The 57,671-nt window shown below is 68.5% G+C and carries 37 protein-coding genes and 3 pseudogenes (1 of these 40 running past the window's edge); 19 read left to right on the top strand and 21 right to left on the bottom strand.

The annotated features are described in order from the left end of the window. On the bottom strand, window positions 1-140 hold the beginning of the coding sequence (locus tag AC0HI0_RS03260) for a response regulator (protein WP_480930734.1). Its footprint begins 511 nt before the window's first position; the window shows 140 of its 651 coding nt (coding positions 1-140); its start codon is at window positions 138-140; the stop codon falls past the left edge of the window. Next, window positions 137-1,318, bottom strand: a complete 1,182-nt coding sequence (locus AC0HI0_RS03255) for a sensor histidine kinase (protein ID WP_480930733.1) — start codon at window positions 1,316-1,318, stop codon at window positions 137-139. Before AC0HI0_RS03255 ends, AC0HI0_RS03260 begins: the two co-directional genes overlap by 4 nt. A gap of 427 nt (window positions 1,319-1,745) precedes the next feature. On the opposite strand from AC0HI0_RS03255, the gene AC0HI0_RS03250 reads away from it, so the two are divergent. Further along, window positions 1,746-2,924 (top strand): alpha/beta hydrolase family protein, encoded by a 1,179-nt coding sequence (locus AC0HI0_RS03250; protein WP_480930732.1) that lies wholly within the window; start codon window positions 1,746-1,748, stop codon window positions 2,922-2,924. 141 nt (window positions 2,925-3,065) lie between these two features. On the opposite strand, the gene AC0HI0_RS03245 is transcribed toward AC0HI0_RS03250, so the two are convergent. The 3 genes and pseudogenes from AC0HI0_RS03245 to AC0HI0_RS03235 form a co-directional block, all read right to left on the bottom strand. Further along, complete coding sequence (locus tag AC0HI0_RS03245) at window positions 3,066-3,203, bottom strand: hypothetical protein (protein ID WP_480930731.1); 138 nt, start codon at window positions 3,201-3,203, stop codon at window positions 3,066-3,068. Between the two features lie 163 nt (window positions 3,204-3,366). Continuing rightward, a complete protein-coding gene (locus AC0HI0_RS03240; RefSeq protein ID WP_480930730.1) occupies window positions 3,367-3,651 on the bottom strand; it encodes a hypothetical protein in 285 nt (94 codons plus the stop codon). A 985-nt stretch (window positions 3,652-4,636) separates the two neighbouring features. Then, window positions 4,637-4,997 (bottom strand): annotated as a pseudogene (locus AC0HI0_RS03235) (transposase); the annotation flags it as partial. 434 nt (window positions 4,998-5,431) lie between these two features. Here AC0HI0_RS03235 and AC0HI0_RS03230 point away from each other — a divergent pair. The 3 genes from AC0HI0_RS03230 to AC0HI0_RS03220 are packed head-to-tail and all read left to right on the top strand — an operon-like array spanning window position 5,432 to window position 8,243. Further along, the gene (locus AC0HI0_RS03230) at window positions 5,432-6,499 is read left to right on the top strand and encodes a sensor histidine kinase (protein ID WP_480930729.1); all 1,068 of its coding nucleotides are present in this window, start codon (window positions 5,432-5,434) and stop codon (window positions 6,497-6,499) included. Continuing rightward, on the top strand, window positions 6,496-7,611 hold the full coding sequence (locus tag AC0HI0_RS03225) for a hypothetical protein (protein WP_480930728.1): 1,116 nt from the start codon (window positions 6,496-6,498) through the stop codon (window positions 7,609-7,611). The genes AC0HI0_RS03230 and AC0HI0_RS03225 overlap by 4 nt, the downstream gene beginning before the upstream one ends. Further along, window positions 7,587-8,243: a DNA-binding response regulator gene (locus AC0HI0_RS03220; RefSeq protein WP_480930727.1), complete on the top strand. Its 657-nt coding sequence runs from the start codon at window positions 7,587-7,589 to the stop codon at window positions 8,241-8,243. Before AC0HI0_RS03225 ends, AC0HI0_RS03220 begins: the two co-directional genes overlap by 25 nt. Window positions 8,244-8,593: 350 nt before the next feature. On the opposite strand, the gene AC0HI0_RS03215 is transcribed toward AC0HI0_RS03220, so the two are convergent. Continuing rightward, window positions 8,594-10,498 carry a TOMM precursor leader peptide-binding protein gene (locus tag AC0HI0_RS03215; protein ID WP_480930726.1) on the bottom strand — a complete coding sequence of 635 codons (1,905 nt, stop codon included), beginning with the start codon at window positions 10,496-10,498 and terminating at the stop codon, window positions 8,594-8,596. 83 nt (window positions 10,499-10,581) lie between these two features. After that, window positions 10,582-10,746, bottom strand: a complete 165-nt coding sequence (locus AC0HI0_RS03210; RefSeq protein ID WP_480930725.1) for a thiazolylpeptide-type bacteriocin — start codon at window positions 10,744-10,746, stop codon at window positions 10,582-10,584. A 193-nt stretch (window positions 10,747-10,939) separates the two neighbouring features. On the opposite strand from AC0HI0_RS03210, the gene AC0HI0_RS03205 reads away from it, so the two are divergent. From AC0HI0_RS03205 to AC0HI0_RS03175, 7 genes are read left to right on the top strand one after another with little or no spacing between them, the layout of a single operon-like run. Further along, complete coding sequence (locus AC0HI0_RS03205) at window positions 10,940-11,743, top strand: AfsR/SARP family transcriptional regulator (protein WP_480930724.1); 804 nt, start codon at window positions 10,940-10,942, stop codon at window positions 11,741-11,743. A gap of 52 nt (window positions 11,744-11,795) precedes the next feature. Beyond that, window positions 11,796-13,910, top strand: a complete 2,115-nt coding sequence (locus tag AC0HI0_RS03200; protein WP_480930723.1) for a TOMM precursor leader peptide-binding protein — start codon at window positions 11,796-11,798, stop codon at window positions 13,908-13,910. After that, window positions 13,907-15,784: a TOMM precursor leader peptide-binding protein gene (locus AC0HI0_RS03195; RefSeq protein ID WP_480930722.1), complete on the top strand. Its 1,878-nt coding sequence runs from the start codon at window positions 13,907-13,909 to the stop codon at window positions 15,782-15,784. The genes AC0HI0_RS03200 and AC0HI0_RS03195 overlap by 4 nt, the downstream gene beginning before the upstream one ends. 28 nt (window positions 15,785-15,812) lie before the next feature. Beyond that, entirely contained in the window at window positions 15,813-17,408 is a 1,596-nt protein-coding gene (locus AC0HI0_RS03190) for a SagB family peptide dehydrogenase (RefSeq protein WP_480930721.1), read from the top strand. A gap of 26 nt (window positions 17,409-17,434) precedes the next feature. After that, window positions 17,435-20,167 carry a lantibiotic dehydratase gene (locus tag AC0HI0_RS03185; RefSeq protein ID WP_480930720.1) on the top strand — a complete coding sequence of 911 codons (2,733 nt, stop codon included), beginning with the start codon at window positions 17,435-17,437 and terminating at the stop codon, window positions 20,165-20,167. 19 nt (window positions 20,168-20,186) lie between these two features. Then, window positions 20,187-21,275: a lantibiotic dehydratase C-terminal domain-containing protein gene (locus AC0HI0_RS03180; RefSeq protein WP_480930719.1), complete on the top strand. Its 1,089-nt coding sequence runs from the start codon at window positions 20,187-20,189 to the stop codon at window positions 21,273-21,275. Then, on the top strand, window positions 21,272-22,495 hold the full coding sequence (locus tag AC0HI0_RS03175) for a zinc metalloprotease (RefSeq protein WP_480930718.1): 1,224 nt from the start codon (window positions 21,272-21,274) through the stop codon (window positions 22,493-22,495). The genes AC0HI0_RS03180 and AC0HI0_RS03175 overlap by 4 nt, the downstream gene beginning before the upstream one ends. A 7-nt stretch (window positions 22,496-22,502) precedes the next feature. On the opposite strand, the gene AC0HI0_RS03170 is transcribed toward AC0HI0_RS03175, so the two are convergent. Further along, the gene (locus AC0HI0_RS03170; protein WP_480930717.1) at window positions 22,503-24,335 is read right to left on the bottom strand and encodes an AfsR/SARP family transcriptional regulator; all 1,833 of its coding nucleotides are present in this window, start codon (window positions 24,333-24,335) and stop codon (window positions 22,503-22,505) included. A gap of 502 nt (window positions 24,336-24,837) precedes the next feature. Here AC0HI0_RS03170 and AC0HI0_RS03165 point away from each other — a divergent pair. After that, window positions 24,838-25,021: pseudogene (locus tag AC0HI0_RS03165) on the top strand (IS5/IS1182 family transposase); the annotation flags it as partial. A gap of 65 nt (window positions 25,022-25,086) precedes the next feature. On the opposite strand, the gene AC0HI0_RS03160 reads toward AC0HI0_RS03165, so the two are convergent. After that, window positions 25,087-25,980 (bottom strand): IS982 family transposase, encoded by an 894-nt coding sequence (locus AC0HI0_RS03160; RefSeq protein ID WP_480930716.1) that lies wholly within the window; start codon window positions 25,978-25,980, stop codon window positions 25,087-25,089. A 109-nt stretch (window positions 25,981-26,089) separates the two neighbouring features. Between AC0HI0_RS03160 and AC0HI0_RS03155 the strand changes: the two genes are divergently transcribed. Beyond that, window positions 26,090-27,181: an IS630 family transposase gene (locus AC0HI0_RS03155; protein ID WP_480930715.1), complete on the top strand. Its 1,092-nt coding sequence runs from the start codon at window positions 26,090-26,092 to the stop codon at window positions 27,179-27,181. On the opposite strand, the gene AC0HI0_RS03150 is transcribed toward AC0HI0_RS03155, so the two are convergent. Further along, window positions 27,178-27,810 (bottom strand): hypothetical protein, encoded by a 633-nt coding sequence (locus tag AC0HI0_RS03150; protein WP_480930714.1) that lies wholly within the window; start codon window positions 27,808-27,810, stop codon window positions 27,178-27,180. The genes AC0HI0_RS03155 and AC0HI0_RS03150 overlap by 4 nt on opposite strands. A gap of 151 nt (window positions 27,811-27,961) precedes the next feature. Between AC0HI0_RS03150 and AC0HI0_RS03145 the strand changes: the two genes are divergently transcribed. Beyond that, the gene (locus AC0HI0_RS03145) at window positions 27,962-29,011 is read left to right on the top strand and encodes an integrase core domain-containing protein (RefSeq protein ID WP_480930713.1); all 1,050 of its coding nucleotides are present in this window, start codon (window positions 27,962-27,964) and stop codon (window positions 29,009-29,011) included. Between the two features lie 41 nt (window positions 29,012-29,052). Here AC0HI0_RS03145 and AC0HI0_RS03140 read toward each other — a convergent pair. The 9 genes and pseudogenes from AC0HI0_RS03140 to AC0HI0_RS03100 all read right to left on the bottom strand — a co-directional run. Next, window positions 29,053-29,157 (bottom strand): annotated as a pseudogene (locus AC0HI0_RS03140) (IS5/IS1182 family transposase); the annotation flags it as partial. Between the two features lie 3,256 nt (window positions 29,158-32,413). Then, window positions 32,414-32,845 (bottom strand): hypothetical protein, encoded by a 432-nt coding sequence (locus AC0HI0_RS03135; RefSeq protein WP_480930712.1) that lies wholly within the window; start codon window positions 32,843-32,845, stop codon window positions 32,414-32,416. Window positions 32,846-32,856: 11 nt separating this feature from the next. Then, window positions 32,857-42,906: a polymorphic toxin-type HINT domain-containing protein gene (locus AC0HI0_RS03130; RefSeq protein WP_480930711.1), complete on the bottom strand. Its 10,050-nt coding sequence runs from the start codon at window positions 42,904-42,906 to the stop codon at window positions 32,857-32,859. A gap of 1,558 nt (window positions 42,907-44,464) precedes the next feature. Continuing rightward, entirely contained in the window at window positions 44,465-45,604 is a 1,140-nt protein-coding gene (locus AC0HI0_RS03125; protein ID WP_480934243.1) for a PrsW family intramembrane metalloprotease, read from the bottom strand. A gap of 385 nt (window positions 45,605-45,989) precedes the next feature. After that, the gene (locus AC0HI0_RS03120) at window positions 45,990-46,385 is read right to left on the bottom strand and encodes a hypothetical protein (RefSeq protein WP_480930710.1); all 396 of its coding nucleotides are present in this window, start codon (window positions 46,383-46,385) and stop codon (window positions 45,990-45,992) included. Window positions 46,386-47,072: 687 nt separating this feature from the next. Continuing rightward, window positions 47,073-47,330 (bottom strand): transposase, encoded by a 258-nt coding sequence (locus tag AC0HI0_RS03115; RefSeq protein WP_480930709.1) that lies wholly within the window; start codon window positions 47,328-47,330, stop codon window positions 47,073-47,075. Between the two features lie 741 nt (window positions 47,331-48,071). Then, window positions 48,072-48,839: a tetratricopeptide repeat protein gene (locus AC0HI0_RS03110; protein ID WP_480934242.1), complete on the bottom strand. Its 768-nt coding sequence runs from the start codon at window positions 48,837-48,839 to the stop codon at window positions 48,072-48,074. Next, the gene (locus AC0HI0_RS03105; RefSeq protein ID WP_480930708.1) at window positions 48,830-49,477 is read right to left on the bottom strand and encodes an ApeA N-terminal domain 1-containing protein; all 648 of its coding nucleotides are present in this window, start codon (window positions 49,475-49,477) and stop codon (window positions 48,830-48,832) included. The genes AC0HI0_RS03110 and AC0HI0_RS03105 overlap by 10 nt, the downstream gene beginning before the upstream one ends. A gap of 214 nt (window positions 49,478-49,691) precedes the next feature. Next, window positions 49,692-52,907 carry a hypothetical protein gene (locus tag AC0HI0_RS03100; protein ID WP_480930707.1) on the bottom strand — a complete coding sequence of 1,072 codons (3,216 nt, stop codon included), beginning with the start codon at window positions 52,905-52,907 and terminating at the stop codon, window positions 49,692-49,694. A gap of 103 nt (window positions 52,908-53,010) precedes the next feature. On the opposite strand from AC0HI0_RS03100, the gene AC0HI0_RS03095 reads away from it, so the two are divergent. From AC0HI0_RS03095 to AC0HI0_RS03075, 5 genes are all read left to right on the top strand, one after another. Then, window positions 53,011-53,313, top strand: a complete 303-nt coding sequence (locus tag AC0HI0_RS03095; protein ID WP_480930706.1) for a hypothetical protein — start codon at window positions 53,011-53,013, stop codon at window positions 53,311-53,313. 55 nt (window positions 53,314-53,368) lie between these two features. After that, window positions 53,369-53,698, top strand: coding sequence for an integrase (locus AC0HI0_RS03090; RefSeq protein WP_480930705.1), 330 nt, complete (start codon window positions 53,369-53,371; stop codon window positions 53,696-53,698). 192 nt (window positions 53,699-53,890) lie between these two features. Continuing rightward, window positions 53,891-54,439 (top strand): integrase core domain-containing protein, encoded by a 549-nt coding sequence (locus AC0HI0_RS03085; protein WP_480930704.1) that lies wholly within the window; start codon window positions 53,891-53,893, stop codon window positions 54,437-54,439. Between the two features lie 27 nt (window positions 54,440-54,466). Then, entirely contained in the window at window positions 54,467-54,757 is a 291-nt protein-coding gene (locus AC0HI0_RS03080) for a helix-turn-helix domain-containing protein (RefSeq protein ID WP_480930703.1), read from the top strand. A 41-nt stretch (window positions 54,758-54,798) separates the two neighbouring features. Then, window positions 54,799-55,869, top strand: a complete 1,071-nt coding sequence (locus AC0HI0_RS03075; RefSeq protein WP_480930702.1) for a tyrosine-type recombinase/integrase — start codon at window positions 54,799-54,801, stop codon at window positions 55,867-55,869. A 510-nt stretch (window positions 55,870-56,379) separates the two neighbouring features. On the opposite strand, the gene AC0HI0_RS03070 is transcribed toward AC0HI0_RS03075, so the two are convergent. Next, window positions 56,380-57,288, bottom strand: a complete 909-nt coding sequence (locus AC0HI0_RS03070) for a DUF4231 domain-containing protein (protein WP_480930701.1) — start codon at window positions 57,286-57,288, stop codon at window positions 56,380-56,382. 6 nt (window positions 57,289-57,294) lie between these two features. After that, a complete protein-coding gene (locus AC0HI0_RS03065) occupies window positions 57,295-57,588 on the bottom strand; it encodes a cell division protein SepF (protein WP_480930700.1) in 294 nt (97 codons plus the stop codon). Window positions 57,589-57,671 lie beyond the last annotated feature (83 nt).

The raw sequence follows: 57,671 nt of genomic DNA, 5'->3' as shown, positions 1-57,671 counted from the left end.
TCCCGCGCGATCACGGCCACCGCCTCGTCCCCGGTGCCCGCCTCCCCCACCACGCACAGGTCGGGTGCCGAGTCGACGAGCACCCGGAACCCGGCGCGGACCAGCGCCTGGTCGTCGGCGACCACCACGGTGAGCCTCACGCGGGCAGTCTCGCCGTCACCCGGAACCCGCCGTCGGGCCCCGGCCCTGCGGTGAACTCGCCGCCGTAGAGAGCGGTCCGCTCCCGCATGCCGACCAGGCCGTGCCCGGTCTCACCCGGCGCGTCCGGCGGCCCGGCACCGTCGTCGGTCACCCGCACCTCGACCTCCCCCGGTGCGTACCGCACCAGGACCTCGCCGTGCCGGGCACGGGCGTGCTTCACCACGTTGGTCAGCGCCTCCTGCACGATCCGGTACGCGGCCAGGTCCACGCCCTGCGGCACCTCCCGCCGAGTCCCGCACACCACCAGCTCGACGCGCACCCCGGTGCGGCCGGTCCGCGTGACCAGGTCGGCGAGGTCCACCAAGCCGGGCGTGGGCAGCAGCCCGCCATCATCGGGAGGTTCCTCGCGCAGCACGCCGAGCAGCGCACGCATCTCCCGCAGCGCGGCCCGGGTCGTCGTCTCGATCGCGGCCAGCGACCTGGCGGCTTCCTCGGGCTGGGTCGCGATCACGTGGCTACCGACGCCCGCCTGCACAGCGACCACGCTCATGCTGTGCGCCACGACGTCGTGCAACTCGCGGGCGATGCGCAGCCGTTCCTCCACCACCATCCGCCGCGAGTGGTCGATGCGCGCCTCGGCCCGCTGCTCGGCCTGCTCGCGCAACCCGTCCTGGTAGGCGCGGTGCCGCCGCACGGCCAGTCCGACCGTCCAGAACGCGACCATCGGCCCGATCCGCCCGGCGACCGCCAACACCGGGTCCTCCTCGGCAGGCCACCCACCGGTGGCGACGACGTCACCCAGCACCATCCCGCCCACCACCGCGACGACCGACGCGATCAGCCCCACCACGGCGGCCCTGGGCCGCGCGGACAGCCCCACCACGTAAAGCACCAGGACGATGCCGAGCACGGCGGACTTGGTGAACCCCGACGTGGCCAGTCCCAGGTAGCCGCCAACGGACAAGGCCAGCGCCGACACCGGCCAAAGCCGACGAACCGCCACCGCGACCACCACGGCCGACGTCATCACGGTGAACAACCAGACCGGCAACGCATGCCGACCCAACTGCTCAGGGTTCGCCCAGCCGTTCACACCCACCAGTGCCGCGAGGACGACATCGACCACGACGAGATGTCCAAGGCGCAAGACGAACAGCGGGCGCGGGTACTCCTCCACAGGGCGAGGCTATGACACCGGAGGCCGACACCGCGTCGGTCCACAGACCGACTTCCGACCTCCGCCCACGGACCCATTCCCCGACCGGAAACGGGCCTCGGGAACAGTCCGGAGTCCGTACCCACGCCCGACGCGCCGCAGGAAGCCTGGACGGCACCGTGGCAGCCATGCGAAACGACCGCGGGGGAGCCCGCCGGGTCCGGCGAGTCGACGCTCGCGCACTGCCTCGCCAACCTCGGCACGCCCACCTCCGGCCAAGATCGGCTCCGACACCACGGACCCCACACCACCCCGTCCGGCGCCCGGCTGACCCAGCGACGGCAGGACCAAGTCGAGTTCGCTTTCCAGCCGTTCAACCTGGTTCCGACACCGACCGCGCAGAAGAACACCACACCGCCGCGAAGAAATACCTCCACAAAGGACAGACATGATCTCCCGACGCACCATGCTCACCAGCGCCATGCTCGCGGGCACCGCGCTCGCCACCGCCGGCGCAATCCGCCCCGGCACCGCTGACGCCACCCCGGTCGGCTTCACCCTCCCCCGCCCCACCGGCCCGCACGCCGTGGGCACGGCCTCCCTCCACCTCGTAGACCCGGCGCGAACCTCGCCCTGGGTCACGCCGACCCGCCCGCGCGAGCTGATGGTCAGCCTCTGGTACCCGACGCACCGCCGCCCCACCCGCCCGCAGCCGTGGCTGCCACCGGCCGTCGGTGACGTGTTCCTCGCGTCCGTCGGCCTGGACCGCACCGCGATCACCCTGCCGAACTCCCATGCAGGACAGGGACTTCCGGTGTGCCGGCAGGGGCGGCTGCCGGTCGTGCTGTACTCGCCCGGCTGGGTCGCGTCCCGGTTCTTCAACACCGTCGTGGTCGAACAACTGGCCAGCCACGGCTACCTGGTGGCGACCGTCGACCACACCCACGAGTCACCGGCCGTCGAGTTCCCCGGCGGACGCGTCGAACTCGGCCAGGCACCCCCGGGCACCGAACCGGTGTTCACCACGTCGCTCGACACCCGCGTCCCAGACCTGCGATTCGTCCTGGACAGGCTGGCGGACCTCGACCGGGGTGCCAACCCCGACGCCGAGGGCCGCCCCCTGCCCACCGGGCTGCGCGGCGGGCTCGACCTAGGCCGGATCGGCATGATCGGCCACTCCCTCGGCGGCGCGACCACCGCGTCCACCATGTACGCGGACCGGCGCGTGAAAGCAGGAGTAAGCCTGGACGGCTCCGCCCTGGGCCCAGTCGTAGACGCCGGCCTCGACCGCCCGTACCTGGTGATGGACACCCCGGGCAAGGGCGGCATGGCCGGCGACGCCCGACTGCGGACGTTCTTCTCCCACCTCACCGGTTGGCGGCTCGCACTGACCCTGCGGAACTCGGCCCACCAAACCTACGGCGACCTCGAACTGCTCTACCCCGTACTCGGCCCGCTAGTCGGAGTCGACCCCACCGAGGAGATCGGCACGATCCCGACCGCCCGCGCAATCGCCGTCCAACAGACGTACCCGTTGGCGTTCTTCGACCGACACCTGCGCGGCCGGGGACACCTGCTGGACGGCCCGTCACCCAACTTCCCCGAGGTCATGTTCCAGCGCACCTAACCAGCCAACCCACACCTGTGCCGCTCGAAGAGCCTTCTTTTGCCGGTAAAGCCAAGGCAACACCGTGTTGAGGACGTGACCCGTGCCCCTGTTGTACGAGGCGACCCGAAGGTCGCTGTCCGTGCCGTCGTCGGCAGACCGTCAGCGGAAGGAGATCTTCCCGGCCACGCCGGACACCTTGCGCACCTTGCACCGCGACCCCATGGCCGCCCACAAACCGGCCCACCGGCGCCGCGCCCTCGGGACGGTGGCGATGGGCACGCTCACCAACGCGGCCATCGAAAACCACGTGTCCCCAGGGAACCTCGGCGCGACGGTCCAGGGCCGGGCGCTCTACGACGCGCTCGACCGGAAGGTCCTCGCGCCGCTGAGCGGTGTCGTCGCCCGGCCGGTGAGCCCGGAAGCCCGCCGAACCCGGTCACCCGGTGCGGTCGTCCGGGTGTCAGCTCACGCAGATCGCGCTCGCCTCCACGACGGCCGAGTACAGGGCAACGCTCGGCAACTCCTCAAGCCTGAGGATCTTGTAGCTCCAGCCCACGCAGTCGACGCCGACCGCCAGCACGGCGTCGTGCGCCCTGGTGCCGGCGGATTCGATGGCCGAGTTGACGCTCCGCGACGTCGCGGAGCCCGACGCGGAACGGGGCACCGTGTAGTCGGCGGCGGAAGCGGCGGAAACAGGCAGCAGCAAGGCCGCGAAGACCGCGGCCGACAGGATGAGTGGTCTCATGACGGCGATCCTGGCAGTCCGACAACCCGCCCGAAACAGCCGTTTCGCGCAAGGGCGGACCGCGTTCCCTGACCTCTTCGACGGCGGGGCGATCCGCCGTCCGCCGTGGACCGAACGCCCGCCGATGGCGAGAATTCCCTACGCACAAGGAATTGGCGACCACCTGCCGGATAGCCGACCGTAAGTGCAGCCGGTCAGGCCGCCAATAGAGCCGAGCTGCACGTCGATACGTCGCCGACCAGTCCTCGGCAGTCTGATCAACGAACACGGACCCACGGCCACCCAACCGCAGGTCAGACCATGCGACCGACTACTGGCACCCCGCGGGGCTCCTGGACGAAGCTGAGACCCAGTACGCCCGTGCGTGCGTCTGCCCCACGGTTCGTCGGAACGCAGCAACGCAGGGCCCGCGCATTCCGCGTCGCATAGCCTGTCGCAGCCGATGCGCAAGTTGCCGACCGTGCGACAGCAGGAGCAGACCGCAGACCCCGACCGGACTCGCCGATTCCGCACGGTGGGTGACGACCGCTTTGGGTAAGCCGTTCGGACGGCCGCCCGGGGACCAACGGATGCGGCGGATTCGCCGACGAATCCGCCCCTCAAACCAATGCTCACCGGCCAGCGACAACTCCGCGACCGACCGCACCGGCCCGTCCGCGCACAACACCGCGTCGGCCAGCTCGAACAACGCGTCCGCCCGCCTGGGCAGACAGCGGTAGAACTCCTGCCGCAACGCCGACAACTCACCGGACGCATCGGCGTCACCGGCATGGCGCACACTCATCAACTGAAGCCCTTGGCTCGATCTTCCATCTGTCGCAAGAGGAATGATCAACCAAGGGCTTCCCTCATGATCAACCAGGGTCCCGCCCTGGCTGCCCCAGAGGCTAAAACTCAAGCTAGTGCGTACCCGCCTGGTCGTGTGTGCACGTGGTAGTAGGCCCTGCTGGTCGGGTCGAACGGGCTGCGGGTGACGGAAGGTGTTGGCGTAGGCGGCCAAGTGGCCGAAGGTCTTGAACCCGGTGGCGGCGTCGATCACCGGCAGGATGCGGGCTGCGGTCCTGAGCCCGATGCCGGGCATCGAGGTCAGGACCCCGGCGAGAGGGCGCACATCACGTATCCCCTCGACCTCGGCGGCAACCCGTTTGCGTTGCAGCAGAACGGTTCTCAGGTTGTCGGCCGGGCGGGTGGCCTCGTCAGGCAGGTCGTCGTCGAACCCGACCAGCAACGTTCGGCGCGGTCAGGGCGTCGTCGCCGACGTCGACCCTGCGAGCCCCCTCGGCGAGGACGAACGCGTCCCAGGCATCGGTCTTTGCCGGTCCTTGGCTGCGGTCGGCGATGCCGCGCGACGTTGCTTCCCCGGCGTGGACCCCGAATCCCGGCACTGCGACCCGGCAGGGACGGCGACCTGTTCGGTGACCCTGTCCGGACGAGCAGCCCCGTTCAGGTCGAATTGACAGAATGAGCCTTTTCCGCCGCATCTGCTCGTCGGTCATCGCGCCGGTCCGCTCGGCGGGGTCCGCAGGAAATCCGAACCCGGAGAGCAGCACGTCGGCATGACGCCGCCAGTTGCCGGGCACGAACTACTCCGTGCGGTCGGCGACGTCCCGAGCATGAAGAGCAGGTTGCACACGGCTTGGAAGTCGGGGAAGCGGCGGTAGACGGTCACTCGGACGGATGGTGTCGCGCCGGGCACCTCACGCTACGTTAGATGTCATCGGCGGCTGGGCGGGGGCTCGGGGTGATGACAACGCAGGGCCGAGGCCCCGGCGAGCGCGAGGTGAACAGCACGCTCACGCGATTCGCCGTGCGGACGCGCGCGATTCTTGTCGTTCCGTGCGCGCTGCTCGGTGTCGCGACCGCATCCGCTGCCGCCCGCCCGGTCACGATCGCGGTGGTCGTGCTGGTGATCTCATGGTGCCTGCTACGGCTCCGATGGCCGTATGCGGCCTGGGTGGCCGGGGTGCACGCGGTGGTGGTGGTCGTGACCGGGATGAGCCAGCTCTGGATCGGTTCGCAGCCGGTGGACAGCTGGGTGTTCGTGCTCGCCTCGGTGACGTCGTGCACGACCCAGTTCGAGTGGAGTTCAAAGCCGGTGGTCGCGGTCGGGCTGTCCGCGCTGGCGATCGTCGCGTACTGGGTCGGCAACCGGGGCGCCGGCGGCCCGCTGTCGATCGCGCCGATGGTCAGGCTGTTCGTCGAGGCCGCACTGGCCCGAGGCTGCTACCTGCTGCTCCGCTCGTGGGCCCGCAACTCCGACCGTGGCGAGGTGCGAGCCGCCGCGCTGCGCCGCCGCGCTTCGGTCGAGGACGCCAGGCGCGGGGGTGAGCGCGAGTACCTGGCCATGCTGCACGACACGGCCAGCGCCACGCTGCTCATGGTCGCCACCGGCACCGGCCGGTTCGACTGGCTGCCCGAGCGGGCGAAGCGGGACCTGCGGGCACTGGCCGAGGCGCCGGGACTCGGTGCCGACCAGGTAGACCTCGCGACCATGCTCCCGGCGTTGGCCGACGCCTCGGTCACCCGACTCGACCAGCGGATCGAAGGACCGCTGCTGATGCCGTCCGGGTCCGCGTACGGGATTCTGCACGGTGTCCGCGAAGCAATCGTCAACGTCGAGCGGCACGCGGGCGTGTCCGAAGCGACCTTGACCGCGTGGCGCGACGAGTCCGGCATCGTCGTCGAACTGACCGACGCCGGCCGGGGTTTCGAGCCGGACGCGGTGCCGCCGCACCGGCGAGGCATTTCCGGGTCGATCGTCGGCCGGATGTCGGCGTTCGGCGGGCGGGCGAGCGTCGAGTCGCGGCCGGGTGACGGCACGGTGGTCCGCTGGCGCTGGCCGCGATGACCGCCATCGCCAACCGGATCAGGGAACGGCTCCGCCGTGGAGCTTGGATCGCCGCGCTGGTCGTGACCGTCACGGTGCAGTTCGCGCTGTGCCTGCCCCAGCTTGTCGTCGCCGCAGACGGGTACCGCGCGTTGTGGCCGGAAATCGTGGCGTTCGGCCTGCTGGCAGCGGTCGCGGTCGAAACCGCCTGGTTCTCCTTGCGGCGCAGAGCAATCTCGGTGGCGGCGCGCTGGACGGCCGCTGTTGTGGCGCTCGGCGCGTCGGTGCTGGCGACCTCGGCGATCGATCCGCAGAACTACTTGCGGCCGGAGCACTGGTCGTTCGGCCTGATCGCCTGGTACGGGGTCGTGATCTTCCTGTACACCAGCTTGCGCGCGATGACCGCGTTCATCGGCGCGCATCTCCTGCTCACCGCCGTGCAACTGGTCGTCGCCGGTCCGCCGAGCCTGCCTGTGCTGGCGAACATGAGCACCACCGCCATCTCGGTCTGCGGGTTCGTGCTGGCGGTGGCCATCGCGTTCGAGGTGTTCCGCCGCGTCGCCGACCGGGCAGGAGAGATGGCGGAAACCGAAGAGCGCCTGCGCACCGCGGAGGACATCAACGCACAGCGTCACCGGAACCACCGCGAACGCTATGCCGCACTGGCCCAGACAGCGGTGCCGCTGCTGTCCGGTCTCGCCGACGCCTCGCTGGATCCGTCCGATGTGGACACTCGCCGCCGCTGTGCGGTGGAGGCGACCAAGATGCGCCGTCTGTTCGCGGAAGCGGACGACGTGTCCGACCGGTTGGTGCACGAGCTCGGCGCAGGGGTGGACGTGGCCGAGCGAAAGGGCGTCTCGGTTCACTTCGCCGTCCGAGGCGAGCCACAGGAACTCCCCGCCCAGATTCGCCGGGAACTCGTCGAACCGGCGTCCGCCGCGATGGCGGCGGCGATCTCGGACGCGCGGGCCACCATCGTCCGCACACCCGGCCTGGTCAGGGTCAGCGTGGTCAGCGACGCGCCACCACACGCAATTCCCGCCTATCAAGCGCGTCACGTCGAAGTCACCACGGTCGTGACCGGGAACCGCCTTTGGATGGAGGTGACATGGCGCTCCGGCACATCACCGTGACGGTCGTCGACGACCATCCGGCCGTCCTCGCCGGTGTCGAATACTGGTACTCGACGGCCGACCCGCCGATCGAAGTCGTCGCCACCGGACCCACCGCCAAAGCGGCCTGGATACCGCCGGGCGACACCGCCGACGTGGTGGTCTTCGACCTCCAGCTGTCCGGACAGCCGACCCCGTCCTACGGCGAACTCAGGCGCCTCGTCGACGCCGACCGCCAAGTCATCGTCTACACCATGCGCGACGACGAGCAGGCCGCCCTGACCTGCCTCGACATCGGCGCGTTCACCTTCCTCACCAAGGCCGAAGGCAAGGAACACCTCGTCGCGGCAACGGTCGCGGCAGCGTCGGACCTGCCCTACACCCCACCGGCACTGGCGGGCGCTCTCGGCACGAACCGCAACTCGGACCGGCCGCACCTGTCCGAGCGTGAGGAGAACGTGCTGATCGAGTGGTTCCAGTCGGAATCAAAGGAGTTGGTCGCCGAGAAGCTCGGGATCGCCACCCGAACTGTCAGCACCTATCTCGACCGCGTCCGGGTGAAGTACGCGAACGCCGGTCGGCATGCCCGCACCAAAGCCGCGCTGGTGGCCAGGGCCATTCAAGACGGCCTGGTCGAGGTCGACGACCTCTAGCCCTGACGTCTCGCTCGACCGGCAGACCTCGGATTTCCGAGGTCGGGTCACGCCGGTGTGGGTCGCCAGCGGCGGTGCCGACTCCCGGCGGCCACCGGCCCGACCACCGGGCACGGCCGCAGCGTCCACGACCGCGAACGCCGCCAACGCGAGGCCGTGCCCGCTGGGCCCGAATCCGAGTGTCGGCTTTGCGCTATGCCCATGATCTCCTGCCGACACCTCGGGCAACCTCTCCGGCGAACCGGCCGGAAGCCCGCCGAGCACCGGGTCGGTCTGTGCCGGCGCACCCGCACACCGTCCACTTTGGAGGAAGCCGATCGGTCCGCAGGCACACCGATTCCGCGGTTCTACTAAGGAAACGGGTGCGGCACGCGGTGGATCTCGGAGTCCGTCAGGTCCGTCGTCCGCCATCCGGCACGCCGGAACGCACTGCGAACCCGTGGCATGTGCGGGGCACGCTGCAATCGCCAACCGAAGTCAATGGGCAGCAGACCAGGAACTACCACGCGCACCGTGCGAAGTCCCAGCGCCTCTTGTACCGACGACGTCTGATCGACGACGAGTACGTCGAACCCGGCATCGACGAGCAGGTCACGGCAGTGGATCAGGTCGGCCAGCAGGTCCGTGGTCTTCGGTCGGACGGCATGCCAGTCCCCGTACCGCTCGGCCATGCTCGACATGTCGGTCGTGGACAGCAGGAAGTCGGCATGACGGCTCATCTTCGGTGACGCGAACAACAGCGCGTGGTCGGCCAGTTCGCGGACATTCGTGAAGTTGTCGACCATCGCGTCGACATCGTCCTGACGCTCCGCAAGCCGGTCGGGCAGACTCGGCACGTAGGACGCGACCTCGCGCAGCGCACCGGACAGGGCGTCCTCCGGGTCGAGGGACGCACCGGCGGCGAAGCAGAGGGTTCCTGGCCCGCCGTCCCGCCGGACGGCGACCGCGAGCACCGCTGGTATGGGCAGATCGATCCGCATGTCGAAGAACCGCACGTAGTAGCCGTAGAGCCGGAGCCTGTCGACCGTCAGCCGGGTGTCCGTCCGGGCAGAGGTGGCAGGGTCGACCTCGGGCAGGGACGCCCTGCCGAACCAGGTCAGCAGGAAGGAGTCACGTTCGACCAGTTCGAGCAGGCCGTGCAGGGCCGCCTCTTCGAGACTGGCACCGCTCGCGCATCCGCTGGAGCACTCGCTCACGAAGTTGTCGTTCCCGGTCGCACCGCCGTAGTAGACGGTTGTGCGGGGAACCAGAACCGACCGTCCGTCACGCAGCGACCAACCCCGTACCCACGATATCGGCTTGGTCGGGTCGAAAGGTGCGAGCCGGTTCGACGTCTCGTAGACATCGGGCGGGTAGGTGCCGCAGTCCCGTGGGTCGAGCGCGTCGGCGGCCAACTCGTCGAAGGTTCCGACGATCGTGTCGCGCGCGTGCCGTGGTTCGGTCCCCGCGTGCCGTTCCAGACCTTCGAGCATTCCGCTCACACCGCTCGCCCCGAACGACTCGGCCTGCCCGGCCCACGTCACGTCGTACAAGCCGTTGTCGTTGCGGCCTCGGAACAAACCTGTGGCCGGGGACGCGGTCGGGGACGCGTAGTCGAACGTCATCCGATCTCCGATCGCGCCACAGACCGGGTTGACCAGAGCAAGGATCGGCAGGCGGTGCTCCCGCAGCGGACGTTCCCGGTAGCGGTCCGGCGCCGGTTTCGGTCGGGACGCCAACGCCAGGGTGACGGGTGTTCCGCCACCCGGCGAACAGCCCGGACAGTCGGAGTCCACGATCAGGCCGAATCGAAGTGTCCGAAGTGTACGCAGATCGATTTCGTACACCGAGGCCATTCCCGGCTGTCGCACGATGTGCTCACGGGTTGTCATCGTCCACAGCCGCCCGATCGCCTCCAGCGCATACGGTGTCAGATACGGCGTCGATCGGAAGGCATGTACGCCTGCGCCGCTTTCGAGTGCGTCGCGTTCAGGAACACTGCGCAGCCGCCGCCATCTGAGTGCCAGACACCGCGCACACGGTCCTGAAGCGTCGGGGTCGTGCGTGACCGGGCCCAGAATCGCCGACCAAGGGGTGAGGTGGATCGTGGTGAGCCGGTTTCCCAGGCTTGGCTCCGGAGGCGGCTGGTCGATGGCCTCGGCCATGCCCAGCACGACCACGTGCGGCAGCGCGGTGACTCCCGGCTGACGCGCCATCTGCATCAACACCGCGCGCCGTACTGCTTCGCACGGCTCGCTGTCGCTCTGTGGTGCCACGATCGTGTCCCTTCCCCGCGGACATGGCAAGGTGGCTGCCCGCACAATGGGCGGGCAGCCACCGTCCATGCCCAGCTCGGTTGTCAGTCGCTGCTGCTACAGCTGCTACAGCTGGTGCTGGTGCAGTTGCAGCAGCTCGTGTTGGCCATGTGCTCGTCGACCTCGGCGTAGTCGAGGATCTCGAAGGTCTCGGCTTCGAGGGCCTCCAGTTCACTGCCCAGGGCGGAGAGCGCCTGTTTCGACGTCATGATCATTTCCCTTCTCGGATTTCGGTCGTGCCACGAGCATCGCAGCCGCCGGTGGCGAACCAGCGGTAGGAGCAGTCGCGCATCGCTGACAGCCGACCGGCACAGGTGGATGCGCGCGGCGCGAAGGCGAGCTGAAGGCGCTCGGCCCGCATCATGGTGTCGATGGCCGCACGACGACCGGGCGTGGAGGGACATGGAGATCGGGTTCAGGCTCTTGGGGCCGGCGATGATCGTGGTGGACGACGAGGCCGTGGCGTTGCCGGCGAACAAACCGTGCACCGTGCTGGCGACACTGCTGATGTGGGCGAACGAGTTCGTTCCCATCGGCCGCCTGCACGACGCCGTATGGGGCGACCGCCCGCCGGAGACGGCCCGGAGCACGCTCCAGACGTACGTGCGGCGACTACGTCAGCTACTCGCCAAGTACGACCGCACAGTATGTCTTATCAGGACTATGCCGAACGGCTACGCCATCGAAGCCGACGAGGCGAGCCTGGACGTGCTGCGGTTCCTCCGGATCGCGAGGCAGGCCCGGCAGATCGCCGAGAGGGGTGACTTCGAGGCGGAACTGACCTGCCTGTCTGACGCGCTCGGCCTCTGGCACGGAAACGCGTTGACCAATGTGGACTCGGAACTGCTGCACCGCGAGGAGGCGCCGAAGCTGAATGAGCAGCGCCTCGAACTGATCGAACGCCGGGGTGATGTCGAACTGCTCCTCGGCCGCTGCCGGCGAATCATCCCCGAACTCAAGCTCATGACGGCCGTCCACCCGCAGCGGGAACGGTTCGCCGAACAGCTTGTCGAGGCACTGTACCGGTCTGGTCGGCAGGCCGAGGCGTTGGCGGAGTACAGCCGTGCCCGCACCACCCTGGTGGAGACGCTGGGCATCGAACCCGGTCCTGGTCTGCGCGCACTCGAGCTGACGATCTTGCGCGGCGACCCGCTGCCGGCGACACGGCAGTCGTCTCTTGTCGAACTGCACAGCGGCCGAGCTTGACCCGAGGGAGGTCTCGACGATGACCACGACCAGCCACAAGCAGGCGGATCACGTGTCCGCAGCCGATCTCGTGCTCCGCCCCAGGTTGCGCCATGACGTGCTGTTCGCGGACACCGGCGACGGCGTGATGCTGAGGGACGCCGACGGCGGGTACGTCGTCAAGGGGCGTACCGCGTACAAGTTCACAGCCGCGCTCGCGCCGTACCTGACCGGCGATCTCACCGTGAGTGAGCTGTGCGAACAGGTCCCGCAGGACCGGTGGCCGGCGATCGTCCACTTTGTCCAAACGCTCATCGCACACGGATTCGCCCGCGATGTCCGCCGATCGGCCGTCGAGGTCCCACCTCTGGTCAAGGCGCAGTTCGGTGCGCAACTGAACTACGTGGAACACTACGCCGACGACGCCGCCGAACGGTTCCTGCGGTTCCGAACAGCCAAGGTGCTGGTGTTGGGTACCGGCCGGGTCGCCACTGCCGCGGCGACGGCGTTGCTGCGCAACGGACTCGAATCCATCGGCCTGGAGACATCCGTGGCCGCCCGGCTCAGCGAGACCGTGTCGGAGCTGACGGCGGCGGAATGCCCACCGACGATACGGACCGATGTCGAGGACGCCCTGGCACCGGGCGGGTACGACTTCGTGATCGCATCAGCGGACGACATCGGCATGCCGGCCCTGCGCCGGGTGGTCGACGCCGGAGTCCGGGGTGGTCCGGTGGTCCTGCCCGCCACCGTCATCGGCTCGAACGTGGTCATGGGCCCGATCACGTCCGCGGCCTCGGCGCCGTGCTGGACCTGCGCCATGCTCCGGTACAGCACGAACACCGACCAACTCGACTCCGCCGCCATGTGGCAGGCCATCACCGACACGACCACCCGGCACGTCGAGACGGCACTCGACCCACAGCTCGCCGCCATGGTCGGCAACATGCTCGCCTTTGAACTGTTCCGGCTCACCACAGGCAGTCTGGCGCCGGAGACGGCCGGCGGTGTCGTGGTCCAGAACACCCAGACCCTGGAGGCCAGGCGAGCCCGGCTCTGGGCACATCCCCTCTGCCGTACCTGTGCCGACCACCAGGTCACCGCGACATCGGGGATCACGCCGTCCCCGATGGCCACCTACACGCCGCCCTACTCCGGATTCCGGCCAGTCGACCGGCTAGACCTCGACGAGTTGCTCGGTGACCTGGACGAACTGGTGGACGATCACGTCGGCATCCTGTCCGCCTTCGACGACGAGGGCCTGGACCAGTCCCCGCTCAAGGTCAGCCGAGTACGTCTCGGGCCGCCGACTGGTCGTCTGGTGACCGGGTTCGACCTGCACTACGTACCCGTCGCGCGACAACGTGCCCTGCGCGCGGCGATGCTCGTCTACGTCGGGCAGATCGCGGACACCCGGACCATGACGACGGATTCCGCCGACGTGCCCGTGCCGCCCGGCGAGCTGGTCACGTGGTCCGGACTGCCCATGACCGAGGAACCGGGCGCATGGACCGCCGCGACGTCCATGGTCAGCAACGAGCGGCATCACCTGCCGTCGTCGGCGGTGTACCCGTTCTCCTCGCTGAACTCCGATGCGGTGTTCGAACGGACCTCGGCCGGCGATGGCGCGGGATCGACCTTGGGCGAGGCCGTTCACTCCGGGCTGATGTCCGCCGTGGTGTTCTCGACGCTGCGGGCCGCTCTTGCCGGCAAGGCCGAGTGCCGGTCGTTCGACCCCGGTGTGCCCGCTGTCGGTTCCGAGCTGGAGTTCCTGCTCCGGACCCTGGCCAACCTCGCCGTCGAAGTGGATCTGATCAAGCTCGGCCGATACCGGAACGTCTTTGTCGTCATGGCGCGTACCACGACCACCCCGGACTCTCTACTGTGGACTGTCGAGGCCGCGTTGTCCGAAGAGGCCGCTGTGGTCGCCGCGCTACGAGATCTGGTGGGACAGGCGCTGGGGTACCTCGACCTGGGCGCGCCCCTCCTGCCGGGGTTGGCCGCCGAGACCGTCCTGGCCACCGGCGAAGCCGTCACCCCGACCGGAACCACGGGTACCGTGACCGGGCTTGTCGGCGAACTCGCCGACTCCGGTCACGACGTGCTCGTCACGGAGACCACGACTCCCGACCTCAGGGCACAGGGAAGCGTCGTGACCGTCCGGGTCCTGCTCCGGTGTCCGCGGTGAGCACGGCGATCGCCAGGTTCCTCGAGGACCGGCTGACCGGCGTCCAGGTACGGGTCATCCCCCTCGGCAACAGGGACATGCTGTGGAGCCGGCCCGACGAACCGTGGCAGGTCGATCTGGCGACGACGGACTCGGCCGGGCTGCTGCCGGTCTTCCTGCACGGCAACACCGCGCTGATCGGCCCGTTCGGCGGTGGAAGTCCCTGCCTGCTCTGCGTGGCGCGAAGGTGGCAAGTGCTGCGGACCACGGTCGAGCGGGACGTGCTGGAGAACAAGCACCAGTTCGTGGCACCGCACGGGTCACCGTTCCGCACCGCGTTCGCCCTGGAGGCGATGTGGCGGATCGCCGAGCGGACCATCACCCAGTCCGCCCCGGTCACCTACCAGCTCCAGATGGACGACCTGCGGGTACGACGGTACCCCGTCATCGCGGACGCCCACTGCCCGCGCTGTGGTGAACCGGCCACCGCCCCGGCCGCCGTCCGGCTCACGCTTTCCAGCCGGCGCAAGCAGTCGGTGGACGACTTCCGACTCCGCCCGGTCGGCGAGTACGACCTGGAGCCGAGCGCACAGGTGAACCCGGTGTGCGGCGCGGTGGGGCCGGCCGCACGGCCACGTCTGACCAGTACGACCACCGCCAATGTCCGGGGCCACATCGGCGTCCGCGGCGACGGGTACATCTACGACACGTACTGGGGCGGCCACTCCGACAGCTACGCCCGCAGCGCCCTGCTCGGCATCATGGAGGCGCACGAGCGGATCGCGGGCACCCGGCCGCTTCGCCCCGCCGACGTCGTGGTCGACACATATCGCAACCTCGCCTCGCAGGCGGTCGACCCGGCGGAATGCGGTCTCTACGCGGAAGAGTTCTACGCCCGCAACAGCGGGCACTACGTGCCCTACCACCCCGATCTGGTGCTGCCGTGGGTGTGGGGGTTCTCCTTGCGTGACAACCGTGCCGTCCTGGTGCCGGCGGCGGTCAGCCACTACCACTCCAGTGACCGGCACAACAGGTTCGTGCAGGAGTGTTCCAACGGGTGCGCGTCCGGCGGCAGCCTGGAGGAAGCCGTTCTCCACGGCATCCTCGAACTGGTCGAGCGGGACGCCTTCCTCATCGCCTGGTACGCCCGTCCTCGTCTGTCCGAAATGGATCCGAGAAGCTGCGCTCTGCTCCACTGCCGGCTGATGGTTGATCGGATTTCGATGTACGGCTACGACGTGCGGCTGTTCGATGCCCGGACGGCGTTTCCCATACCGGCGGTGATCGCCGTCGCCCAACGCCGGGACGGTGGCCTCGGCAACCTGCTCTTCGGCGCGGCGGCCGGCCTGGACCCCGATCAGGCGATCGCCGCGAGCGTCTACGAAGTGGCCGCGGAGATCCCGACGTTCGCCCAGGACACCGAGCGACGGAGGGGCGACCTCATGGCGAAGGCGGCCGACTTCGACAAGGTGGTCTCCCTCTGGGACCACGCGCGGATGTTCGGGTTGCCCGACATGGCACGGCATGCGGCCCATCTGCTCGGGGACGCCGGACCGCCCGCCGACCTCCCGTCGGTGGAGGCCACCTACCGCGGATGGCGGTCCGAACGACCGTGCTCGCTGGACCTCCTCGACGATGTCGAGTTCTGCGTGCGGACGGTGACGCGGGCCGGCTTCGACGTGATCGTCGTGGACCAGACGACGCCGGAACAGGCCGTGTTCGCGACGAAGACGGTGAGCGTGACGATTCCCGGCCTGTTGCCGATCGACTTCGGCTGGGCCGCCCAGCGCGCGTTGCACATGCCGAGAACTCGGACGGTGCTGCGTGAAGCGGGTTTGCGCGCCACCGATCTCGATCCGGCGGACCTCAACCCGGCTCCGCACCCGTTCCCGTGAACCTCGGTGCCGTCAGGCAGGAGAACCCATGCCCATCACCAACGCAGCCGAGTACCTCGAAGCTGTAGTCCGGCGCACCCTCGAACCCCTCGACCCACCGGACTTCGAGCCGGACTGGGCCGACAAGCCACGCCGCCACAACGTGTATCCCGGTGTCCGTGCGGTACCGCTCCCGTCGGCGACGGTTCCGCCGGCCACGATCGACCGGGCGCTCGCCGGGGGCACCCCGGCCGCGAACGGCACGTTCACCCTTCAGTCGCTGGCCGAGATGCTGCGTGACTCGTACGCGTACAACGGTCGCCGGCTGGCGGTCACGGCCAACGGCGACAGCGCCACCCTGTCGCAGTACGCGCACGCCACTTGGTCCCGGGGCACGGCATCGGGCGGCGGCCTCTACCCAATCGAGATCTACTGGATCTGCGGCCCCAGCGGTCCGATGCTGCCCGGGGTGTACAACTACTCGGCACCGTCGCACGGGATGCAGCGGCTGCTCGTCGGTGACGTCTGCGGGCAGGTGCGGCGCGCTGTCGCGCCCACAGGCGGTGACCAGTTCCTGCTCGTCACCGTCAGGTTCTGGAAGAACACGTTCAAATACCGGAACTTCGGCTACCACGCGGTCACCATGGACGTCGGTGCCGCACTGTCCACCTGGCAGTTTTGGGCTCGGGCCGCCGGCGTGGAACTGCGGCCGCTGCTCACGTTCGACGAGCAGGCGCTCAACAGGCTGCTGGGCGTGAAAACCCACGAGGAAAGCGTGTTCGCCGTGGTTCCGCTGCCCTGGCGCGGCTCGGGTCCGCCCGGCGAGCGCGGCCGCGAGACGCGGGTGCCGGCCAGAGCGGTCGAGCGCTCTCGGCGAGTGGTCCGGTACCCGGTTGTGGAGCGGGTGCACGCCACCACGGTGGAGAGCCCGGCGACCGGGACGTCCTTGCCCGAACGGCTCGTGGCGGCACGCCCCGCGGTGCCGGACCGCCATCGCGGTGACGCGATCAGGCTGCCACCCGCGTTCCCCATCACGGGGACGGTACGTGAGCTCCTGCGCCTGCGACGCAGCAGCTTCGGTGCATTCTCCGCCCGCAAACCGCTCGACCAGGCCAGGTTGTCGGCGGTGCTGCGCGGGGGAACACTCGGCGCCCGGCTGGTCTCGGACGTGAAGTCCGCGACCGGCCAGCCGGAGTTGACCAGGCTGGCGCTGTTCGTCAACCACGTCGACGGCGTCCCGCCGGACGTCTACGACTACGAGATCACCACGAACTCCCTGCTGCCACGCGGCATCGGGAGCAGTGGGCACTTCCTGCAACGAACCTACTCATTGGCCAACTACAACCTGGAGCAGGCCGCAGCGGTCGTCGTGGTGCTGGCCCGACCGAGGGTGGCGATGTCCGCCGTCGGCAACCGGGGGTACCGGTTCCTCAACGCCGAAGTCGGCGCCGCCGCGCAGGCGTTGTACATCACCGCCGCCGGCGTCGGAATCGGCGCTGGTGTCGCGCTCGGCTTCGACAACGTGTCGTACCTCGATCACCTCAGCGCAGGACAGGACGACTGGCCCGACGACTGGCCGCTGCTGATCATGATTCTCGGCCACGAGCGGCCGACCGCATCCGACTTCCGGTTCCGGTTGAGCTGACCCCGCCGATCGGACAGGAGGAGACCATGGTGACCAGGAACGGATCAGATCCGGTGGACCGGACGTGGGTGCTCACCGACCAGTTCGTGATCCGCGTGTCGGGCATGCCCATCGACGTGGTGGTGCCGCTGGCCAACCCGCGCACCGCACGGTGGGCCGACGACCTGCTGGCCGCCGAGCAGGCGATGGACACCGCCCGGGACGTGATCGGTGACGCCTTGGAGGCGGTCGTCGCCGGAAACGAGGACGAACGGCACCGCCGCGCCTTGCTCGACCTGCGGCGCTGTGTCTTCAACCGTCGGCTGCCGAAGGACGTGGTCGCGGCCAGAGCCCTCGCGGAGCAGTGTTCCGAGGACGGCCGCGGCGCGCTGCTCACGTGGCTGGACCACCGCTGCGCCTACGAGGACAGGCTCGAGCACGGCGCGGCCATCCTCGCGGAGGAGACCGAGTCGGCCCGCGAGCGACTGCGGGACCTCGCACGCGACCCTCGGCTACGCCACGGCCTCCTGCTGTCGTCGCCGTCGCTCGACCGATATCTGCCCGGATACCTGGACGCCTCGGGCGCGTCGCGCAAACGTGCCCGCCGGATCGAACGGTCGGTGCTGGCGTACGTGTACCGCACGGCGTGCAAGACAAGCCCGTTCAGCACGTTCACCGCAGTGGCGCTCGGCCGGTTCGCACCTGGCTCCGGAACCGTCGTGCCCACGATCGACCTGGACGTCGACTGGCGCGGTCATGCCCGGCTGAACGTCGCCGCACTCGCCCGCCTGACCGCGATCGTCGCCGACTCGCCGGCGATGCGGGCGGATTTGGACATCCGCCTGACGTCGGGCCTGCACGCCGACCAGGCGCGGGTGCGTTACGTGCGAAGGATCTGGACGGCCGGTGACGACAAGGCCGCGATGACCATCGACTCCGTCCGGGAGAACCTCTTCTACCTCACCCGAGGCACGGTGTTGCAGGAGGTCATCGACCTCCTCACCGAGCCCGACGCACCGCCGACGTTCGGCGAGCTGGCCGATCGGCTCCGCACGTCAGACCCGGCCGGCCGCCCGGTCGAGGACGTGCAGGCATACCTCGTGCGACTGCTCCGACTCGGCGTGCTCACCGTCCCCGCGCTGCACGTGGACATCCACAGCGATGACCCGGTCCGCTCGTTCGGCCGTGGGCTGGCCGCGGTGGGCACCCCCTGGGCGCTGGCCACCGCGGACCGGCTTGACGCGGTCGCCGACCTGGTGGACCAGTACCCGACGGCCGACCTCGACGGGCGGCGGAAGCTCATCACGGCTGTCCGGGAGCGGGTCGAGGACACCCAACGGGCGCTGGGCGAGTCGGTCCCGAGCACGCCGAGGACCCTGGTGTACGAGGACGTTTCCGTGGCCGGACCGGAAGCGGTCGCGGACTCCGACGCGTGGCAGCGGTCGCTGCTGCCCTCGCTGCGGCAGGTCGCGCGGTTGTTGCCGATCTTCGACGCACAGCTACCGCATCGGCTCAACCTGCGAGCGTTCTTCCTCGCGCGCTACGGCGCCGGTGGCCGCTGCGACGACGTACTCCGGTTCCTGCACGAGTTCCACCGCGACTACTACGACCAGTACCTGAAGGTCAACGGGCAGCGTTCGTCCTTCGATGAGAACGGCGCCTTCGTGCCCGACCCCAATTGGTTGCGGGTGCCGGAGGTGGCCGCGCTGGACGCCGCCCGCGTGGAACTGATCCGGCGGATGACCCCTGCGGTGGGCACGGACGCCGAGGTGGTGCTGGACGACACGTTCGTGGCGGCGGTGACCGAACTGGTGCCCGACCACCTGTCGGACTTCGACCCCAGGGCGTTCATGGTGCAGGTCGGCCTGGCCGGCAACGAGCCGTTCGCCGTGGTCAACCGGACCTACAGCGGGCTCACCCTGCTGTTCTCCCGCTTCATCCACTGCTTCGACGACGAGCGCCACCGACTCACCGCCGACCTGCGGGCCGAACTGGCCCGCCTGCGGCCGACGGGTGCGGTGTTCGCCGAGCTCACCGGTGGGTACGACACGATGAACCTGAACCTGCACTCCGCCATCACCGAATACGAGCTGGTGTGTCCGGGCGACGTCAGCTTCCGCCCGGCCGGGGAACAGATCGCCGCGGACGAGCTGAGCGTGGTGCATGACGAGCGGACTGGCCGGCTCCGCCTGCACTCGTGGCGCCTCGACCGTGAGGTCATCCCGGTGTACCTGGGTTTTCTCGTCCCGCTCGCGCTGCCCGAGGTGCAGCTCGGCATGCTCCTGTTCTCCAACACCACCCGGGCCGGGTTCGCCATGTGGGGCGGAACGTACGAACCCCTGCGGGACAGAACGACCAGGCGCTTTCCCAGAGTGCGCTACGGCAACGTGGTCCTTTCCCGACGCCGGTGGACCGTGCACCCGGACAGCCTCCCGGCGCGCCGCCCCGGGAGCACTGACGCCGAGTGGTTCGTCGCCTGGCGGCGGTGGTGGCGGGACAACCACCTGCCCCGTCGCGTCTTCGCCTCGCTGGACCCGACTCCGCTGGACCCGACCGCCAGTACGGACGCGGTGACGGTCAAGCCCCAGTTCGTGGACTTCGACAGCTCGTTGTCGTTGCAGCTACTGGACAACACGGCACGCAATGGCAACCGGCTCGTCGTGTTCGAGGAGATGCTGCCGGACACGGAACACCTGCACACCCATTCGGCGGGCGGCAGGCACGTGACCGAGCAGACCGTCGAGATGACCGGAACCACCCGGCCGCTGAGCGATCGCTGATGGACGAAGGAGAAGCGCGATGACCGCGAGGCCGGACATCGGCACCACGCACGGCGCGGAGCCCGGCGAGTGGCTGGCACTGCACATCTTCTACACCGCCGATACCCGGCCGGTGCTGACAGACTGCGTGGCGCCACTCGTCCGCGACCTGCGCAACCGGGGGCTGCTCGGCAGGTACTTCTTCATCAACTACTGGATGGAGGGCAGCCACGTACGGCTGCGGCTCAAGCCCGTCAGCGCGGCTGCCACAGCTGAGGTGTGTCGCACCGCAGAGGCGGCGATCGGCCGATTTCTCACCACGCGACCGGCGCTCTACGAGGTCGACGAGGAGAGCCTCGGTGAGTTCCAGGAGTCGCTCCTCGGCATGGAGTACTCCCCCGGCGAACGCCTCCGGATGTTCCCGGACGGCCGGATGCCCATCCAGGCCAACAACACGTTTCAACACCGGCCGTACGAGCCCGAGTACGGCCGGTACGGCGGCCCGGCCGGCGTCGAACTGGCCGAGTGGCACTTCGAGCACTCCAGCGACCTGGTGCTCAACCTGGTCGAGACCGCCAACGTGCACGTCCGGTCGGTGAACCTGGGCCTGGCCGCGCAGATCATGATGATCACCGCATCCACGTTCCTGCGCTCGCCGGACTCGATGGCCGCGTTCTTCGAGAGCTACTTCGAATACTGGAACACCGCGTTCGAGTTGGCCCCGGAGCAGAGGTCTGCGCAGTTCGAGGCCAACCACGACACCATGGCCGACCTGCTCACGCGCCGGTTCGCCGAGGTGCACTCGGCCGTCCGGCAAGGCGACGCCGAACGGCTCACCGGCTTCCGGGCGGACTGGGCGCGGCACTGCGCCAACCTGCGCGACCGGGTGGTGGAACTCGGCACCGCTCGACACCTCAGGTTCGAGCGACGGACCGGATCAGCCGACCCGGTCACCATCACGGACCCGGAAACACTGCTACCGCGTCTTCTCGCGCCATACACGCACATGACGAACAACCGGCTGAGCGCGACGCTTCGCGACGAGACGTACCTGGCCTACACGCTGGCCCGTACCCTCCGTGCGAACGCCGACACCGGCGCGTTCGACGTCACGGGCGCGGTCCGGTGACGCTCACCGAGCCGTTCCTGGACACCCGACCGCGGATCAGGCCGGACGTGGCGCTGGGCCCCGCACTGGTCCGTGGAGCGGCGCGGGTGCACAACCTCAAGGACGCCCGAACCGGACGGTTCTTCCAGATCGGGGAACGCGAGTTCTTCCTGATCTCCCGGTTGGACGGGACCAGGACCCTGGCGGAGATCGGTGCGGACTACGCCCAGCGGTTCCGCCGGCGTCTCGACGAGCGGCGGTGGCGGCAACTGCTGGGCATGTTGGCACAGCGGCGACTGCTGGCCGGGACGGACAATCCAGTGCCCGTGGCCGAACCCGTCGCAGCGGGGTTGACGCTAGCCCGAGGCCGCCGCGGTCCGGCGAAGGCACTGTTTCCGTTGGTGGACCCGAATCGGTTGCTCGGCCTGATCGAGCCCAGGATGCGGTTCGTGTTCTCCCGGTACTTCGTCATCCCGGTGCTCTGCGTGGCTGCGGTGGTCATGTCGCTCACGGCGGTCAACTTCGTCGAACTGACGCGCGAGTCCGAGCAGGTCCGCACCAGCCCGGTCGCGACCGGGCTGGTGATCGCCGTGTACTGGCTGTCGATGGCGGTCCATGAGTGTGCGCATGGCTTGGTGTGCAGGCACTACGGAGGATCGGTGCACGAGATCGGTGTTATGTGGCGGTTCCCCGTCATCGCGCCGTACTGCGACGTGGGCGATGTCGTGGTGCTGCCCAGTCGATGGCACCGTTTCCACACCGCGTTCGCGGGCGTGTTCACCACCATGGTGATACTCGTGTCGGCAGGGCTGCTGTGGCTGGTGGCGCCGGCGGGAAGCGCTCCGCGCGGGTTCGCCGCGGGGTTGTTGCTGCTCTTCCTGATCGGCGCATTGGCCAATCTGGTGCCGGTGTTCCGGTTGGACGGTTACTACATGCTCAACCACGCGTTGGGCATGCAGAACCTGGACCAGGAGAGTATCCGCTGCCTGCTGGCTCGAGTCCGGGGCGGGCGTGCCGCAGTGCGGCACTACCCCAGCGCGTACCGCAGGATCTACATCGCGTACGGCTCCGTGTCCCTGTTGGCGAGCGCCGGATTCGCCATTGCCGCCTGCTGGTGGGTGATCACGCTACTTCGACCGCACCTCGGCACCCAGCTGTCCGCGATCGTCGTCTCCGTGGCCGCAGGTGTCGTCCTGACCGTCGTCCTGGGCGTCAGGCGCCGGCGTCGCGGCAAGTCGTGACGTAGTGCTACACCTTCGCCTGGAGCCAGGCACGATCGCGCGGCACAGCTCCGCGCGTACCATCGCGCTGGGCCTCGTCGAGCGCGAACAGCCTTACCAGGTCATGCATGTGATAGCGGATGACGCCGGCATCGTCGCCGGCGCCGGCCGTTTCCAGCATCTTGACGTCGACGAGTTGTTCGATGATGTCCGCCGCGCACCGGGCGTCCACGTCGAGCAGCCCGGCCACCTGCCGCGGCACGAACCACGGCGTTTCGACGAGCAGCGCCAACCGTTTGACCGCCTCGCGCTGGTCGGCCGTGCAGCGTCGGTAGCCGGCCCCGACTGCGGCAGAGACGGACAGCCCGCCGGCGGTGAGCTGCGCCAGCCGTTCCCGGTCGTCGGCGAGCCGCTCCGCCATCCACGCGAGCGGCCGGTTCGGCCTGGCCGCCAGCCGCGCGGCCACCACTCGCAGTGCCAACGGCAGCCCGCCGCAGTAGCCCGCGATCCGGGCCGCCTCCGCCGGCTCGTCGGCGACGCGCGACTCGCCGATGAACGCACCGAGCATGGTCACGCTCTCCCGCTGGGCCAACGGCGCGAGCTCGAACCACCGCGCACCGTCCACATCGGGCAGCACGGCCCTGGACGTCACGAGCACGGTGGACTGACCATCGCCCGGTAACAGCCGCAGGATCTGACCTCCATGGGTTGCTCCGTCGATCAGGATGAGCAACCGCCTGCCGCTCGTACGCGTGCGGAACAACTCCATCCGCGCATCCGGATCACCGGGCACGGCGTCCGCGTCCACGCCGAGCCGGCGAAGGAATCCGCCCAGCACACCGGACTCGGACTCGGCAGGCCCGTGATCGCCACCGAGATCGGCGTACAGCTGGCCGTCCGGGAAGTCAGCCCGCATGCGGTGCGCGGCGTGCAGCGCGAACGCGGACTTGCCGACCCCGGTCATGCCGGTTATGCCGCATATCATCGTACCGGCACGGTTGTCGGCGCACAGCCCGTCACCCACAGCACGCAGTTCGGCCGAGCGGCCGACGAACCCGGCCAAGCGGGTCGGCAGCAGTTCCGGTCCCGGCCGGGTCCGGTGGTCGACACGGGCCACCGGTGCTTCTCCGCGGAGAATGTCCTGGTGCAGTTCCCGCAGTTCCGCGCTCGGGTCCAGGCCCAGTTCGTCGACCGTGTACCGATACGCCTCGTCATACGCGGCAAGGGCTTCCGCGGTGCGGCCGCTCCGGTGCAGCGCGAGAACCAGGAGGTACCTGAGACGTTCCCGGGCCGGGTCGTCGGCCAAGGCGCGACGTAGGAGGCCGACCGCGTGCTCCGACCGTCCGCACGCGGTCTCTGCGGCAGCGAGGCGTTCCACGACGGACAGGCGCAGTGCTTCCAGTCGGTATGCCTCGGGGCCGCCGTGCACACCCGCGCACCGATCGCCGAAAACGGGCCCGGACCAGCGATTCAGCGCTGCCTCCAGCAGGTCGCGCTCCCCACCGGTGTTGCCGCGCTCCCGCTCACGCTCGGCCCGAGCCGCCAAGTCCTCGAACTCGCTCGCGTCGAGGCCGGCACCCGCCAGTTCCAGCCGGTAAGCGCCGGGCGTCGACTCGACCCGTCCTGGAAAGCCGAATCCGGCCAGTGCCCGGCGGAGCCGCAGGACCAGTAGCTGGACCGCTCGCCTCGGCCGCATCGGCTGGGTCTCCGGCCAGAGGCGCTCGACGAGCTCGTAGACCGGGACGTTCCGTTCGGCCGCGAGCAGCAGGTGTCCCAACAGCGCACGTTGTAAGGGCGCGACCAGTCCCAACCGCCTTCCCCCGGAATTCAGCTCGACTGAGCCCAGAACGACAAACCGCACAGAGGCCTCCCCCGATTGAAAGCTGAACGCCTTGACCCGTCCGCCTTCGAGCCTAGGTGCGCGGAGTGGGCAGAGGTGTCGGTCGATCGGCTGACAGGCACAGGGCGATCACGACTCTTCGGGAAGCACGTGCCAGTGCTGGTCGTGTTCTTGTGGTGTGTCCCAGAGGGTTGACCCGGCAGTCGGTCCTACGGCTGACCGGCCCTGGCTGGTCTCGCATGTCGAGTGCGGGAGGTGGCCGGGGTTTCGCCCGGAGTGCCGTTGTGGCGGGTAGCTCCCGCGAACGGCGCGAACCTGTTGTGACGGGTGCGTGCGAACGTCGTGCTGCCGGTGCGTGGAGAGTTGCCCGACGGGTCGAAGCTGTCGGAGATCGTGGCCACCGACGACCATTGCCGGAGGCAGGACCCGGTGACGGCGGGTGTGGTTGAGTACACAATGGATGATCATGCCCGCCCCGACCACGACGCGCCGTACCGATGATCACCACGATCCTGGACCACCTCGAGTCCCCGGCGAAGGAATCGACTCCTCCGAACGGCTCGGCCGACAGGTGGGTGGTCGAACGCACTATCGCCTGGCTGTTCGGCCACCGACGACTTGTGGTCCGCTACGAACGTCACGCCGACAACTACTGTGCCTTCGCCACCCTGGCCGCCGCCCTCATCTGCTTCACACAACTGGCCAAGCAGCCACGTGAGACCGGCTCCCCCAGTCACTGTATTGGGCCTAGACGAGTAATGCGTAACTCGGGTTAGTGGTCGTAGGCGGTCAGGGATCGGGTGACGGGTTGGCCGGTGGCGCGGTTGTGCCAGATGGGGGCGGTGAGGGCGAGGAGTCGTTGGGCGATGCGGACTCCGACGCCGTCGATGGTGCGTCCGCCGTGCTGTTCCAGGTTCAACTGTCCTTTGAGGGTGTCGTTGACCGACTCGATCAACTGGCGGACGGATTTGAGCAGGGGTTCGCCGGGATGCGGGGTCCGGTTGCGGTAGGACGGCCGGATCAGTCGGACTCCGCGTTCGGCGAGGAACCCGTCGAGTTCGGCCGAGACGTAGCCCTTGTCGGCGACGACCAGCAGGCCGGGCCGGTCGGCGAGCAGGTCGGGTTCGTGGTCGCAGACGGCCATGAGCACCTGTCGTTCGTCGATCTTCGGATCGGCCAACGCCCAGGCGACCGGCAACCCCGCCGGGGTGCAGACCAGGTGCAGCCGCAGTCCCCAGAACCAGCGGGAGTGCGAGCGGCAGTAGCCGTATTTCGCCCACCCGGCCAGTTCCGAGCGCTTCACCGTCGGTCGGCTCCGGCCGCACTCGACCGGAGTGGAGTCAACCACCCACACAGGGTCGGTCCACAGGTCGGTGTCGGCCGCCAACCACCGCATCACCTGCTTGACCAGGGGTAACGCGGCCCGGAGTCGGCGGTTGTAGCCGGACTGGCCGGGCAGGTACCGGAACGCCCCGGGCATCCGCACGGGCAGGAACCGCAACCAGCGGGCCTCGGAGGTGAACCCCAGCAGGGCCTGGGCCACCGCGAGGGTGACCAGCTCGGCGTCGGTCAGCCGGGGTGGTCTGCCGAGGCGTGGCCTGCCCGCGAGACGGTCGTCGATCTTGACGTAGAGTGCGGTCAGAAGGGTGTTCAGGTCTGTCGTCACAAACGGATCTTGAACACCCTTCGTCCGTCTCCGGCCACTGCCTCGACTTACGCATTACTCGTCTAGTGTGCCGCGCCTGAAGTTCGTTGATGAATTGTAGAGTTGTCGGGTGGCTCGTAGGGGTCGGCCGGTGGCCGTGGTGACGTTGACGGACGAGGAGCGCGAGACGCTGACGCGCTGGGCGCGGCGGGCGAAGTCGTCGCAGGTATTGGCGCAGCGGTGCCGGATCGTGCTGGGCTGCGCGGACGGCAAGTCCAATCAGGACGTGGCCGCAGAGTTGGGGATCTGGCCGCAGACGGTGGGCAAGTGGCGTCGCCGGTTCCTGGAACGGCGGCTGGACGGGCTGGTGGACGAGCAGCGTCCCGGTGCCCCGCGGAAGATCACCGACGAGCGGGTCGAACAGGTGGTGGTCGCCACGCTGGAACGGACGCCGACCGACGCCACGCACTGGTCACGCGCGTCGATGGCAGCCGAGAGTGGCCTGAGCAGGTCCACGGTCGGGCGGATCTGGAAGGCGTTCAACCTCAAACCCCACCAGACCGACACCTTCAGGCTGTCCAACGATCCGCAGTTCGTGGACAAGGTCCGCGACGTGGTCGGCCTGTACCTGGACCCGCCGGAGAAGGCGTTGGTGCTGTGCGTGGACGAGAAGTCGCAGATCCAGGCCCTGGACCGGTCCGCGCCGGTGCTGCCGATGATGCCCGGCCTGCCCGAACGCCGCACCCACGACTACGTCCGGCACGGCATCACCACCCTGTTCGCCGCCCTCGACCCCGCCACCGGCGAGGTCATCGGCTCGATCCACCGCCGCCACCGGGCCGTGGAGTTCAAGAAATTCCTCGCCAAGCTGGACAGGGAAGTGCCCGCCGACCTCGAGGTACACCTGATCTGCGACAACTACACGACCCACAAACACCCCGCCGTCCGCACATGGCTGGAAGCGCACCCGCGCTTCCACATGCACTTCACCCCCACCTACTCCTCCTGGCTCAACCAGGTCGAACGGTGGTTCGGCCTGCTCACCGACAAACGGCTGCGCCGCGCCGCCCACAAGTCGTTGCGCGCCCTGGAGAACGACATCCGCGACTGGATCAAGGCCTGGAACGAGGATCCCAAGCCCTTCATCTGGACCAAGGACGCGGACGAGATCCTCGACCGCCTCGCCTCATATCTTGATCGAATTCCCGGCGCAGGACACTAGGTGGTGGTGAGTGTCCAGCGGGCCCACGGGATCGAGTCGTTGATGGGCCAGCTCGCGCCGTAGACCGTGCCGCTGCTGTTGATCCAGGAGGCGGACACCCATTCGCCCGGGGCGCGCGGGGGCAGGTCGACGACGGTGCCGTTCTGCCACACGTACGTGCGCTCGCGATGGCTCGCGGGACCGTGCCCGACCTCCACCACGACCCGGCCCCGGTCGTCGATCAGGTTGGTGTAGCTCGGCTTGTCGTACCCCGACACCTCGACCAACCTGCCGTCGCGCCACAGCACGGCGTGCGTCTCGCCGCCGGGGAGGTCGATCAGCCCGACCACGTCACCCCGGTTGTTCATCCCCGAGGGCCACGCGCTGACGGGCGCGGGGCCGGTCGGCAGCACGACGACCGAGTCGTCCCGCCTCCACAGCAGCTGTGTCCGCACACCGTCGATGTCCCCGAAGCCGACCGCGCCCGCGTTGCTCGCCGCGTCCAACCAAGCGGACCGCACGCCCTGCGGCACGGGGAGTCTCCGGCAGGTGTTGTCGCGCGCGCAGCGGACCGGCTCGCTGCGGCCGTCGTCGTACACGAGGGCGCCGTAAACCGTGCCGTTCTCGCTGAGGAACTTCCCGGTGCCCATGGCCTCGTCGTCGGGGAATTCCAGTTCGCCGAATCCGCCCGGGCGGGCGACCCCGACGTGTGGGGTGCCAGAACTCTGCCCTGGCATGCTGAGCTGCGACGATCACGCACGCTGGACAACCAGGGCATGATCGTGGGGTGTGGCGTCACGAATGCTGTACCTGATCTTCGCCCGACTCGGTGACTGGCTGGTTCTGCTCGGCCGGTCCTCCGCGGCCAAGGACGTCGAGCTGCTGGTGCTGCGGCACGAGGTCGCCGTGCTGCGCCGAACCAACCCCCGCCCGCAGTTGGACTGGGCCGATCGTGCGGTGCCCGCCGCGTTGGTGCGACGTCTGCCCGGCTGGTTACTGGAACACCGGTTGGTGACACCGGGCACCCTCCTACACTGGCACCGACGCCTGGTCGCGAAGAAGTGGATACCCCACCGCACCGGCCGCCCACCGGTCGACGACGCCGTCATGGCGTTGATCGAGCGGATGGCCCGGGAGAACACCGGCTGGAGCTACCGCAGGATTCAAGGCGAGCTGCTCGGCCACCGGGTAGGCGCTGCAACGGTTCGCCGCGTGCTCAAGCGCCTGCAGATACCACCCGCGCCCCAGCGCGACACCGACACCTCCTGGCGACGGTTCCTCCGCGCCCAGGCATCCGGCATGTTGGCCTGCGACTACTTCCACGTCGACTGCGCCGTCACCCTCAAGCGGGTCTACGTGTTCTTCGTGATGGAAGTCGCCACCCGCTACGTGCACATCCTCGGCACCACCGCGAATCCGGACGGCCCTCAGACCACGCAACAAGCCCGCAACCTGCTCATGGATCTCGGCAACCGGGCAGACGACTTCCGGTTCCTCATCCGCGACCGGGCCGGCCAATTCACCGCCTCGTTCAACGCAGCCTTCTCCGGCGCAGGCATCCAGATCGCCAAGATCCCACCACGGTGCCCACGAGCCAACGCCCACGCCGAACGATTCGTCGGCACCGTCAGACGCGAAGCCACCGACCGACTACTCATCCTCAACGAACACCACCTGAGATCAGTGCTGCAGCACCACGTAGCCCACTACAACCACCGCAGACCGCACCAAGCCCGGCAACTCGCACCCCCACGACCGGACCGACCGATCGCAGAGCCGAGCTGCACGTCGATACGTCGCCGACCAATCCCCGGCGGCCTGATCAACGAGTACGAACCCACAGCAGCCTAACCGCAGGTCAGAGCACGTGGCCGAATTTTGGCACCCCACAGGTCGTCGGCACGCCTGCGACCGGGATGTCGGAACCGCCTCGGGCGCACCGGGATCAACGGTTCCAGCCGAGCCCACAGCTCGTCGGTCACGACCTCCTCGTGCACCCCGCGATCGTGGAACGTCCAGCGCCGTAAGCAAAGCCGACACGCCCACTCATTTGAACCGATCCCTTGGCGACCAACCCCGGAGACCGAGCCGCGTGCCGTTCGCAACAGTCCCGACGCGGCGCCAAGTCCGGCACCCGCCCAGGGGCAACACCCGCCGCGGTGCACGACCCGACACCCGCAGCGTGCGCTCGTGCTGTATGGCGTTCTGTATCGGGACATCAGGCAAGTCAAGGTCAGGAGTAGTGCCGCGTCGAGGATCGGCACCCGGCCGTCGGGCAGTGTGTAGTCGTGCCCGGTCGTGGAGCGTGGTCGGGTCGGCCACGTCCGACGGACGGATGGCTTGCGGGGTGGACGACCGTGGCCGACGGCGACGACCGGTGGCGCGCCTGGTCCCGGTCCCGGTAGTGCTGTCCGCACCTGCCACCGACAAGCAGTGCGGGCACCCTGCCGGTCCGTGGTGCGCGCCGTGCGGAGTCGTTGGCCCGGCGGCACCGGCCCGACTGCCGCCCGCGCGGTCTCCCCGCGCGAGCGGCGCCCTCGAAGCAACTCCGCCCATCGGACATGATCGTCCGCATATGGGCGTGAACGGGACGGTCGCGCAGCCGGAGGTCACATGGCGATCGTGAGCGCCGAGTCGGCCGTCCGTTCGGCCGAACAACGCCCACTACCCGTCACCCTGAGCGAGTACGGACCTCGGGGTGTTCACCGCGTTGGCGGCTCCACAATATTTCCGCACCTAGACTGGGCCTTGCCCCTTAACTCCTCGGCTGAGGTAGCGCCGCCTCACCGGGACGCGGCATCCACGAAGTCGGCTGAACGATCAGTAGCAGGTTCTGCAGATCTTCCTGGAACTGCCACTCCCGACGAATCACTACCCATGCGTGGCCCTCAGTTCGGATGACGTCGCCCACATGAGGCTGCACGGTGCCCAGGTCGCCGAGTGCAGGCAACCCCGGCACGGGTCGGCGCTCGGTGGCGGTTTCCTCGAAGTAAGACACATATCCCATGGCCATCCCTTTCAGGTGTTGTGGTTCCTACTCCAGTTCATGGTGTCCCGCGGCGCGATGTGATCAGGGCGCATCACGGTGAACCTGGGACTCCCGGCAACCCTCGCCCTGCTGAATCGGGGTTGTCGTGGTCGGCAGCCCACGAGGTCGAGGTCGGGGAGGACAGCGCCGGCGAGATCGAGGTCGGTGTCTGGCCAGAACCTGGTCAACGGGGTGCTCGAGGTCGGGTCCGGGGTCCAGGTGGTCGCGCAGGACGCGCTGGGCGGTGGGACGAACCTCCTGCCCGGACGGTGAGGTAGTCGTTTACGACAGCTCAGCCAACAGGATCATCGGGGTAACTCAGCAGGCTGGCGATGGCTGGGATCGAACACTATCCGAAATGGCCGCATCGTCTTCCCGCCGAAACCTTCGGTGAACTGCCACGCCTGAAGGCATTGCGACCTTCATGGAGGATGGGTCGACCGTGCCGGACGAACCGGGCTTCTCTGGTCTTTGGGCGGGGAGGTGGAGGAACGGGTGCGGCGTCCCCCGACGCCTGGGCACCCCCGGCCGGGTGTGCGCGCGGTCGGCGGGGTGGCGTGTCGAGCCGCCCGGGTCGGGGTTTCGGGCGGGTCGACGGCGATCAGGTGCTCGTGTGTGGTCAGCAACACGCGACACCTCGAGGGACGACGGCAGGTGCGGCACCGGCCCCGCAGGTCTGGCCGGTGCCGGTGGAGCAGGTATCGGATGGTGCCGGTCAGTCGCGGCACGCCGCTGTCTGCCGGACGGACAGCCTCCACCGGGTCGGTCTGAGCAGCACGACGCCTCCCGGCTGCTGGCGACCGCGACCCTGCACGGACTGCGCCGTATTGGCGCGGACTCCGTCGAGCAGGCCCGCGCGACCGAGATCCTGGCCGCCGTCACCCCGTGCCACCGGTGACCCCGCCTACCCGCAGCTGCTCGCCCGCGCCCTGGAGTTCTACGAGTCGGTCGGCTCGCCGCGGGCCGACCGGGTCCGCGACCGCATCGCCACCACCGGCCCGGCATGACGCACCGACGCCCCACGGCCACCACTCCGACCCCGGACCGCCTCTATCACCGGAGGACACCCGTGCCCCCACACGACACCGACACCCGCGACAAGATCCTCAGCGGACGCCGCCCGATCGAGCGACCCGCCCGGTACCGCTGCCCACCACGCAGGGCACGCCGTGCCCGCCACGACGAATCGACCATCTCCGCACGACCGTGGACCGTCGTCACCTAGGTCCATAGCCCGATCGAGCAGGACGCCATGGCGTGTCGGGCGCGTACCGCGAATCCGACAGCCACAGACCCGCAGGATGTGATGGGATCAAGGACATGGTGAAGATCGAACATGTGCGCGCCCTGTGCGCCGGTTCGCACGGACGCACCGCCCTGGTGCTCACCGCGGACGGCCCCCGGGTCGTCACGCCGGACGCCACGTTCCACGGCCTGTTCGACGGAACCGTCCTCACCCTGCTGTGCACCCGCGCCGACCTCCTCGACGCCGGACTCCGCCCCGGCCTCGACGGCCAACTGGTCGGCCGCACCGTCGAGATCTGCTCACGGATCGCCCGACACCTCGACACCACGATCGCCACAGGCCAACACGCCTTCCCCCACACCGGCCCCGCATGCGCCCTGTACCCGGGCACGAACGCCACAAGCCTGTCGGAGACCGCGCCTTGTGCCACCGCGACGCAGCCGAGGACACCTCGGGCCTCGACCACCGTGTCCCAGGCTGCGGCAACGTCGCCCTCACCGACCACCGCGCCCGACCGCTCCGGTGATCTCAACGCAGTTGTTGCCCCTCTGCCCGTGCGCCACGTCCAGGGTACGTTCGCGCCTCACCCACGTCGGTGGGGATCCCAAAGGGGCCGGTCAGCCACCGCCCCACCACCACGATCACCACGTCAGACCAGCCTCCCATTGGCCGGGCGCCAGCACAGGCCGCTCGACGGCAAGCCGACCACGCAGGTCGTCCTCCCTGCTCAGCCATTGCCGCGCGCCGCGCCGCCGACGCGGTCGTGCGCGTCGACCGGCCGCTCAAGCAGGTCCGTGTCCGGTACCCGAAGACGCTGCTTGTGGTGGGCGACTTGCATGAGTTCGTGCGCGCGGACGGAAGGAGTCGGCCGGACTGGCACTGGACCCCGATGGCAGGGTTCCTGGCCTGCGCGACCTCGCGCCTTTCACCTTGGCCCAAGTCCGTTGAACGGCGGAATCCACTCGAGCCGCGCACTCGATCAATCAGCGTTGTCCCACAAAGAGGCGCCTCCCGCCGAAAATCCATGGGCTCGCAGCATCTCCAGCACTGCCTCGCTGACGACGAGTTGGGCTTGAGGGACAAGTCCAAAATCATCGGCCCCTGCCACACCGTCGACGACCAGCCAGACGAAGTCGGGCAGCACTCCATCCGGATTCAGTTCACGGAACATGTCCGCTTCCGACACCAGCGCATCCGCCAGGTGGAATCCGGTGAATCCGGCCTCCAGCAGTGCAGAACCAGCCGCCCGCGCAACAAGGTGGACCGGGAAGGTTTGGACGATGCAGTCTCCGAACCAGTCGACCACCTCGTAGTGGAGCCTGGTGACGACGGGCGGATGAACCGAACTGTCGAGTACGGTCTCACTGCCGAGCCCTCCGGCCACTTCCGGCACCAGTCGATAGTAGATCACAGCGCCCCCCTTCAGCGTACGCGTGGGACGAACCACTGTCCCAGACGATCGTCGACCGCAGTTGCGACGTCCAGGATATCCTGCCGGGTCGGTGACGGATTATTGGCATAGAAATCGTTCCACATCAGCCTGATAGCACTGAGGTGCACTCTGTTGTTCACCACGCCCCTGGGGATTCCCCGCAAGTTCTCGATGGAGTGGATCTCGTCGGCGGAGAAAAGACCGGGATACCGGTTGAGCACCTGCTGCTCAATCGCGTGATGGACGACAACCGAGCTTCGAGTTCCCGGATTTGCCGCTTCGAACGTGTCGGTGTACCGGGACACTCCGTTTGCGTTTCCCACCGACGCTTCCCGCCGGGTGGGGATGGTCGACCCGAGCACAGGCTCGGATGTACAGGGAACGCCGACGACATTCTGGTTGTGAACCAGCACGGTGGAAGATCCAGCGACCACGAAGTACGTGTGAGGACCTGCGATCGTCAGGTTGTAGACCGTGACAATCCCGCTCCGGATGGCGACTGCCTGCACCGTGCGCCAGGTACCGTCATGGGAACGAAGACGGTCACCTGGTCGAAGCTGCCCGGCAGCCACCCAGTCTCGACGGCTTTCGACCCAGATCAGATGGTTGGCGGTCGCCGTCATTCGCCGACCCCGCACGGCTCCGGCGCCATCGGTGTCGACTGTGATGTCGACGAGGTCCTTCAAACCGGATCCGATAATGGTGGCAGTGACCGCGTGCGGGCCGGTGTCCCCGGTGTCGAGGTCGGTAGCCGTGACTTCATCACCGGCGTGGACCTGACTGATCCGCTTGTGCGTGCCGTCGGCCATCAATACCGGGGTGTCCCCGGTGAAGCTGTTCGGCGCGCAGCCCGGCGAGTGCTTGGACCACGGGAGTTTGCCGGCGATTCTGCCGAGGCCGCGGAGTCCGACGACTTCGAAGGCGCTGAACAGGGCTCCGCCGATCGCCGCGCCCTGGTCTCCTCGGCTCCAGGCATCGGCGAAGCCGGTGCCGATGTCGACGGGGATCATCACGCCGAGCGGGTCCTGGGCGAAGCCGATGGCCGTGCCGAGGAGGGCTTCGCCCGCTCGTCCGCAGGCGTCGACGTTCAATCCTCCGGTGGGCGCGCATCGGACGACGTCGGTACCCAGGCGGACGGTGTCCTTGACCTTGTTGGCCGCGAGGTCACCGACGCGGTCGAGTCCTCGGCCGACCTGGCACAGGGCGTCGCAGTGCTCCTGGAGTTTGAGGGGCCTGTGCACGAACTCGACGCGTGGCGCCTCGTAGAGCGCGATGGGCACCGGGGGCAGGGCGTTGGGGTCGGTGAACAGTCTGATCATGCCGGGACTGTTGGGCGCCAGCGGGCGGTAGGTCTCGGCCGGGACTTGGAGCGGAGCGGGCCGTGGGGTCGGGGTGTTGTTGTTGCGTTCGGTCACGGGCGGGGGCGGGCTGGTGGTGCGGGGCGGCCCGGAGTAGCCGCCCGAGCGGCCGAAGCTCTTGGGGCTTCCCTGCCCGCTGCCCGGGACTCCTCGGCCGTACGACGTCGAGTTCGGCGGAGGTGGATCCACTCGCTTCGGTGGTGGCGGGTCCGTGCGCCGCGGGGCGTCGTTCTCACCGTCGATCATGCACCACCAGCCGGTGCAGATGGAGTGGCCGGTGGGGTCGTTGTGGGTGACGGGGTTGGCGTTGGCGTAGGTGTAGCGGTTGGCCTGCGCGACCGGGTTGGGAGGCAGGGTCAGAGTGTCACGGGAGGTGAAGGCGCCTTGTTCGGGGTCGTACCAGCGGGCGTGGGCGTTGACCTGGCCGGTGAACGGGTCGGTGTAGCCGCCCTGGTATCCCAGGGGCGACTGACCGGGTTGGGTGGCGGTCTTCTCTCCGAACGGGGAGAACGAGGTCGAGGTCCCGAGCACGCCGGTCGCGGGGTCGAAGGCTGCGGTGACGTCGTCGTGGCCTGTGTCGGTGAGCAGGGTTCGGGCGCTGTTCGTGCCGGTCTTGTCGGCCAGTGGTGTTCCTGCGGCGTCCCGGGTGACGAGGGTCCGGGCTGCGCCGTTGGGCATGGCGACCGGATCGTTGCCCAGGCCCGCGTAGGCGAACGTGGCGCTGTTGCGTACGGCCAGGCGGTCGAGAGCGTCGTACTGGTAGGTGGTGGTCTGTCCTCCGCGCGAGGCTTGGGTCATGCGTTCGAACGCGTCGAACCGGTAGTCGGTGGTCGTCGTGTCCTGGACGGAGAGCAGGGTGCCGCGTGGAGAGTAGGTGTTGGTGACGATGGGTTCCCCGCCGCCGGATGTCGAGAGCGTGCGGTTGCGGGCGTCGTAGGTGGTGGTGCGGGTGCCTTGTGGCGTGGTGACCGTGGTCCGGTTGGACGAGTTGTCCCAGCCGTAGGTTTCCTGGGTGGTATCCGGGCGTGTCCAGCCGCTGAGTCTGGCCAGACCGTCGAAGGTGTAGGTGTTCAGGCCTTCGCCGGCGACGCCCGTGGCGGTCTTGGTGAGGGTGAGGTCGTCGCGGTCGTAGGTGTAGGCGGTGGAGGTGGCGAGGGTGCCGCCGGGCTTGAGGAGTTTGTCGGTCTTGAGCCGGTCGAGGGTGTCGTAGTCGAAGGTGCGGGTCGCTGTCCCGGTGCCGTAGCCGATCGAGATGAGGCGGCCGACGGTGTCGTAGCCATAGCCGATCGTGCGGTTGGTGAGGGGGTCGGCGATGGATGACAGCTGACCGACTGGGTTGTAGGCGAGCGTCGTCGTGCCGGCTTCGTCCGTGCGGCTGGTCAGTCTGTCGTCACCGTTGTAGGTGAACATCGCGTTGCCCGCTGCGCCGGTGGCGGAGGTGATCAGCGAGCGGTCGTTCCAGGTATAGGTGGTGTCGCCGCCGGGGCCGGAGATTGTGGTCGGGCGGCCGAGGGCGTCGTAGGTGGTCTGCTTGGTCGTGGTGGCCGATTCGGCTCCGGTGCCGGATTCCTGGAGCAGTCGGCCCAGCGCGTCGAAGGTCCGTTCGACGGTGACCCCGCCGGGCATCGTCTGTGTGACCGGGCGTCCCATGATGTCGTAGGACGTGGTCCACGTACGGTCTCCGACCGCCGGGTGCGCGGTGGTGGAAGGCTCCACGGTGGACTCGGGAAGGCCCCACGTGTTGTAGGTGTAGATGGTGGGGTTGCCGTTGCCGTCGACCATGCGGGTGGTGCGACCGGCCACGTCGTAGCCGAGTTGGACGGTGGCCGCGCTTGCCGGGGCGGCGGGGTCGGCGAGTTGGGTGATCGACGCGGTCCGACCGAGGGTGTCGTAGACGAGTCTGCTGACTCTGCCTTCGGCGCTGAGGGTTTCGACCGGGCGGCCATCGGCGTCGTAGGACTGTGTGGTGGTACGCAGCGCGGCGGAGAACGCGCCCTTGGTGCCGGTGTGGTCGGTGGTGCGGACAGGTCTGCCGGCCGCGTCGTAGTGGAGGCGGGTGCCGGTGCGACCGGAGACCAGGGTGGTCAGTGGGCGCCCGCTGTGGTCGTAGTCGGACCAGGTTCGTGACTGGGTCGAGCTGGTCGTGGACGTGAACTCACCGGCGGTGTTGTAGGTCCGTGCGGTGACGAGTCCGGTCGACGTGGCGGTGTTTTCCGCCTCGCCGGCGTCGTTGCGGGTGAAGGTTGTCGTGAAGTGGACGGTCTGGCCGTTGATGCGGTCCGACCGGGTCGCGGTCGCCTGGTTGCCTCGGGGGTCGTAGGTGGCTGACGTGCTGCCGCCGGCCGGGTCGGTGGTCTTGAGCACCTGTCCGACGCGGTCGTACTCGAACGTGGTGACCGGCGGGGTCTGCGGCTGTTGGGGACCGTCCGGGTCCGGGCCGGTGGCGGTGGTGGGGCGACCGTAGAAGTTGTAGGTGGTGGTGCTGACGCCGCCGAGCGGGTTGACGGTTTCGATCGGCAGGCCACGTTCGTCGTAGCGGTAGGTGGAGGTCCCGGTCAGCGTCTGGCCGGAGGGGCGGACGTAGTCGGGGGTGACGTCCTTGGTCTTGCGGCCCATCACGTCGTATTCGGTTCGGCTGACCGCGCCTGCCGGGTCTCGTTGCTCGGTGATCTCACCGAAGGTGTTGCGCCCAGACAGGGCTTGCGCCGACACGCCGGTCGTCCGGACTCCGCCGGCCCACGTGTCGGCGGCGGGAAGGGTGGTGGAGACCAGTGCGCCGGCGGCGTCGTAGCCGAGAGAGGTGGTCGCGCCGGAGGGGGTGGTGGACGACGTGACCAGGCCGCGGGGGTCCCTGGTCTGCGAGAAGACCAGTGTGGTCGGGGTGCCGCCCGGGTTGTCGGTCGTCGACTTGGTCTGGCGTCCCGCGGCGTCGTACTCGAACGTGGTCCTGGTGGAGGGCGCGGTGCTGTCGGTCAGGGCGAGCCTGGCGCTTTCGACCCGGCCGCCCCAGCCGTCGTCGGGGAACGAGTCGCGAACGCGGATGTAGAGCGTTCCGCTGCCGAGCAACGCGCCGACGTCGAATGTGCGGTCCGCCGTGTTCTTGTTGTCCTTGATCCGTTGGGGCTCGCGCCCGAGTTCGGTCCACGTGGTGCGGTCCGGGCTCGCCTCCACGAGGTACTGGTTGCTCAGCCGCAGCGTGACCTGTCCTGCGGTGAACTGGTTGTTCTGCCCGCTGACGCTGTCACCGGGTCTGGGCAGGGCGAACCGGTAGACCCACGAGTTGACGTCGTCGACGTACCGCGCGCCGGCGATGTCGGTCTTGGAGGTGTTGGGCGAGCCGGGGTCGAGGAATGTGGTGTCCTCGTGGGAGGTGAACGTGATGCCGGTCTGGGCGGTGACGGTGACCGGGTTGCCCTTGGCGTCCCGGGTGTAGGTACGGGTGCGTCGGAGTCCGTTGTTGTCAAGGGTCTGCGCGGTGAGCAGTCCGGCGCTGTCGTAGACCGACGAGGTGGTGCGTCCACCTGCGGTGGTTACGGTGACGGGGTTTCCGGCGCCGTCGTAGCGGTAGGAGCTCAACTGTCTGGTGGCGGTCACCGCGCCGGTGTTGTCGCGTCGGATCAGGTTCTCGGTGCTGATCGGCCCGTTGGCGTGGTAGGTGAAGGCGCGTTCACGGCCTTGGGCGTCGACGACCGTCCCCACCCGTCCGAGGGGGTCGTAGGCGCGGGATTCGACCACGAGTCGGGTGGAGGCGGGGTCGAGCGGGTCGACGCCGGTGCCGGCGGCGGTGGTCTCCACCAACAGGTGCCGGTCGTCGAACTTGTGCTCCAGTACGCGGTTGCCGGGGTCGATGGTCTTGACCGCGTCGCCCGCGCTGTCCCATTCGGTGCGCCGCACGGTCTGGTCCGGTGCGGTGGTCGAGATCAGGCGTCCGGCCGGGTCGTAGGCGTACCTGGTGGTCCGCGCGGCGTCGCCGCCGACCGCGTCGGATGTTGTTTCCTGGGTACGGCGGCCGGCGTGGTCGTAGGTGAAGGTGGTGACCCGCTGGTGGGTGGTCGCGGTGACGGCGTTGGTCGTCGGCGGCGACGTGACCTCGGTCACCAGCGACACGCCGTTGTAGGAGACCGTGGACTGTCCGAGCGGCGTCCAGGTGTTTCCGTCGCGCATCGACGACGTGGTGGACTTGACCCGTCCCAACGCGTCGTAGGTGTGCTCTTGGCGTAGTCCGACCGGGTCGATCGAGGAGGCGAGGTCGCCGCTGGACCAGTATTGGTGTGCGGTCACTCCTCCGCGCTGATCGGTGTGGGACAGCAGTTTTCCGGCCGGGATGAGGCCGCCGCCGGCGGCGGGTTCGGCGCCTGTGCTGTAGCCGTAGGTCTCCGACGGGTTGGTGTCGACGCCGTGGGGCTTGGGGTAGGTGACCTTGGTGACGCGGCCGGCCGTGTCGATGTCGTACCGGGTCTCGTAGACGGTGCCGGAGGCCGTCCCCCAGCTGTAGCCGTTGGTCTGCCAGATCATCGTGTCGTTGCGTGGGTCCAGCGGGTCGTTCGGATTGAGGTAGTAGCCGTAGCCCTGGTAGCTCCACTGCCCCAGGAACTTCGCGGTGCGGACGACGTTGCCGCGCGCGTCGGTGTCGGTGGTCGTCGTCGATCCGGTCGGGTCGGTGGTCTTGTTAATGAACCCGGCGGCGTTGTACTCCCATTTGGTGGAGCCGAACTGGTCGACGCGCTGGGTGATCCGGTTGCCGTTGGCGGTGTCGTAGGTGTAGGCGATGTCGCCTCGGATGTCCGACTTGACCGTGACGGTCCGGGTCTCGCCGGTTCCCGCGGTGCTCGCGCCGATCGTCCAGGTCGCACCGTTGCGGTCCTTCGCGGTGGCGACCCGGCCGCCTTGGCTGTCGTAGCCGATCTGTGTCGCGGCGAATCCGCCGGGTTCGATCACCTTCGTCAGGCGGTGGGTCCCGTTGCGCAGACGGTAGTGCGAGGCGACCTGGTCCGCGCCGAGTGCGTGCCGGTAGACCGCGATCTCGTCCATCGAGCCGGTGAAGGGGTAGTACCCGGAAGCCGCGTCCGGCCACCACGTGGTGTAGCCGCCGCCCGCGAGCACCTTCCAGGCGCCCTGGTGGTCGACGGGCCGCCCGGTGACCTGCGCGATCTGGTTGCCGTCGAGGAACAGGGTGTGGATGTCGACGGCGGTGGAGAGCACGACGTGGTGCCACTGGCCGTCGTCCACCCGGTTCGGCGAGATCATCTGCGCGTCGCCGGTCGTGGTGTAGGCGTTCCCGCGCAGCTTCCCGCCCGTGGTCACGTAGAGCCAGGGCGTGCCCTTTGAGGGAGACACTCCGAAATCGGTGTTCTGCTCGGACAGCAGCACGCCGCCCTTGCCCGGTTCGGCCTTGAACCACAGTTCCAGCGAGAACGACATGTCCTTGCTGACCAGGTCGTTCGGCACGACCATGGCGGGCGTGCGCGCGCCGTCGGTGGCGATGGCGAGGTCGGTCGACCCCGTGATCGCTCCCGTCCGTCCCAGGTCCACGTTGTGGAAGGTCGCGTTCCACTCACCGGCGGTGCGCGCCGAGAGGTTGTTCGCCGTCGTACCGGTGGCCTCGCCGAGCGGCCAGTAGGCGGTGGGGCGGTCGTCCAACACGGCCGACCGGTAGTGCGCCGTGCCGGTGTACTCGTAGTTCGTGCACGACTCGGTCGTCAAGGGCGCGCAGACCTTCGTCAGCCGGTCGGCGTCGTAGGTGTAGGTCCACGTCGAGGCAGTGCCGCCGGTTTGAGGGGCGTCGGTCGACACCGACGCCACGTGCGCGCCCGCCCACGCCAGGTGCAGCTGCCGGCCCGAGGCGTCGTCCCGGAGCTTGTCGACGCGTGGCGAGGTGCCGTTGTACAGCAACGTCTGCGTGTTGCCCACGGCGTCGTGGACCTTCACCAGACGCCCGGCGAGGTCGAAGACCTTCCGGACCCCCTTGGAGTCCCTCAAGGTCCAGTCGTCGACCGATTTCACCAGTGTCAGGCTCACTCCTGGCGGCGACGCGAAGGTGCCGTCGGGGTTGCGCCCGAACCTCACCTGAAGACCGGTCGCCAACGTGGCGACCACGTTGCCCGAGCCGTCGGTGTCCGGGGTGATCCGCTGGTCCAGCGGTGTGGTCCAGCCCGCCCCGAACGCGCCGGTCGTGCGCGGGTCCTGCGAGTTGTAGGTACGGCCGATCTCCAGCGGCGGTCCGGCGACGGACACTGTCACGTCCACGGCGCTGGTGCCGAAGTTGCCCGCCTGCGGGTTCAGGCCCGGCACGTCACCGCCGTCGGCCGCGCCCACCAGTTTCGAGGCGATCGGCGGCTGGGGAACGACCGGGGTCAACCCGATCGGTCCGAGGCGCCCGCTCTCGATGTTGTTGTCCGACAGCGTGACGTACCAGTGCCCGGGCTTGCTCCACGTCAGCGGGCTGGTCGACGGCGTCCACGTCGCAAACGCCTGCCATCCGGAGTTCACACACCCCACGGGCGCATCGGGGGCACCACCGCACAGCTCGAACCGGTACCCGCGGCCGGTGTCCGGCCACGCGTCGGGGTCCAGGTAGTCGACCCACAGCGTGGGTCTCAGCGAATCGGTCTGTGCGTTGTTGGCCGGGTGGTTGCCCCTGATCGTCGGGGCCGTGTTCGGCACGACGATCCCGGCCTGGAATCGCGGAACCTCGTGGAACGGCTCGTAGTTGCCCGAACCTGCTTGTTGCATCCCCAACACGAGGGTGTAGTTGCCGGGCGGCAACTTCGGTGTCTTCACCTCGATACGGACCGAGCTGTGAGGGCCGGTCGTGGCGGGCACCGGGAAGTGGCGGTAGTTGGCCAGCCCCAGCTTGGCGATCATGTCCTCGCCGGCCGTGTTGTAGATCGACTGCCGCAGCCCGAACGAAGCACCGGCCTGCCAGGTCGACACACCCCAGTTCGTCACGTCCACCGGCAGGACGCCATCGGCCACCGATCGGGGAGGCGTGGTGTAGCCCCCCGTGGGCAGGGAATAGGACGCGCCCTCCGCGGAGTAGAGGAGGTCCAGGTAGGGGACGTTGTTCGCCTGCGCGGACTGCGCCGAGGAGAACCGCTTCCACCCGTAGGAATCCGCGTAGTCGGCCGCGAGCCGGAACCCGAAGAAGTTCTCCGTCCAGTGCGTCCACCGTGTCATCTGGTCGGCGGGCAGCGGGATCGACACCCATGCCGCGGTGTTGCCGTGGGACACGGTGACACCAGCGATCGCGTTGCCGTCGCTCTGCGGTCCGGGCCACGACGCCAGGCTCGAATCCCAATACTGCCGAACCGGGAACACCCACATGGGACGCGCCTGCGCGGGACAGCAGTAGGAGTAGATCTCGTGCAGGTTGAGGTTCGCGGCGATGATCTGGTGGTTGCGCAGCCCGTGGATCGTGTCGGTGAAACGCAGGAACGACGCCGCGACGTGGCCGCCGCCGTCGTAGGTGCCGACCTTCAACTCCGACTCCCACGCACTGGAGACGGCCGGAGAGTTGGTCATCACATAGGTGTCGTCGGCGTCGACGCTGTCGGTGATCGACGGATCGACCACCACCGGGAACACCCGCACCGGATCGTTCAGCCACGCGGAGTCCAACTCGATGCGCAGCTTCGTCACGCCGCCCCGCTCGGACAGCACGTACTTCACCCCGGCCGACCGCGCACCCTCGCCGGACAACGGGTCGATCTTCGAATCGACCATGAACCCGGGCGGGATCACGCCCTTCACGACACCGTCCGGCCCCCGCAACAACACCGCGCCGGTCGTCTGATCCGTCTCCGCGCGCAAGCCGCCGGTCAGCCGCAACGTGAAGTCCCAGACCTGCGGCGCGTCGACGGAGTGCAGGACCAGGTCCTCCTTCACCCCCCACAGCGCGGTGGTCAGTTCGAGATCGGCATCCGGCCGAATGCCCTTGAACACCGCCTTCCCCAGACCGAGGTCCGCTACATCGAGGTCCCCGCCGGGCACCGTCCGCAGCAGCTCCAAGGCCGCGCGCGGAACCTTCAGCTCCGGCGCGTCGACCCCCACCGCGGCGCCCTCGTCCAACTCGAACGACGCCGTCGCGCCACCACCGAGATCCACCGAAACCAACGAAGGGTCGTCACCGCTACCGGCGATCGACACCGCCCCGGCGTTCCGCGGCCGCACCCGACCGTCCACGCCCCGTTCCAGAGTCGTCTCCACCGCGCGCAACGACCCGTCCACTGCGGGCTTGAACCGCTTCCCGCCGAACGTGCGCAACGTCCGCGTCCCATCGGGGTTCACGAACTCCGTCGACTCCGCCGTCCGCTTCGACACGTCCTCGTACGACCGCAGCGGATCGAACCCCACCGGCACCGCGGGCGCGGCCACCTCGACCTCGGTCGACCCCGAGACCTCGGCACCGGGAATCCCCGGCTCCCTCAAACCGACCTGGTCGCCGACCACCTCCGGCCGGTCGTCGCGCCACTGCGGGCCTCCGGGAGGAAGCTCGGTCGTGGCCGAGGCCGGAACATCGTGTGCGCGCCCGGAAGCCGACCCCGCCTCCTGCACCGGAGCCGCCGTCGACGCCCCGGCGGGCAACGACGGGTACGCCACACCCGCCGACGGCCACACCGGCAACCCCGCCAGCGCCAACAACGCCGCCAGACCGACAAGCCCCACACGCACCCGAACCCGCACCGACCGCGACCGTCTCCGCACGACGCCCCTCCAGCACACCACCGACTGCCACGCCCGACCGCGCGACAGCCACACGGACGAATCCGGATAAACTCGACAACGCCGGCACGACACTCCGTCCGACTGCGCACACACCGCCACAACCCAGGACAAGGGCGGGAAACACCTGGGCGCCCTCACCGCACTCCGACCACGGACGCCCGCGCCATCACCGGGTCAAACACGGCTGGGCGAAATCGTCGCTCGCCCCATCCACTCCGTCATTCCCGCTCGACGCGAGACATCAGACCCGAACCGGGAAGGCGAGCATCGCGCCACGGACCATCGGGATCGGCCGGCACTCCGCCCTCTCACTCGACGGCCGTCCCATCCGACGACGCCTCATGAAACGACCCGGACGCGGAGCCCGCCGGCCTCCGAGGGGTCCTACCGACCACACTCCACGCCAGCCACCAACCCCGGACGCCGACAACGCCGCCGGCACCAGAACAACCAACGACCGAACCGCGCCCCCGCCGAAATTCGCACCCACGCCACGACCAACCCCCAACACGAACGTGGCGCCCCCGCGAGCCTCCGACTAAACGCGACAAATCTTCACCCGTTGACAGCGCAAACACCGATAGACCAAACAGGTGACATGAACGACACGACCACCAACCCGGCCGACCACTGACGGCCAGAGCACAACCTGATCACCCATCCTGGCCACGCAGGACGACCCGGACCGCGACCGAACTACACCGGAACATGCCGTCTCGTCGATGCTGCGGGTCCGCCAGCCGAGTCGGCGGCCTCTGCGGTCTCGACCACGCGGGCTGCTGATTCCACCTCCTCCTGGGTATGGTGTCCGAGGGCGAGCACCCGGGGATGACGAGCGCCCCGGCCGGTAGCGTCGCCACGGCGTTCTGTGTGTTCCGCGCGGTCAGCCGTCGATCCGGTCCGCCAGGATCATGGTGAGGACGCTTCGAAGGACGCGCCCGGAATCGGCAGCCGTCCGGCAGGCGGGTTCGTGCTGTCCCTCCACGTCCACGTTCGGACGAGCGGCTCCGGTAGTCTCAACGCAGTTGTTGCCCCGGCCGGAACCGTCCGCACGGATGCCTGTGCGCCACGCCCAGAGTACGTTCACGCCTCACCCACATCAGTGGGGATCTCAATGGGGCCGGTCGGCCTGGTCCAAGCCAAGCCGACGCTCAGTCCGGGACAGGTTTACGCAGTGTCCGCGATAGCCCCGACGGGCCAGCTACGACGGTCGCGCAGCGCCGGACCGGCGGCACCGTGGCGGAGATCATCTCGGCACCGACCACACCCATGGGACTCGTTCGGTCTCGCCCGACGTGGGCGCGAGCGGCGCGGCAGCCGTTTCTCGACACTTGTATTCGGCCACTGTGGTGCCAGCACTGCGGGAGCAAGGCTGCGATCCACGCCGATCCTGTGCGGCATACCTCTGATAGTCGATGCCCGTCGGAGCGGATCGCCGCCGAGAGCCATGCGGCGTGCGCTGGACGGCCGTCTCCTGACCACTTTTCACGTAGGGCTCATCTTTGCCCCTCGACGGTCATCGCCCCGCCGGGACAGCGGAGCCATACCGCGCCGCTGCTCTGAGCGCGCCCGGCGCGTTCAGAGCAGCTTGACGTGCGGCGACGAGCGAATCCAACAGCACCGCATGGCGTTCGTCAGCCCCGGAGGCAACTGTGCCCTGAGCCATCCGGTGCTGTAGGAACGCCAGTTCGGTCGCCGCCATCTGGTAGTCGACAATGGCCTTGGTGGCGGTCCAGCCCACTCGCTTACGCATGATCCGCCGCCAACGCCACCGACCCTGAAGTGCAGTCAGCAGAGTGACCTCTCCGGCCGCAATCCAGCGTTTCTCGGCCATTCCAGGCAGTTGCTCAGCGACGATGCGCCGCTCCCGGCGGCGACGCCAGATCACCAGCCACACCATGCCCGCGAAGATCGGCACCATGATCAGGAAGTACAGGTTGATGAACGTCGACCCGTCGCCCACCATCGCGGAGAAGTTCCACAGCGAGTGCAGCCCGGCCGCACCGAGGTAGCCGAAAACCGGCGCGATGACCTTCACCCTCTTGGCCCTGCTTCTCGCCGCGACACCGATCCCGATGCCGGTCATCGCGGTGAACAGCGGGTGCGCGAACGGCGAGAGCACGCCGCGCAGCACGAACAGCGCCACCACCCCGCTGGACATGTCGCCGAAGCCGCTGTCCACGAACACCCGCGCGAAGTAGTAGATGTTCTCCGTGTACGCGAAGCCGGCGGCGGTGATGCCCGCGTAGACGATGCCGTCCACCACGCCGTCGAACTCCTCGCGCCGGCGCAGGAACAGCACGACCACGAACGCCGCCTTGGTCGCCTCCTCCACGATCGGCGCGCCCACGACGGCCGCGAACGTCGTCCCGTCGCCGTTGTTGATCAGCTCGCCCAGGACGTGCGCGGTCTGGTTGAACACCAGCGACGTGATGGTCGCGCCGCACGCGCCCCAGGCGAAGGCCAGCAGCAGGATCTTCGCGGGCTCCGGTTCCCACCGGTCCACCCAGAGGAACGCGCCGAGCACCGCGGCCACGGGCACCAGGGCGGCGATCGCGCCGACCAGGATCGGACCGACGCCGATCTTGCTGGTGCCCAGGCCGAGCAGGATCAGGCCGGACGCGCCCAGCGCGATCAGGCCGACCACCGGGGCCAGAACAGGCCAACGGCGCCGCGCGAAGCGCTTGCGGGCGGACGAGGGGTCACTCTTCGGCCTTCTGACTTCTCTGCTGTCGGAGGGGGGATCAAGTTGGTCGCTCCCAGTTCCTCCGGCCGTGGGCTTCGGCTCTGAACGAGACTGCGCCCGCACGCCCGCGTTCTGTTCGGGCAGGCTCTCCGGCCCGGACACCGAACCGCCACGTTCGACTAGCTGTTCAGCGGTCACACCACGACTTCCTTCACCGGACCTGCCGAAAGCCGGTGTCGATCCCGCGAACGCAGCCAGCAGTCGGCCCGCCCGGCTCTCCGGAACGGGGCGCTGAGGTCTGGAGAAGGCCGGTGTCGCCCCTGCGAACGCGGCCAACAACCTTCGGAAGGCACCGTCACTTCCGATCTCCGTCACCCCCTCCGGCAGTCGGAACCTCACCGTCGGTGACCTCTGACGGTTCGTCCCGCTCCTCGTCGGTCGACGGCACCAGACTTTGCACGTACCGAGAAAGCTTTTTGATCACCACGGGGGCCGCTGCACCCAACCCGAACGCGACCAGGCCGCTCTCCGCGATCCCCGCTGTGCTGACCGCCGCAGTGGTAGCGGCGGCTATGCCCAACTGCACCGTGACACTCACTGCGTACACTCCGCCCCCAGGGCCGTGCGGCCGAGTCCACGGCCAGCCCTTCACACGCCGTGACGCTTCCAAGAAGACCACGCCGAGATTCGCTGTCGCGCCGGTTGCTCCCCACAAGGCGAGGTTCCAGTCGGCCGCTGACACCGGGTCCATCCACACAGTGTCTCCTATCGACTACAAACCGTCACCACCGGCCCAGTCAATGTGACGCTCTGTCTGCCAAGGAGCCTCGCGTCACGCACCCACAACCGCCGGAGTCCCGCGTTGAATCAGTCGCCTCACCAGGGCGTTGTCGAGCGGGCCTCTCTCACCGGATCGCGCCGATCGAGTGGCGCAGCGGGAATTCAGCCGGTGGGTGTCGCCGCGTAGGTTCCACAGCCCAGCCTGCGCCCCAGCGGGTCGCAGGCAAGACCGCCGACTCTGGCGCCTGAGCTTCCGCAGACACCCGCTGCGACCATGACGCCAGCAGCGCGGCAAGGGGCCGGTGACCGCTCTGCTCTCGGCCTGTGCATTCGGACTCGACGGGCCGCGCGGTCAGAATGAGCCGACTCTTGCCAGAGGCACAGGCGACACGAACCGTTCGAGAATTCCCCGATGCCGCGCAAACCCTTTTCGGCCACGTCGAGCTCGGCGGGCTTTCGGGAGTCCGGGCGGCGAACCACGCCGATCCTGGCGCGCACGCCTTCCGGTAGTTCGGGGGCGCCTTCGAAGCGAATCGCCGCAGAGAACCTTCAGGACGGTTTCACCCGAGGGGCCCACCCACTCCAGCGGGAGGGTTCGGAGCCTGCCTAGACGTGGCGGTGATGCCGATGAGTCGAGTGGCCGGTTCCGCCACTCGACTCATGCCCTCGACCACGTTGTCCGTGATCGTCGAGGGCGTCTGCCTCGACATGTCCGCCCCAATGTGACCTCCGGCTCGCCCCAGGTCATCGGGTCGCCGAAGGCGAACTCGCCGCCGTGGCGGCGATGCCTGCCCATCGTGCCCGTCGGCCGTGGTGGGACCGGGCGATGCAGAACCCGATCGGAGCGCATCCGCACCAGCACCGCGATCGGAAGACCAGCCGGCACGTGCGCCAGGCGGGATCGCGCGGTACTCACCGCATTGCCTGGACCGCGCAGCCCGGCCGCAGGTCGTCACCGCCCGCCCGATCTCCTCGGACTGCAACGGAAGCCATGCCAGCCGCTGTTCGGGTGAATCCGCCCGAAGGCGAGGTCTGCACGGACGGGCGATCTGGTGGCCCCTGGTTCGGTAGCGCCATCGGAGCATTACCTTTGCCACGGACCACAGCGAGGAAGGTTGCTGGCATGTGGGATTCTATCGACCCGGCGAAGGCGAGCAGAGTCCCACAGCCGGGTCGGCCAGGTCTGGCCGTGCATCCGCACGATCGTCGTGGTTGATGTTGAAGGGCTCGGCGATCGTCGCCGAACCAACTCGCATCAGGTTGCGGTCCGCAGCGGTCTGTACCGAGCACTGAGGCATTCCTTCGAGCAATCGGGGGTATCGTGGCATCCGCACACTCGCCGACCCGTCACACCAGCCGGCCGTACCGCGTGAACCAGGCGAGGATGTCGGTATCACCCGCACGGTGGTCGTCGCCCGCCGGTCGTCAAGTCCGCCGCCGCAGACGCCGACGAACCACCCATGGTCAGACGGCTACAGGGCCCCGGGGTCCTCGCCGGGCGCCCCGGCGCGTCCAGCGACCCATTTGGCTGCGTCTTACGGCCTGTCCGACGACGGTGCTCTGCCGGTAAAGCGGGGTGCATAGGTCATCCGGGGATCGCCTGAACGGCGGAGGGCCCCGGCAGATGTCCTTTGTGGACTGAGGCCGGGGTGGGCGACTACCGGGAACCCTGGGCCGCGCTGGCGCGTCGTTCGGTCTTCGCCTGGTTCAGGTTCGAGGCGATCAACCGGGCTGTGGGGTGGTCGTCTCCGAGTACCTGTCTGCTGTGGGTCAGGGCTGCTTCGTACAGTCGGATCGCGCTGTCGCGGTCACCGACGCGGTGGTGTGCGTAGGCCAGGTTGTGCCGCGACACGACGGTGTCGGGGTGGCCGGGGCCCGGCGTCCGCTCCTGGCCGGCGAGCGCCGCAGCGAACAGCGGAATCGCCCGCTCCCAGTCGCCCTGCGTCTCGCAGGTGGCGGCAAGGTTGTTCAGCGACAGGAGGGTGTCCGGGTGATCCGGGCCCAACACCCGTTCCCGGGTGGCGTGGACCGCCTCGAACATCGGGATCGCCCGCTCCGGGTCGCCAAGGGAACGGTAGAGGTAGGCCAGGTTGGCCTGCGAGTTCAGCGTGTGGGGGTGTTCCGGGCCCAACACCCGTTCCCGATCGGTCAAGGTCGCCTCGAACAGCGACAGGGCGCGGTGCCGGTCACCTGCAGAGTCGTATGCGAGGGCGAGGTTGTTCCTGGAGGTGAGTGTGTCCGGGTGATCCGGACCCAGTACCCGTTCCCGACCGGCGAAGGCCGCGTGCGCGAGCGGGACCGCCCGGTCGGCGTCGCCCACCGCCGTGTAGGCGGTCGCCAGGTTGTTCCGCGCGGCCAGCGTGTCCGGGTGGTCGCTGCCCGAGGTGCGCTCCAGGTGGGCCAGGCTCGCTTCGATCAGCGGGATCGCCCGGTCGGGGACGCCTGCTGTCTGGTGGGCGACGGCGAGGGTGTTGCGCGCACCCCGCCGCTCACGGTCGGGCCGGTGAGGCGGGCGGCTTGGGAGAGGGTCAGTTCCGCGCCCTCGGCCAGTGGGACGGTGTCGGTCTTGCCCAGGTGCAGGCTGATGTGGCGGGTGCCGTCGTCGGTGGTGCCGTGGGAGAAGCCTGACAGGTGTGTCCACTCGTCGGTGTCGGTGGTGCGGATCCGGACGCCGGTGAAGTCCTGGTCGATGCCCGTGGTGTGTCCGCCGAAGAGAATGTGGCGCGGTTCGAGCACGTACTGCGCCACGACCGGGTCCGACCAGTTCTCCGTGGTGTGGACGGTCGTGCAGTCGCAGGCGGTGATGCTGCCGCCGTCGAGGACGCGGCCGCGCAGGGTGAGCGGCTCGTCCTGGTGTGGTGAGGGGATCTCCTCATATCCGGCGGTCGGGTTGTCGAGGTCGAGCGGCTCGTAGGTCGGGCCGGGGCGCAGGTCGGTGAACAGCTGGATGCGGATGCCGTCCTCAGTGCGGTGGAGCCGGCCGGGGACGCGGTTGTCTTCGTCTCCGGGCTTCCAGAACAGACCGGTCGTGCTGAACGGCTGATTTACCTCGGGCAGGGCCATGCGCACCTGTGTAGCAGCGCCAGCTGCGGATGGCGGCCATCTCGACGGCGTCGCGTCAGGGAGGACCACGGAGCAACGGTACCGGTCACTCGATGTCGTGAACTTGCCACTGGCTACGGGGCGTCCCGTTGCTTAGTCGCACGAACAGTCGCTCTCGGTTGTCCAGTCGCTTGCGACGCCAGCGGCTGGATTCCTCCGGATGCAGGCGACAGGATCAAAGTTCACGCTGGTGAAGTCGATCCAGTTCGCCGATGATGGCGGGATAGGCGTTCGGTTCGACCTCGACTACTCGATCGACGATGTCGAGCCAGTTTCCTATGGTGAGCGCCCTGGCGAGTTGTTTCCGGAACGGGAGAGGTGAGGATCCGGCCCATAGCGGAGGTGCGCCGGTGCGAGTTACTGGCGTCTGCTCATTGCTTCTGTCGGGATCGAAGAAGCGTTCGACCCTCTCCGCAATCTCGGTCAGGGTACCCATGCGATCGGGTAGGTGGGGCACCGACACGGCGTACCGGGTGGTGCGGTCCGGTTGATCGGAGGGCTGCTTCCGGATGGCGTTCAGTCGTCGCAGGAGGTGCTCGGCTGTGGCCTGGTCGGCCATGTTGGCGGCGGTGCGGAGTGCGGGGAGCAGTATCGCCGCCTGTTCTTCGATGTCGTCCGTGCCCGTAGCTAGGCCGATCGTCTCGTCGAGCAGGTTCTTGCTGCGGGTTCTCTCCGCGACGAAAGTGAGCGCCGCCGCGCGGTGCGTCGTGACCGTGGCCGATCGTGCGAGTCCGGCGGCCTGGTCGTCGTCTCCGCGCGCCAGGAGCACGCGGATCATCTCCAGGCGCGGGCGTCGCTGTAGTGATGGTGGTGTGATCCGATCCAACGCGTCGACGAAGCGGTGGAGGTCACCGGTGGCGGCGAGTCCTTCGGCGAGGCGTTCCCAGGCCGCCGCCCGTATCTCGGCGTCCTGGAGTGAACGGGCCAGCGGTTCGGCGCGGTCGACGTCTCCGAAGTCCGTCATGACGTCGATCCATCGTAGGAGTCTGCGTTCGTCGACGTCGGGTGACGCCGAGCGCGCGGCCTGCTCGGTCGCTTCAAGGACACGTAAGGCCCGGTCGGTGTCGTTGCGACGCAGGAACGCCACGGCCACCGACAGGGCTCCTCCGAAGTGTCCGCATGGCAGCAGTTCGGAGAAGACCATCGCTTCGGCCTTGTCGCAGTGTCCGGCGTCCGCGACAGCCACTGCGGTCGCCATGACGGTGAACCGGCGGAAGCCGCCGGCGGGGATGTCGTCGAGGACGGCCTTGATTTCGGCCACGAGGCGGTTCGCTCGGGCGGGCTCGTCGTTCCTGCCCGCTGTGACGGCGACCGCCGCGAGCCGCGCGTACTGGTACTGCGCGTCCTCGGCGGTCCGGGCGAGCGCCTCCGCCTCGCCCAGTCGGCTGCTCTCCGCCATCGCCTCGGTGATGTGCAGCAGCGTGTCCTCACGGTCTTCGACGCTGTCGCGAGTTCGGGCGAGCGAGACCGCAGCATCGTCGAACCCGCCATTGGCCAACATTTCCGCGACCGCCATCACATCGCCCCGTGTCCGGAGTTCATAGGCCTGTTCGGGATCGGCGACCAGACCGGCCAACTCGGCAGCTCTTCTCGGGTGGCCCAAGGCCGCTGCGGCGGCTGCCATCGTGGCGAACACGATCGCGTGCACGTGATCCATGCGGTGGCCGAACACGTTCCGGCCCACGGGTCTGTGTTCGAAGGCGTCCTCGGCGTCGCGGTACCACTGCTCGGCCTGCTCACGGTCCGAGACGGCCAGGGCTGTCAGTGCCATCGAGGCGTACACCCGGGCCTTGGACGATGCACGCTGGACGTCATCTACCACACGTCGTGTCCTGTCGTGGTCGCCGATCCGCGTGGCCACATCGGCGAGTTCGCGGTGCAGCCATTCACCCCAGTACTGATTGACGGCCCGGACCATCGCTTCGGCCTTGTCGAGGAGTTGCGACGCTCGTCGCGTGTGGCCGTCACGATGCAGCTCGTGTGCCGTCGCCATGAGCGCACGGGCACGCGAGACGGGATCGCTCATCATCACGATGAGGGATTCGGCGTGCTCGACGCGGCCGGCCATGGCCCACACCTGCGGCAGCGAGGTCGGTATCCAGTCCCCGCTTTCCTGCAGGCTCGTGCGGTGGACGGCGAGCCTGGCCAGCGCGGTGAGGTCCGGGTCGTCCTCTCCGAGGAACACCGACTGTGCCGCCTCGATCTCGCCCACGGAGCCATGGTGGTGGCCGAACGCCGAGTACGCGATTTCATGTCTGCGGGTGTCGGTGATGTGATCGAGGAGGCGGGGCAGGTCGCCGATCGCGATCAGCGTGGAGGCGTAGCCCCGCAGCAGATAGCGCGGTGTGTCCGAAGGCCACCCGCGCGCACGGTAGGCGTCGGCCCACGTGTGGAGCCGCTCGTGGTAGAAGCGCAGCCGGGAGCCGAGCATCTCCGACGCCAGAGCGTGGAGCTGTTCGTGGGCCAGGATGTAGACCGGGGGGTCGCCGGGACGGCGGGAGAAACTGCGCCCGGCCGTGGTGCGCAGGTCGTCCTCGACCTGCCACGGCGACGTGCCGGTCAGTTCCGCGAGGTCGCGCGCGGACAGGCCGCCACCGGCCGCGGTGACGAACCCGAGCAGGTCCTGCTGGACCCGGCTGCCGTGCAGGAGTCGTTTGAGGTCCCTGGTCATCACGTCGCGCACGGCGCCGGCTTTCGGTGAGGCGGACAGGTATTCCACGTGCGCGGACGTGCGCAGCGGGTGCTCGGGCGGGACGTCATCCGGGAGGTCAGGGTCGGGCCGCCCGGCCACGATCACCCGGACGCCGCCGCGTGGAAGCAGCGCGGCGATGCTGTGGGCATCGGGTGAGCCGTCGACCCCGCGGTCCTCATCCAGACCGTCGACCACCAACGCGAAGTGCTCACCCCGCCGTTGGACCCGCTCTGACACATCGACGAGCAGCCGCCGGAGATGAGGCTCGCGAGTGGTGTCGGTGAGGTCGGAGCGAGGACGTTCGCCTGCGATGTCGTGGAGTTGGTCCAGGACGTTGTCCACGAAACCGCGTCGGTCGTTCTGGCCGGGTAGCCGGGAGGTGACGAAGAACGACACGAGGCGTACCCCAGGCGGGGGGTGCATGACGAACCACGACAGCAGCGCGGACTTGCCCGACCACGCCTCCGCCTGCCACCACAGGTAGCCCTCCACCGTCGACGCCGATGTGCAGAACGCCGACAGGACGGCCAACTCCTTCTCCCTGCCTTCCAGGATGTCCGGCGCCAGTGCGCGTACCTGGGACGAGTAGGCCGAACGCACGGGACCTGCCGCGTCCACGTGGACGTCGCCCAGCATCACGCCGACCTGCACCACCGAACCGTCGACCCGACCCGATACCTTGTTGTTGGTCCACCTCACCCACCGATCATCCCGCCGCTCCCTGGCCCCTGACAGCGGCGTGTGGGTGAGGCTCGAACCCCGCCTGGACACACGATGTCCGGCACGCGGTAATGGGCGTGAGATGAACGAGGTCCTCGGCGAGGAAAAGGATCCGCGACGTCCGCAGCATTGTCCGTCCCTGGTTCCAAGCCCGCCGACGCACTGGCAGGACCTGCTGCGTACCGGCCCCGACGATCTCGCGGGCCGCAGCACGATCGGGGACGTCACGACGCTGGAGGTGGACGTGGCGGGTGATGTCGAGCAAGAAGGGACGAACGACGAGGTTGTCGTCGACCTGGGCAGCGTTCGACGTCACCGACCTATAGCGGGAAGCCGTCCGTACCACCAGGGCCTGGACGTGTGGGGTTTCAGAACTCTGCGTTGAGGCGCTGAGCTGCGGTGATCGCGCCTCACGAGCGGTAGGAGCACGCTCGTGAGGCGTGGTGCTACGACTGCTGTACCTGGTCTTCGTCCGGGTCGTCGGCTGGTTGGTTCTGCTCGGCCGGTCATCGGCGGCCAAGGACGTGGAGTTGCTGGTGCTGCGGCACGAAGTCGCCGTGCTGCGCCGAACCAACCCTCGCCCGCGGTTGGACTGGGCCGATCGCGCGATGCTCGCCGCGTTGGCCCGACGCTTACCCGGCTGGTTACGGCAACACCGGTTGGTGACACCGGGGACGCTCCTGCGATGGCACCGGCGTCTGGTCGCGAAGAAGTCGACGTACCCGAGCCGCACCGGCCACCTCCGATCGACGACACGGTTGTGGCGTTGATCGCGCGGATGGCCCGGGAGAACGCCGGGTGGGGCTACCGTCGGATCCAGGGCGAGCTGCTCAAGCTCGGCCACCGGGTAGCCGCTGCAACGGTTCGCCGCGTGCTCAAGCGCCTGCGGATACCGCCCAGGCCCCAGCCGCGACACCGACACCTCCTGGCGACGATTCCTGCGCGCCCAGGCCGCGAGCACGTTGGCCTGCGACTTCTTCCACGTCGACTGCGCCCTCACCCTCAAGCGCGTCTACGTCTTCTTCGTAATGGACGTCGCCACCCGCTATGTCCACATCCTCGACACCACCACGAACCCGAACGGCCCGTGGACCACGCAACAAGCACGCAACCTATTGCTGGATCTCGGTGACTGGGTCGACGACTTCCGGCTCCTAATCCGCGACCGGGCCGGCCAGTTCATCGCCTCGTTCGACGCAGTCTTCTCCGACGCGGGCATCCAGGTCGTGAAGATCCCACCACGGTGCCCACGAGCCAACGCCCACGCCGAACGGTTCATCGGAACCGCCCGACGCGAAGCCACCGACCGCCTGCTCATCATCAACGAACACCACCTGCGAGCGGTACTCGACCGCTACGCGACCCACTACAACCACCGCCGACCCCACCAAGCCCTACAGCTCGCACCACCACGACCGGACCGGCCGATCGCAGAGGCGGACTACATCTCAATACGCCGTCGACCAGTCCTCGGCGGCCTGATCAACGAGTACGAACACGCAGCCGCCTAACCGCAGGCCAGACCCTATAGCCGACTTTTGACACCCCACAGGGCCCGCTTGCTGCACACCCCGGCCCAGGCCGCGCGCCTGCTGGCGGTACGGGAGTCCTGGATTCGTCGCATGGCCGGACAACGCCGGATTCCCTGCACTCTCCTGGGCAAGCATCTGCGCTTCTCCGACACGGACCTGGACCTCATCGTCCGCCGGGGCGCCCGCCCCGCCCGGCGACTCGCTCCCAGAACAAATGATTGTTGCATTTCTTTGCGTATCGAGCGTCACTGTACGTCCGCCCGGACACGGGCGGAAACCGTTTACGAAAGGCGGTAGCCGAAATGGCCTGGGTGGAGAAACACGGCGACGGATTCCGGGTGCGATATCGACTTCCGGACGGTTCGCTGCAGTCCGAGACCGGATTCGCGACACGCGGTGACGCGGACGACCGGGCCGCGGACATCGAGTCCGACCAGCGGCGGGGCCGGTTCGTCGATCCGCGTCTGGCGCAGACGTCGGTCGGCGAGTGGGTGGTCCGGTGGGTGGAGGCGCACGATGTCAGTGGTGTCACCGAGGCGACCTACGACTCCCACCTGCGCAACCACATCCTGCCCCGGTTCGCCACCACCGAGTTGGGCGACCTGTCCCGGATGACGATCAAGGCGTGGGCGAAGACCCTGCGGCGGTCGTTGAGTGACCGCAGTGTCGCCGACGTCGTCGGGCTGCTGTCAATGATCCTGGGCGAGGCGGTGGACGAGGAACTCATCGGCTCCAACCCGTGCCGCAAGCTAAGGCTCAACGCCGGCGACCAACTCGAACGGCCGCACGCCGACGCCGACGAGGTGACCGCCATCGCCGGCCGCATGACGATGCCCGGCAACGCCGCCCTGGTCGTCACAGCCGCGTACACCGGCATGCGGTGGGGTGAACTGGCCGGGCTGCAATGGGATCGGGTCGACGCGGACAAGCAGGAGATCCGCATCGACGCACGGGACGGCGCCCTGCACGAGCTGCGCGGCCGACTCGAACTCGGACCGCCCAAGACCCCGGCCAGCGTCCGCACCGTCCACCTGCCGAAGTTCCTGACCGAACTGCTCGTCGAACTCCGCTGCGACACACCAGCCAGGCGGTTCGTGTTCACCGGAGTCGACGGCGGACTGCACCGACGGTCCAACTTCCGCCGCCGGTTCTGGCTACCCGCGCTGCACGACGACACCACCCTCGGCAGGTCGCCCATCAAGCCCCACATGCACTTCCACGACCTGCGCCACACCCACAAGACCTGGCTCATCGAGGACCACGTCCCCGAAGTCCTCCAACACAAGCGGATCGGCCACAAGTTCCGCGGCGTCATGGGCGTCTACTCCCACGTCACCCGACCCATGATCGACACCATGCTGCAAGGACTACAGGTGAGATGGGAGCAATACGGGAGCAATACGGCGTGAACACTCCGGGGCAGCAATTGGGGTCGAGATCGCGTGCCCTCAATTTGCCCCCACACACGATCAACGGCTCGTAGACGATGACCGTCTACGAGCCGTTGACCTGCAAAAACACACTGTGGGCGATACAGGGATCGAACCTGTGACCTCTTCGGTGTGAATGAAGCCTGCAAAAGCCCTCTACCAGCGAAAACGCCATTGCCGCAGGAAATACACGACCCTCGGGAGCCGTTGGACGCGGTTCAGCGCCGTCCGACGCGTCCAACGGCTCCCATACTGCTCCCACAACCCGCTCCCACGTGCCCCCCAGCCCGCCAACACGTGGCATCCCCGACCCAATCCTATGCGGAGGGAACCACCACCAGGCAACAAGTCTCCGCCCGACACGGCAACAAAATCCGCCCATGTCGTGAAGCGGGAGTTGGAATTGACCATCGTCGCCGTTGTTCACGTGCGTCGTCCGGATCGATTCGATCCGCGCTTTCTGGCCAGGAAGCCCTGCGCATCGGTCCGTCAAGCCTCGCCGCTGCCTCGTGCTTCGGGTGGCTGCTCGAGGTTCTGCTGGCGCTGGCGCTGCTCGGATTTCAGGCGATGGACCTCTTCTACGAAGTCCTCCAGCGCCTGGTCCTCGTTGCTCGCGCGTTTGTAACGCCCGACGCCGACCTCGAACGCCTCCCACTCCTGCTCGATCGCGTCGGCGGTCTGCTGGAGGTAGAAGCTGCGCTCCTTGTACTTGTAGTAGCCCATGAACCCGCTCGCGAGACCGACCGCGATGGAGATGCCGAACGTGACCCACCTGAGCGCTTCCAGTTCGGCCGCGATCGCCGACGACCCTGTCGCGCCCAGCGCCCCCACGATGAGGATCGCCTGCATGAGGTTGTTGACGTTGCGGTACTTGCGGCTCTCCGCCCGCAGCTTCTCGATCTCGGCGTACGCGTCCTCCTTGTAGATCAACCGCCGGGTCCTCGAGTCGTATATCCCGTGCGCCACCTTGAACTTGCGCACATCCTGCGTCCGGGCAAGTTCGAGTTCGAGCTCCGACTCACGACGCCTGCGCCGGGAACCGTCGGTGTACGACTCGACCGGACCGCCCGGTGCCCGAGTCAGGCGGATCGCCGCGACTGCGAAGACCAGCACCACCGGGGCGCAGACCACGTAATACGGCCACAACTGGTCCCAGGTGAACCACGGCAGCCAGAACAGCACGTACAACACGAAGAGAGTGAGTGGACCGAGGGCGATCGACCAGCCCGCCGCCAACCTCCTACGACGCGCGATCCGCACGGCGCTCTCGAGTTGCCGCAACGTGTGGTTGATCTTGAGCAGTTCCTCGTTGGCGGCAATGCTCTTATCGCGCCGCTGCACCCCTTCCCCGCCAGCGGGGGTCGCCTTGGGTTGTGCCGGCGTGCTGCGCGTGGCCACGTGGGATCACCTCGTCCGATTGGGGGCCAGCAGCACGACGGTGCCGGAGATCTGGAAGAACGTTCCACCGCCGCCCATCGTGAACCCGCCGCAGAACTCGACGAGCCGGGGCGCGGCGTCCTCGTCCAGCGCGGAGAGGTCGACGATCACGACGTGGCCCGCGCGCAGGTGCTCGACAACCTGCCACTCGGCGTCCCGGTGCTCGGTCGGCGTGAGCCGGATCGTTTCGCCCAGGTGCACGGTGGCGTCAGCGGGTGGTCCACCGCCTCGACCGGTCAGCGCCTCGACCTCCGTGATCACGGAGGCGACGGAGCCGCCCGCGTGACGGACCATCGGTCGCGGCGGTGGTGGCGTCGAGGGGGTTACGCGGGGCACGGCCACGC

This window comes from Saccharothrix sp. NBAS 001 (assembly GCF_056640475.1).
This window is presented reverse-complemented; position numbering and strand designations above follow the sequence as displayed.

Coding starts and splice junctions, on each gene's coding strand:
- AC0HI0_RS03250 (WP_480930732.1), top strand. CDS start 1,746: ATGATCTCCCGACGCACCATGCTCACCAGCGCCATGCTCGCGGGCACC.
- AC0HI0_RS03245 (WP_480930731.1), bottom strand. CDS start 3,203: ATGGCCGCGTTGGTGAGCGTGCCCATCGCCACCGTCCCGAGGGCGCGG.
- AC0HI0_RS03240 (WP_480930730.1), bottom strand. CDS start 3,651: ATGAGACCACTCATCCTGTCGGCCGCGGTCTTCGCGGCCTTGCTGCTG.
- AC0HI0_RS03225 (WP_480930728.1), top strand. CDS start 6,496: ATGACCGCCATCGCCAACCGGATCAGGGAACGGCTCCGCCGTGGAGCT.
- AC0HI0_RS03220 (WP_480930727.1), top strand. CDS start 7,587: ATGGCGCTCCGGCACATCACCGTGACGGTCGTCGACGACCATCCGGCC.
- AC0HI0_RS03210 (WP_480930725.1), bottom strand. CDS start 10,746: ATGACGTCGAAACAGGCGCTCTCCGCCCTGGGCAGTGAACTGGAGGCC.
- AC0HI0_RS03205 (WP_480930724.1), top strand. CDS start 10,940: ATGGAGATCGGGTTCAGGCTCTTGGGGCCGGCGATGATCGTGGTGGAC.
- AC0HI0_RS03190 (WP_480930721.1), top strand. CDS start 15,813: ATGCCCATCACCAACGCAGCCGAGTACCTCGAAGCTGTAGTCCGGCGC.
- AC0HI0_RS03185 (WP_480930720.1), top strand. CDS start 17,435: ATGGTGACCAGGAACGGATCAGATCCGGTGGACCGGACGTGGGTGCTC.
- AC0HI0_RS03180 (WP_480930719.1), top strand. CDS start 20,187: ATGACCGCGAGGCCGGACATCGGCACCACGCACGGCGCGGAGCCCGGC.
- AC0HI0_RS03150 (WP_480930714.1), bottom strand. CDS start 27,810: ATGGGCACCGGGAAGTTCCTCAGCGAGAACGGCACGGTTTACGGCGCC.
- AC0HI0_RS03145 (WP_480930713.1), top strand. CDS start 27,962: ATGCTGTACCTGATCTTCGCCCGACTCGGTGACTGGCTGGTTCTGCTC.
- AC0HI0_RS03120 (WP_480930710.1), bottom strand. CDS start 46,385: ATGGACCCGGTGTCAGCGGCCGACTGGAACCTCGCCTTGTGGGGAGCA.
- AC0HI0_RS03105 (WP_480930708.1), bottom strand. CDS start 49,477: ATGGCCCTGCCCGAGGTAAATCAGCCGTTCAGCACGACCGGTCTGTTC.
- AC0HI0_RS03095 (WP_480930706.1), top strand. CDS start 53,011: ATGAACGAGGTCCTCGGCGAGGAAAAGGATCCGCGACGTCCGCAGCAT.